The sequence below is a fragment of the Streptomyces lacrimifluminis genome, from assembly GCF_014646095.1.
Lineage (GTDB): Bacteria > Actinomycetota > Actinomycetes > Streptomycetales > Streptomycetaceae > Streptomyces > Streptomyces lacrimifluminis.
The window spans coordinates 1-48557 of record NZ_BMMU01000042.1 but is presented as its reverse complement, the minus strand read 5'-3'; the positions used below and the strand labels follow the sequence as shown (position 1 = coordinate 48557).

Annotated in this window: 33 protein-coding genes and 1 pseudogene; 6 read left to right on the top strand and 28 right to left on the bottom strand. The window is 69.8% G+C overall.

The features are described from left to right. Positions 1 to 312: 312 nt before the first annotated feature. The 8 genes from IEY89_RS36355 to IEY89_RS36320 all read right to left on the bottom strand — a co-directional run bounded on the left by IEY89_RS36355 (position 313) and on the right by IEY89_RS36320 (position 12014). Entirely contained in the window at positions 313 to 1491 is a 1179-nt protein-coding gene (locus tag IEY89_RS36355) for a Wadjet anti-phage system protein JetD domain-containing protein (protein ID WP_189151820.1), read from the bottom strand. Continuing rightward, positions 1488 to 4931, bottom strand: a complete 3444-nt coding sequence (locus tag IEY89_RS36350; protein ID WP_189151819.1) for an ATP-binding protein — start codon at positions 4929 to 4931, stop codon at positions 1488 to 1490. The genes IEY89_RS36355 and IEY89_RS36350 overlap by 4 nt, the downstream gene beginning before the upstream one ends. Continuing rightward, entirely contained in the window at positions 4928 to 5518 is a 591-nt protein-coding gene (locus tag IEY89_RS36345) for a DUF4194 domain-containing protein (RefSeq protein WP_189151818.1), read from the bottom strand. The genes IEY89_RS36350 and IEY89_RS36345 overlap by 4 nt, the downstream gene beginning before the upstream one ends. Then, a complete protein-coding gene (locus tag IEY89_RS36340) occupies positions 5515 to 6957 on the bottom strand; it encodes a DUF3375 domain-containing protein (protein ID WP_229695621.1) in 1443 nt (480 codons plus the stop codon). Before IEY89_RS36340 ends, IEY89_RS36345 begins: the two co-directional genes overlap by 4 nt. Positions 6958 to 7136: 179 nt before the next feature. Next, positions 7137 to 8486, bottom strand: coding sequence for an AAA domain-containing protein (locus tag IEY89_RS36335; protein ID WP_189151816.1), 1350 nt, complete (start codon positions 8484 to 8486; stop codon positions 7137 to 7139). Beyond that, positions 8476 to 9987, bottom strand: coding sequence for a hypothetical protein (locus IEY89_RS36330; protein ID WP_189151815.1), 1512 nt, complete (start codon positions 9985 to 9987; stop codon positions 8476 to 8478). Before IEY89_RS36330 ends, IEY89_RS36335 begins: the two co-directional genes overlap by 11 nt. Continuing rightward, a complete protein-coding gene (locus tag IEY89_RS36325; protein ID WP_189151814.1) occupies positions 9984 to 11123 on the bottom strand; it encodes a hypothetical protein in 1140 nt (379 codons plus the stop codon). The genes IEY89_RS36330 and IEY89_RS36325 overlap by 4 nt, the downstream gene beginning before the upstream one ends. A 48-nt stretch (positions 11124 to 11171) precedes the next feature. Then, positions 11172 to 12014: a hypothetical protein gene (locus tag IEY89_RS36320; protein ID WP_189151813.1), complete on the bottom strand. Its 843-nt coding sequence runs from the start codon at positions 12012 to 12014 to the stop codon at positions 11172 to 11174. Between the two features lie 135 nt (positions 12015 to 12149). On the opposite strand from IEY89_RS36320, the gene IEY89_RS36315 reads away from it, so the two are divergent. Further along, the gene (locus tag IEY89_RS36315; RefSeq protein WP_189151812.1) at positions 12150 to 13472 is read left to right on the top strand and encodes a metallophosphoesterase family protein; all 1323 of its coding nucleotides are present in this window, start codon (positions 12150 to 12152) and stop codon (positions 13470 to 13472) included. Further along, positions 13469 to 16669 (top strand): AAA family ATPase, encoded by a 3201-nt coding sequence (locus IEY89_RS36310; protein ID WP_189151811.1) that lies wholly within the window; start codon positions 13469 to 13471, stop codon positions 16667 to 16669. The genes IEY89_RS36315 and IEY89_RS36310 overlap by 4 nt, the downstream gene beginning before the upstream one ends. Before the next feature lie 471 nt (positions 16670 to 17140). On the opposite strand, the gene IEY89_RS36305 is transcribed toward IEY89_RS36310, so the two are convergent. The 6 genes from IEY89_RS36305 to IEY89_RS36280 all read right to left on the bottom strand — a co-directional run bounded on the left by IEY89_RS36305 (position 17141) and on the right by IEY89_RS36280 (position 25614). Then, positions 17141 to 18022, bottom strand: a complete 882-nt coding sequence (locus IEY89_RS36305) for a TniQ family protein (protein ID WP_189151810.1) — start codon at positions 18020 to 18022, stop codon at positions 17141 to 17143. A 47-nt stretch (positions 18023 to 18069) separates the two neighbouring features. Continuing rightward, complete coding sequence (locus IEY89_RS36300; protein WP_189151809.1) at positions 18070 to 19104, bottom strand: TniB family NTP-binding protein; 1035 nt, start codon at positions 19102 to 19104, stop codon at positions 18070 to 18072. Beyond that, complete coding sequence (locus tag IEY89_RS36295; RefSeq protein ID WP_189151808.1) at positions 19101 to 21197, bottom strand: TnsB C-terminal domain-containing protein; 2097 nt, start codon at positions 21195 to 21197, stop codon at positions 19101 to 19103. Before IEY89_RS36295 ends, IEY89_RS36300 begins: the two co-directional genes overlap by 4 nt. Then, complete coding sequence (locus IEY89_RS36290) at positions 21191 to 23155, bottom strand: Mu transposase C-terminal domain-containing protein (RefSeq protein WP_189151807.1); 1965 nt, start codon at positions 23153 to 23155, stop codon at positions 21191 to 21193. The genes IEY89_RS36295 and IEY89_RS36290 overlap by 7 nt, the downstream gene beginning before the upstream one ends. After that, positions 23152 to 23988 (bottom strand): TnsA-like heteromeric transposase endonuclease subunit, encoded by an 837-nt coding sequence (locus tag IEY89_RS36285; RefSeq protein ID WP_189151806.1) that lies wholly within the window; start codon positions 23986 to 23988, stop codon positions 23152 to 23154. The genes IEY89_RS36290 and IEY89_RS36285 overlap by 4 nt, the downstream gene beginning before the upstream one ends. Positions 23989 to 24225: 237 nt before the next feature. Further along, a complete protein-coding gene (locus IEY89_RS36280; RefSeq protein ID WP_189151805.1) occupies positions 24226 to 25614 on the bottom strand; it encodes a TniQ family protein in 1389 nt (462 codons plus the stop codon). Between the two features lie 1699 nt (positions 25615 to 27313). On the opposite strand from IEY89_RS36280, the gene IEY89_RS36275 reads away from it, so the two are divergent. Continuing rightward, positions 27314 to 28144 carry an IS5 family transposase gene (locus IEY89_RS36275; protein WP_229695620.1) on the top strand — a complete coding sequence of 277 codons (831 nt, stop codon included), beginning with the start codon at positions 27314 to 27316 and terminating at the stop codon, positions 28142 to 28144. Here IEY89_RS36275 and IEY89_RS36270 read toward each other — a convergent pair. Then, a complete protein-coding gene (locus tag IEY89_RS36270) occupies positions 28062 to 28628 on the bottom strand; it encodes a BAR domain-containing protein (protein WP_229695619.1) in 567 nt (188 codons plus the stop codon). The two genes, IEY89_RS36275 and IEY89_RS36270, sit on opposite strands and share 83 nt — an antisense overlap. Positions 28629 to 29164: 536 nt before the next feature. Between IEY89_RS36270 and IEY89_RS36265 the strand changes: the two genes are divergently transcribed. Then, complete coding sequence (locus tag IEY89_RS36265) at positions 29165 to 29692, top strand: hypothetical protein (RefSeq protein WP_189151802.1); 528 nt, start codon at positions 29165 to 29167, stop codon at positions 29690 to 29692. 404 nt (positions 29693 to 30096) lie between these two features. On the opposite strand, the gene IEY89_RS36260 is transcribed toward IEY89_RS36265, so the two are convergent. From IEY89_RS36260 to IEY89_RS36225, 8 genes and pseudogenes are all read right to left on the bottom strand, one after another. Further along, positions 30097 to 30687, bottom strand: a complete 591-nt coding sequence (locus IEY89_RS36260; protein WP_189151801.1) for a hypothetical protein — start codon at positions 30685 to 30687, stop codon at positions 30097 to 30099. 22 nt (positions 30688 to 30709) lie between these two features. Continuing rightward, positions 30710 to 31174: a hypothetical protein gene (locus IEY89_RS36255; RefSeq protein WP_189151800.1), complete on the bottom strand. Its 465-nt coding sequence runs from the start codon at positions 31172 to 31174 to the stop codon at positions 30710 to 30712. 444 nt (positions 31175 to 31618) lie between these two features. Continuing rightward, a complete protein-coding gene (locus tag IEY89_RS36250; protein ID WP_268240788.1) occupies positions 31619 to 34534 on the bottom strand; it encodes a Helicase associated domain protein in 2916 nt (971 codons plus the stop codon). A gap of 115 nt (positions 34535 to 34649) precedes the next feature. Next, complete coding sequence (tpg, locus tag IEY89_RS36245) at positions 34650 to 35207, bottom strand: telomere-protecting terminal protein Tpg (RefSeq protein WP_189151798.1); 558 nt, start codon at positions 35205 to 35207, stop codon at positions 34650 to 34652. Between the two features lie 3 nt (positions 35208 to 35210). Beyond that, a pseudogene (gene tap, locus IEY89_RS36240) lies at positions 35211 to 36464 on the bottom strand (telomere-associated protein Tap); the annotation flags it as partial. A gap of 164 nt (positions 36465 to 36628) precedes the next feature. Further along, entirely contained in the window at positions 36629 to 38749 is a 2121-nt protein-coding gene (locus IEY89_RS36235; RefSeq protein ID WP_189151797.1) for a tetratricopeptide repeat protein, read from the bottom strand. 656 nt (positions 38750 to 39405) lie between these two features. Next, complete coding sequence (locus IEY89_RS36230; protein ID WP_189151796.1) at positions 39406 to 41472, bottom strand: helicase associated domain-containing protein; 2067 nt, start codon at positions 41470 to 41472, stop codon at positions 39406 to 39408. A 176-nt stretch (positions 41473 to 41648) separates the two neighbouring features. Beyond that, positions 41649 to 41936 (bottom strand): hypothetical protein, encoded by a 288-nt coding sequence (locus IEY89_RS36225; protein ID WP_189151795.1) that lies wholly within the window; start codon positions 41934 to 41936, stop codon positions 41649 to 41651. A gap of 47 nt (positions 41937 to 41983) precedes the next feature. Here IEY89_RS36225 and IEY89_RS36220 point away from each other — a divergent pair, with 47 nt between their 5' ends. Continuing rightward, positions 41984 to 43015: a nucleotide kinase domain-containing protein gene (locus IEY89_RS36220; protein ID WP_229695617.1), complete on the top strand. Its 1032-nt coding sequence runs from the start codon at positions 41984 to 41986 to the stop codon at positions 43013 to 43015. A gap of 42 nt (positions 43016 to 43057) precedes the next feature. Here the strand turns inward: IEY89_RS36220 and IEY89_RS36215 are convergent, their stop codons facing one another. From IEY89_RS36215 to IEY89_RS36200, 4 genes are read right to left on the bottom strand one after another with little or no spacing between them, the layout of a single operon-like run. Then, on the bottom strand, positions 43058 to 43846 hold the full coding sequence (locus IEY89_RS36215; protein WP_229695616.1) for a thymidylate synthase family protein: 789 nt from the start codon (positions 43844 to 43846) through the stop codon (positions 43058 to 43060). A gap of 44 nt (positions 43847 to 43890) precedes the next feature. Next, positions 43891 to 44787 carry an ImmA/IrrE family metallo-endopeptidase gene (locus tag IEY89_RS36210; RefSeq protein WP_189151793.1) on the bottom strand — a complete coding sequence of 299 codons (897 nt, stop codon included), beginning with the start codon at positions 44785 to 44787 and terminating at the stop codon, positions 43891 to 43893. Further along, positions 44784 to 45191 (bottom strand): helix-turn-helix domain-containing protein, encoded by a 408-nt coding sequence (locus IEY89_RS36205; RefSeq protein WP_189151792.1) that lies wholly within the window; start codon positions 45189 to 45191, stop codon positions 44784 to 44786. Before IEY89_RS36205 ends, IEY89_RS36210 begins: the two co-directional genes overlap by 4 nt. Continuing rightward, on the bottom strand, positions 45188 to 45448 hold the full coding sequence (locus IEY89_RS36200) for an acyl carrier protein (protein WP_189151791.1): 261 nt from the start codon (positions 45446 to 45448) through the stop codon (positions 45188 to 45190). Before IEY89_RS36200 ends, IEY89_RS36205 begins: the two co-directional genes overlap by 4 nt. Before the next feature lie 123 nt (positions 45449 to 45571). On the opposite strand from IEY89_RS36200, the gene IEY89_RS36195 reads away from it, so the two are divergent. Beyond that, positions 45572 to 46450 (top strand): nucleoside triphosphate pyrophosphohydrolase family protein, encoded by an 879-nt coding sequence (locus IEY89_RS36195; protein ID WP_229695615.1) that lies wholly within the window; start codon positions 45572 to 45574, stop codon positions 46448 to 46450. A gap of 541 nt (positions 46451 to 46991) precedes the next feature. Here the strand turns inward: IEY89_RS36195 and IEY89_RS36190 are convergent. Then, on the bottom strand, positions 46992 to 48557 hold a 1566-nt coding region (locus tag IEY89_RS36190), incomplete at its 5' end, for a hypothetical protein (protein ID WP_308437480.1).

Sequence of the window (48557 nt, the reverse complement as noted above, 5' to 3'; positions counted from 1 at the left end):
GTTGCTCAATTGTGTTGAGCGGTAGGTCTGTTCCGTGGGTGGGGTTTACGCGGAGTCGAGTGTCCGGCGCCGGAGGATATGTGGGCTGAGCTGGCTGTTTGGTGCTGCTCAGTGAGCTGAGTGGGGCAGCGGTTTTTGCTCAGTGTGGTTGGCGCGCCTATAGGTACCGGTGCTGGCCGGTCTTGTGGGGCTGGGGCGGCAAGGGGTGTCACGGAACCGCGGACCACCCGGCCGGCCGGACGGACGCGGGCGTGGTCTCGCCCTCGATCACGGTCCTGGTCTGCGGCCGTTCGGTGTTCTCGGCCTTGGGTGTCATTCCCGGTGCCGTGTCAGCGCCTCTCGCACGGCGGTGATGGCGATGCGTTCCTGCTCCAGGCGCAGGTGCGGTCGGTAGGTGCCGGTTCGCAGGTCCTGGTCGAGGCGGGCCTCCTCGGGGGTGAGGTGTGTCAGGCCGCCGTGTGCCTGTGTCTTCTCCTGGCCCCAGTGGGACTCGTGGGCGAGGAGGGTGGCGCGGTCCATGAGCAGTGACGTGGTGTGCGGGAAACGTCCGCGGACCTGGTTGAGGATGGCGAAGCCATGGGTGTCGATGTCGCCCCAGTAACAGAGGTCGACATCGTCGAGCCAGGGCAGATGACGCAGCAGGGCGGCGGCGTATCCGGAGCCGAGGATGGCGACGGCGTCGGGGACCGGCGGCAGTGAGAGGTAGGTGATCTCGTTCTCGAGGACGAAGACGGTGCGCACCCCTGGGGACCAGCCGGCCAGTTCCTCGGCGCGGACGGCGAGTTCGCTGAAGGGCAGGGGAGAGGCGCCGAGGTAGCGCAGGCGGATGTAGACGGGCTTGGTGCGGAAGCCGTACCGCGCGACGAGATCGCTTCTCGGTGCGCTGGTGTCGACGCGGCTCTCGGGGAGCACACAGTCGAGGAGTTCGGCGAGGATTCCCTTGTTGGTCTCGATGAACTTGGTGTCCACGCCGGGGACGTCGATCTCGCGCAGGTAGACAGCCTCGGTGTCGTGGTCGCGGATCCAGCACGTGGTGCGCACGAGCCGGTGCCAGTCTGCGGCGTGGGCGAGGACCTTCATGGGGTGGTCGGCCATCCACCGTGCGATGCCGGGATCCTGGTGGGTGGTCTGTTCGTGCAGGGTGTGGAAGTGGTCGACCTGGGTGGTGACGCGGAGCAGTGTCCAGAGGCGGTCACGGGTGTCGACCCAGGCTCGGGCCGGGACGGTGTTCGAGGGGGTGCCGTTGCGGCCTCCGATGGATTTGGTCTGGATGCGCAGATGCGGGTGTCGGCTGGGGGCCCAGGATTGGGCCCAGGTGAGTGCCTGCTCGTAATGCTGCAGAGCATCGGCCGCGGTCGGGCCCTTCAGTGGCACTCCGATGGGTTCGAAGGGGTGTCCGCCCGCGGCGGCGGTGAGGTAGCGGCCGCTGGTCCACTTGCGGCGCAGGGTTTCCACCACATGCTCGGGGCGGGTCCATTCTGCCGGGGTCACGAGCGCTCCTTCGGGGGCTGGTTCGCCTGCTGGGCTGCTGCCTGCTTGTGGGCGCGGAACTCCTCGATGGTGAGGTTGTTCATGCGGGAGCGGGTCTTGTCGGGGCGGTCGACGTAGCCGACGCGGGTGACGTGGGGTTCGATGACGTGGAGTTTCTGGAGCGGGGTGACGACGAGGAGTTGCAGGCCCAGGCGCTGGAACAGGTCGAGGGCGAAGTGGGCGGAGGGGTCGTCACCGCGTCCGAAGGCCTCGTCGATGGTGACGAAGTGGAAGGTCTTCGGTTTGGGAGCGGTGGGGTCGATGCGGAACTGGTAGGCGAGGGAAGCCGCGAGGATGGTGTAGGCGAGTTTCTCCTTCTGGCCGCCGGACTTGCCGCCGGAGTCGGAGTGGACCTCGTACTCGGCGCCGTCCTCGCGGTTGAGCTCGCTGGCGGAGAAGACGAACCAGCGCCGCACGTCGGTGACCCGGGAGGTCCACTCCTTGTCGAGGCGGGTGTGCTCCGGGCGGCCCTTGAAGCGGTCGAGGAGCGCCTTGACCTGGAGGAACTTCTCTTCGGTGTACACGTCATCGGTGTCGTTCGAGAGCGTTTCGCTGGTGCAGGCGCGCAGGTCGTGCTGGAACTCGCGGACCTCCTTGTTCGGCGTGGGGGCGGCGTTGAGCCGGATGTAGCGGCCCGGGTTGTAGTCGATGCCGCCCAGCGACGTGTTGATCACATCGATACGTTCGCGGATCTGCTGCTCCTGAGCGCCGAGACGGGCCTGGAACGAAGCGATGTCGCGGACGACATTGGTGCGCAGGTACAGGAGGAACTGCTCCTCGAACCGGGGCAGGTCCTCGTCGGTGAGCCGGCTGTGCAACGCGCGGTAGCCGTCGGCGGATTCGACTGTGTTGTCCAGCTCGGCGGTGTGGACCGGGTACCTGCCGCGGAAGGCGGTCATCAGCGCCGCCGCCTGGCTGCCGACGTGGCGCAGGGCGTCGTGGCGGCTGCCGCTGCTGCGGAGCAGACGTGCTTCGGCACGGCGCTCGGCGTCGTCCAGCATCTCCAGGAGTTTGTGCTCGTCGCTGCCAGCTGCGGGCAGGAACTTCCTCAGGGGTTCCTCGTGCTCCGCCATGCCGTCGAGGTCGCACTGCGCGAGGAACGTGGTGGTCCTGCCCAGCAGGCCGGCGATGTGCCGGACGTCTCGGCGCAGACCGCCCAGCTCCTCCTGCCCCGTGGTGAACGTCTTGCTGCTCTGTACGATCTCGTCCTCGGTCCGCCGGAGTTGTGTGGTGAGCTTGTCCAGACCGGCTTCTGCTTCCAGGACGCTCTTCTGCTGCTCGAACTGCTCGATGTCCGCGACGGTGCCCCGCCAGTCGAGTTCCGCATAGGCGTCGACGCTGGCCAGCAGGGTGAGGGCGGCACTGGTTCCGGCGCGGGCCCGCTGCTGCTTCTCGAGTTCCCGGGTGGCTGCGGTGATGTCGGCGCTTTCGCGGGTGAGGCGGGTGGCCTCGGCGAGGAGGGCGTCGAGCTTGGCCTGGTTGCTCCAGCCCAGCACCCAGTTGCGCCGGTCGTCGATGCGGTAGGCGTCGTTCTTCTCGTGGCGGCCTCCGCCGCCCTTGACAAGGCCCTGCCGGGTGACAGCGGGCCGGGTGGCGCGAGTGAACGCCTCCAGGTCTTCGGCGCACAGGTAGTCGGCACGCGAGCGCAGCCGCGTGGCGAGCCAGTCGCGGGCCCAGCTGTCGGACTTGAGCTGCAGTTTGCCGCTCAGCAGGGCGGGGTCGTCCGGCAGCGTGGTGATGGGTGTGTGGGCGGGGACCTGGTAGTAGACCAGTCTGAGGCCCAGGTGACGGCCGTTGACCCAGGCCGAGACGGTGTCGTAGTGGGCGTGGGGGACCAGCAGGGACAGGGCGAACCCGTGCAGTACGCGCTCGGCGGCGCCGGCCCACTCGGCTTCGTCGTCGCGGACCTGGATCAGCTCGCCGGCGAACGGCAGGGCTTCGTCCAAGACGCCCGCGGCGGTGGCGAGTTCGTGGCGCAGGGCCAGCAACCGGGCGGGGATGCTGGAGCGCTGCTGCTGCAGGCTGCTGATCTCGCGCCGCAGCGCTTCGGTCGCGAGGGTGTTGCCGTGGCGCGCGACGGCGAGATCGTCGAGTTTCCTGCGGGCCTGCTGCTCTTGCTCCTCGGCCCGGGAGCGGGCGGTGGAGATCTGGTCGGTCCGCTCACGGAAGGAGGCGGCGTCGGGGACGGGATCCATGTCGGCCTGCGTGAGCCAGGTGCCGTACTCGGTGGCGCGCTTGCGGCGCCGTTCGCGTTCGCGGCCGAGCTCTTCGATCCGGCCGGTCAGGGAGATGAGCTTCTCCCCGCCGACGCCGTCGATACGGCGCCGCAGGCCGTCGGCCGTCCCGCGCAGCTGTTCCAGCTGCCCCTCGCGGGTGGACTGCAGTTCCTCCAGGTCCGCCGCACCGGACATCAGCGCGGTGTGACGTGTCGTGAGAAGCCGGTGGCGGTGCTGGGCGAAGAACGCGGGGACGGCGCTGCGGCGCTTGTCCAGGGTGGTGATCTCTCCCTGGACGGTGTCGTACCGGTCGCATGCCGTCACGATCGGTGTCAGGTCCTCGATCATCCGACGGGCCCGGACGACTTCGTTGTGGCTGGCGGTAAGCGCGTCGAAGTGGGCGACGATCTTGTCGACGGCCGTCTTCGCGTCGAACGGCTCCAGCATCCGCTCGCGGACGAACTCGTCCAGGCTGCCCACGGCCTTCATCGACACCGTCTGGTGGAACAGGTCCAGGGCCTGCGGGCTGGGGATGCCCAGGCCTCTCAGCAGTGCCTTGCCGTACTGGGTGTATGTGCTGCCGTGGATGGTGGCCCCGCGCTGTTTCAGCTGCCGGCGCAGGTCGGTGATGTCGGTGCCGAAGCCGGTGAAGTCGGTGTCGACGGACAGTGGTGCCTCGGCGGTGAGGTAGAACCGCTCGGGCTGCCCGGTGCTGGTCGGGGATGTCCAGTAGAAGACCTGGGCGAGCGTGAGGTGGGTGCCGAGGACGTAGTTGGCGAAGACGCCCAGGATCACGCTGTAGGAGGTGTGGTCGCGCAGCCCCACGGGGCGGGTGGTGTCGGAGGCCTCGACGCGTTCGTTCTTGTGATGGCCGAGGACGTAGGACCGCAGGTCGCGCTCCTTGGCGTCGGCGCCCGCCGCTTTGTTGTAGGCGATCTTGTGGGCGGGCAGAAGCAGCGTGGTGAGCGCGTCGACGAGGGTGGACTTGCCCGATCCCACGCCCCCGGTGAGCAGGGCGCAGTGCCCGTCGATGGTGAAGGTGCAGGTGGTGCGGTGAAAGGTGCCCCAGTTGAGCACTTCCAGACGGGCGAGCCGGTAACCGGGGCCGACGCCGGACGTGCCGGCCGGCTCTGCGGGCGTTGCCTGCCGGGGGATGAGCGCTGCCGGGTCGGTGGTGAGGGTCATGTGTCGTCCTTGGCCGTGGTGGAGGCAGCGTCGCGGTAGGTGGCGAGGAGGTCGTTGAAGTCGTTGAGGGCCTGGGCGTCGACCAGGGCCTTGATGTGGCGGCGGACCTCGTAGGCGCTGGTCTGTTTCGTCTGGCGCAGTGCCTTGAGGTCGACGAGCTTCTTGATGTGGGCGTCGATCTGGTCGACGAGCTGGGCTTCGTTGCTGCGTGGCGGGAGGAAGCCGCGGACCATCTCGACCAGGTCGTCACGGGTGAGTACCAGGCGCGGGTCGGCGGAGTCGGCGTCGCTGTCCGCGAGCCGTCCGCGCAGCAGGACGAGCATCAGGCTGACGGGGAACGAGAGCCGGTGGCGGGTGACCAGCCGCGGCACCGGGGCGCCGTCGTCACGGGAATCGAGCTCCTGCTGCCGGACGTAGGCGTAGCCCTCGGCGCGGTCGACGACGATGTCGAGGCCGATCACGCCGAGGTAGTCGCCGATCGCCGCCTGCTGGCTGACGATCTGCTCCCAGATGGCAGGGGCGTCGCTCTGGTAGAGCACGCCCGCTTTCAGCAGGTGGACCACGGGGACGGTCAGGGCGTCGCTCACTGATGCTCCGTCTTTCCGGCGGCGGTGCCGCCTTCGTCGCGTACGAACGTCACGTGCGGCACTCTCGCCTGCGTGTGCCCGGGCACGTGGACGCGCGGGTAGACCAGGAGGTCGGTGCGGTCCGGGTCCACGATCATGTCCAGGCCGGGGTGCTCCACCTGGAAGTAGGCGAGCAGTTCCGCGAGCCCCAGGGCCAGCGGGTGGTCGTCGACGATGGCGGCCAGGTTCGCCTGGCCGCTCGGGCTTGCGGCGACCGCCTCCAGGACATGGCCGGTCAGCGCCTCGGTGTCGACGTGGACGCCGGAGAAAAGCTCGGAGATGTTCACTTCCGCGTCCTCGGACTCCTCCACCGCGGCGGTGTCCAGCTCGATGCGTTCGACGGGCATGTACAGCCGTCGCTCCATCGGCAGCGTCAGATCCGCCTTGGGTACGTCCAGCGTCATGCCGGGCAGGTCGGCTCGGCCTTCCAGGGCGGTGACGTGACGCTGGATGGAGCGCACCAGCGCCAGTACGCGGCGGTCCTCCGCTCGGCTGCGGTCGACCAGGAAGCGGCGCAGCTGCTCGGTCAGCTGCCGGACCGTGTCCTGGGTGTTCTCGGCTGCCTCCAACCAGGCGAAGGGGACCTTCAGCAGGCTCTGGTTGGCCCTGCCGTCCAGTTGCGGCAGCTGGTTGACCTGTTGCAGCAGCTCCCGCAGTTCCTGCTGGCGGCGGGGGGAGAGGAGGTAGTCGAAGAACGCCTGGAAACTCTGTCCTTGATCGGACCGGGCGATCTCGTCGCGGTCCAACAGGAACGCGGCCAGCTGCTCTCCCTTCCCGCCCTCGGCGGTAGCGACCTGGTGGCGCAGCCGTACGTCCAGTTCCCGAAGATTCGCCTCCACTTCGCGGAAGTCCCGCAGGAGTTCGACCGCGGTGCTCTCCACCTGCTGGTAGCGGTCCAGCAGAGCGAGCGGGGACAGCATGTCGACCTCACCGGCGAGCAGCCGGGCGATCTGGGCGTCGATCGCGTCACGCTCCCGGCGCAGTTCGTCGATGCGTGTCTGCGGATCGGTCTCCGTGCCGAACGCCATCTGCCGCAGGAGCGCGACGATGGTGTTCAGACGGGACTCGGTTCCGATGAACGAACGTGCGGGCAGCTCCCGCACCCAGGCCACCCCCTTCTCGAGCGCCGCAGTCGCGTCGAAATGCGCCTCGTCCTCCCCGGACGGGTAGTACTTGCGCAGCCAGCCGTTCTTCGTCCACTCCGCCAGATAGACGTCGGCGGACCGGGGAAACGAGCCTGGCTTTTCCTCGTTGAGAAGGTAGAGCCGGTCGTCTAGCCGGGACTCCAGCACGGTCTCCGGCACACCGCGCGCGTTCTCGTCGACGAACACCGTGCCGCAGAACGACAGCACCAAAGCGGCATTGTCCGCACGCAGCAGCACCCACGCCGGATGACGCATGAGCTCTGTGACCTGGTCGAAATCCACACAACCCCCCGATCGCATGCAAAGTCTGTCCTGCCCCGGGCACAGCAGGTGACGTCACTCTAGAAACCGGCACTGACAAAACCCGGGAAAACGAATGAATTTGCGAATTCAGCGGGAAAGTCCCGCACCCGGGCGTTGACGTCGCACGGGCATCATGCGGCGACGCGGTGTTGGGCGAGTTTGGCCAGCATGACCTGGTTGGCCTCCCACCCGTCTGGGAATTTGGCGCGCACGGATAGGTGCACCGGGTCCATTGAGGGGTGGCTGTCGAGGAGGTCGGTGATTCCTTCGCGGGCGACGACGATGCATGCCTGCCGGTGACGGGAGGCGAGGACACACAGCCGCCCGGCCTCCAGATGGAAGGCCGTGGCGTCCCGGCGGCCGGACAACGGGTGCACGACGATGACGACTTCGAACTCGCGGCCCTGCAACCGGTTCGCAGTGTCCACCGCCACGCCCCGCGCGGCGGGGTTCCCGGTCCGGGCGAGCGCGGCCCGGACCAGGTCGGCCTGGTCGCGGTGGGCGACGCCGATGGCGATGTCACGGGCGTCCAGGGGCCGTCCGTCCGGGTAGCGCTCGCAGGTGGCGACCGCTCCGCGGATCAGCAGCCGGGCGGCGAGATCGGCGGCGGTCCGGATGGTTTCGTTGTCGGTGCGCGGTACGTGTCTGCGGGGCAGTTCGTGCAGGGCCCAGCCGGTGGTGAACGCCTTGGCGAGGGTCTCGTCCAGGTCGGTGCGGGCGAACCCGGTGGTGCTGAACTCCAGGGCGCGGGTGGCCTCTTCGGTGCCAGCGCTGAAGCGGTTGAAGGGGTAAAACGCCTGGGCGATGGTCGGTGCGGCCGAGGCGGGCAGGCGCCAGGACACCGGCAGCCGGTGCACGGGGATACCGGGGTTGTGTTCCAGCATCACGCTGACGCCGTTCTGCGTCGGGTCGTGCGGCAGCCCGATCCAGCGCTCGGTGCCGACGATCGTGAACGGGTCCAGCTGGCCCGGGTCGCCGACGAACAGACCGCGGTCGAAGTGCTCGACGATCTGCAGCAGCATGTCCGAGCGCATCTGGTAGGCCTCGTCCAGGATCGCCCAGCCGAACGTGGTGGCGTCGTGGACGGTGGCCCACTTGGCGGCGGTGCCGACGACGATCCGGCAGCCGGCCAGATCGGTCAGGGTGCGCCCGATCGTGATGTTCGTCAGCTCGCTCAGGGCCTGCGGCGGGCTGTAGGTGCTCGCGCTCAGACGGCCGAGGGGAAGGTCGGGGTGCTTGTCGGCGAGCCGCTCGATCAGGTCGTCAACCTGGTTGTTGGTCTGGGCGACGATGATCGGGCGTTCGTCGCCCGCCGTGAGTTCCTGGGCGGCGTCGACCACCAGGGTGCTCTTGCCGGCGCCCGGAGGGGAGTCGACGACAACGGCCCTGTGTCGGGAGTCGGCCAGGTCGGCCAGGATTGCTGCGGTGGCGGCGCCCGCAGCCGCGGACGCGTCGAACGCGGTGGTGTCGTCAGTCGTCATTGCCCCACTCCTCTGCGGCGGCGTCCTCGGGTACGGCGGATTCGGTGTCCGGCCCGTCCGGGCCGGCACTGTGCGTCCACGGGGTGTGATCGGACACCGGGAATCGTGGCTCCGGGCGCCACCCCGGGTCGGGCAGGTAGTCGATGCTCTGGCCGGGCTCCGGCACCGTGCCCGGCTTCGGGACGACAGAGCGCCCCATTCCGCCCGTGACCTCCACCATGACCAGTGTGGCGTCCCCGTCGGGAAGGACGGAGACGATCACGGCCTTGTGACCGGCGGACATGGACGGGCTGATCAGCCTCGTGTCGGCGGCCAGCCGCACGGGATCCTCGGTGCGGACGGTGACCCGCGGTCGCGGAACCCGCCTGTTCTTGGCCGTGGTGACCGTCCGGCCGGATTCGGTCTCCACGACCGTCCCGGCGAACGCCTCCCCGGCGCTGCGCCGGTCCGCCCGCACGAACCGGTCGTCGAACGCCGTCTCGGACTCGAAGTCGGCCAGCGCGCGTTCCAGCCGGCTCAGCCTCCGGGCCGCGCCGATCGCGGTGTCCCGCTTGCGCTGCGGAAGGCCCCCGGCGTCCCGGTCGTCGGAGTAGCGGGTGAAGGCCGCGCAATCGCGTTCGAAGCGCCTGGCGGTCTGCGGCGCCTCGGGCACGGGGCGCAGCAGCGATATGGCCTCCCACACCATGCGCCACGTGGGCTGGATCTGCCCCGCGATCAGCTCCCGCAGGTCGGACTCGGCGGTGGCCAGCGCACGCGGGTCACCGAGGGTGCGGGCTGTGTCGAACCGTCTGATCGCCGGCGCCAGGTCACGGTTGTCGAACTCGGGGGAGGTCGTCGGGCCCGCTGGCGGGCACACGTCCGGGTTCTCCGCCTCGGCCATGGCCTGCTCGACGCTCAAGCCCGCCGGGGGAGAGATCCAGGCCATCAGGGAGGCGAGGTTCTGGTCCTCCAGCGTGCTCTGGCCGGTCGCCCAGTGCTCGGCGAGCATCCCGGTGACGGGCAGCAGAAGGGAGGTGCCTGCTTGCTCGGCCCTGTCGACCAGGAACGTCAGCCACATGCCGAACTCGGGGATGACATCCGGCACCGCGTGAGGACCGGACGTCGAGCGGAAGCGGCACATGCGTCCCAGATCGGCCAGGGCCTTGACGCCGCCGGGGTTGGGCACCAGGACCTGCGGCGCGTCGGTGTACAGGGAACGCTCGTCTTCACCGCGGCGGTTGTGACGGAAGGAATTGATGTAGTCCACCACGATCCGGCCGAGACCGGCGGCGAACGCGAACCGCTGGTCCCGGTTGCGGGGCTGCGGCACGACCAGCAGCGTCCCGGTCCTCCTGGAGGAGCCGACCATCGCGGCCAAGGGTGCCCCGGCCTCTCCGGCCATGGCCAGCGGGACGATCACCAGCGGCCGGCCTGACAGACGCCGGTGCCGGTACTCGGTCAGCGGCACCGCCCGCATCGACTCCATCGCCTGAACATGCGCCAACGCCGACAGTATGCTCACGCCGCACCTCCGAGACCTTCCAGTTCGGCGCGCAGCCGTGCTGCGTGCCGCAGGGCGTCGGCCATCTCGGACTGGGCCTCGCTGGGCTGCAGTTCGCCGTGGGCCAGCCCCATCACCATGGTCGTGGTGTCGATACCGCCGAACTGCTCGCGCACCACCGGCCCGAGGACATCCAGCGAGGCCTCCGCGCGGGCACGGCTGCGGCAGTAGAACGCCATCTCACAGTGGTTCAGGCAGTCCGGACGGTAGGTCACGAGGACCCGGTCCAGCGATGCGGCCAGTTCCCCGGCTGGGCGCCGGGACCGTTGCTCCTCATCCAGGTCGAGATCGAAGGTGAGGCCCTCGGGTACCAGGTCCACCAGGTCGCCGATGCGCTCGATGCGCGACAGTTGGCGGCTCAGCGCGGCCACCTGCTTGCGGGCATCGACGAACGCAGCGGTCGGCCGGTTGGTGAAGTCCTTCGGCGCGACCAGCACGACCGTGTCGGACACGGCCTGCCCGTCGATACCGGCCCGCGCGAGCAGGTCGCGCAGCGCGATGATGTACGCGCACGCCTGGGTGGTCGCCGCCCGCACCTGCGTGGGATCGGCCTGCCCGTCGAGGATCGGGAAGCTCTTGATCTCCAGGATGTGAAAGCGCCCGTCGATACGGAAGGCCACCAGGTCCGGCTCCAGGAACGCCTCGTGCCCGCCGACCTGCAGGCGCAGCATCGGATGGTCGAACAAGGTGCTGTCACCGTCACCCCGGGCAGCCTGCAGCAGGACCTGTGCGGTGCGGTCGTGGCGCACCGCGGCGCGGCCGTCGCCGCCGACGTTGTTCAGGTCCTCGTACCCCACCTCCGGCAGCGTCAGCTGCAGGGTCTCGCGCAGGACCCGCACCAGCTCCGCGCAGCCGTTGTCCTTCACCATCGTCTCGAAGGCGTTTCCGCGCGCGAGGGCGAAGACGGACTGGCCGAAGGGCGAGGGGTGGCCGGCGTGCGCGGCGATTGCGGCCTTGTCAGAGCCGGAGGCGTCAAGCAGTGCCCGCAGTGTGCAGCGCGGGTTGTTCTGCAGGGCCGCCAGCGACCGGGCGTTGTAGTCCAGGCGCTTCGCGGATCCGCGAAGCGCGGCGAGGCGTTCGTCGACTGGTGCATTCACGGTCTCGTGGATCCTTGCGGGGGAGTAGGGACTGCTGAGCGTCAGGGGTCAGGCCCGGGCCGTCCGCAGGTGCGTGACGCCCTGCGCGGGCGCGCCGAACAACTGCTGGTCGTCCTTGAGGGACTTGCGTGCCCGCCGGGCGGCCTCCGTCCGGGCGGCGTGGTCGGCGTCGGCATGCACGTCCAACTCGGCCCCGGCGGCGTCGATCACCTGCTGCGGGTCCATCGCGCCCTCGTGACCGGCCGTGCTCCTCGGCAGGGCGTCGGGGATGTTCACCGCGAAGCGCCACAGCAGCCGCAGCGCCTCAGGACCGGGCCTGCCGGCCGTGGACTCGGCCGAGGTGCGCACGGCCTCGGCGATGCGGATCGCGCCGGTGAGGAAGTCCACGCGCGGCGACAGCGGACCGATCATCCGCTGGTCCAGCGTCCAGGTGCTGATGGTGATGAGCGCCCGCACCGGCGTCAGCAGGTCGTGCGCCAGCGCCGGGCACAGGTAGTACGGCCGGGCGCCGGGGCTAGACCGGTAGGAGCGCTCCTCGTCCCGGCGCAGACTGGAGAGCTTGGACGACGACAAATCGCCCGGGAAGAACGCCTCGTGCACGCCGACGATCAGCTTGGGGGCGGCCGGCGTCCCGAGCAGCATCAGGGCACGGTGGACGTGCTCGCGCGCCGGGAGCTGCGACCCCCGCGCGACCGGAGCCGCTGCCAATACGGGGTGAGGCGGGGCGGCCGGTTCGCCGGCGCCGACGAGGGCGTCCCAGGCCCGCTCGGCGCGGCGCAGTTGCATCCGCAGCTCGCCGGCGCGCTCGGTGTCACCGGCGGTGGAAGCGTCGCGGATCGCGCGGCGCAGGGTGCTGATGCTCTTCTCCAAGGCGTCCAGCGGATCACTCATGCCCCAGACGCTACCAGAGTTCCAGAGCTTTCCAGAATTCTTCCTGAGATCCGGTGTACAGTCGGCGCCACCGAACCTCCGGCCGCAGCGGCGCCGCCCGCGCCGCCCCGCAGACCGTTCTCCTGGAGGCACCCCGTGACGGGACGCGTGTTCCACACCTCCGACTGGCACCTAGGCCGCCAGATCGGCCGCTACCGGCGCGACACCGAAGTCGACGCCGTCCTGGACGAGATCATCGACATCGCCGCCGACTTCGCCCCCGACCTGATCGTGCACAGTGGCGACCTGTTCGACAGCTCCCGGCCGGGCCTGGACGACCTACGCCGTGCCGCGCAGGCACTGCGCCGCCTCGGCGAGATCGCGCCCGTGGTCGTCGTCGCCGGCAACCACGACACCACCTACGTCCTGGCGTTCCTGAAGTTCATGCTCAGCGACATGGGAACCCGCGAAGGGGACGAGGTCCGGGTCCGCTTCGCCACCGACGCCCGCCCCGACGGGCTGCTCGTGGCCGAATACCCCACCAGAGGCGGGGAGTCGACACTGCGTATCGGCGCGCTGCCCTACCTGCACCCCAACCGGTTCACCTACGACTTCGCCGACCCCGGCATGACAACCGCGGCCTACACCGAGCGGATACGCATCGTCCAGGCCGACGTGTACCGCCGTCTGGCCGCAGGCCGCGGCGCACGGGACGTCCTGATCTTCGCCACCCACCTGTTCGTCGAAGGGGCCACCCCTTCCCACTCGGAGCGGAAGACCTCCCTCGCCTCCGAATACGCGGCAGCTGCCGCCGACCTGCCCGAGGTCGCCTACGGCGCCCTTGGCCACATCCACAAGCCGCAACGCGTCGACCGCGCCGTATTCCCGGCCTATTACGCGGGCAGCCCACTGCAGATGGACTTCGGCGAGAGGGGCGACACCAAGAGCGTGGTGCTGGCCGAGGTCGGCCCAGGCACCGAGCCCCGCATCGACTTCGAGCCGCTGACCGCCGGCCGCCCTCTGATCTACCTGGAAGGCACCCTGGAGGAGATCACCCAACGCGCCGGCCGTGTCGGAGACGCCTGGGTGAAGGCGGTGGTGAACGTGGAGGTCTCCAACCCGTTCCTGCCGGACACCCTCGCCAAGATGATGCCGCGGGCGGCGTTCGTCGACATCGACGAACGCCGCACCGGGGCAGCCGACCGCGTACTGGACCGCGAGACCTCCACCGGAGAACTCCCCGATGTCGAAGACCTGCTGCGCGACTACCTGCCCGGCCGCGGCACCACCGGCCTGGCCCTGGACCGTGCCATGGCCGCCCTCGCCCATCTGCAGGCCGAACCCGACCCCGACGATCCCGCCCCGTGCTGCGAGGAGAACCTGCTGACCGCGGCCATCGCCGGCCAATCCCTCGACACCATCGACCGCTCAGGCTTGTTGCCCGGCATCGACACTCTCGGTGCGGAGACGACGCGATGAAACCCCTGACACTGTCCCTCATCGGACTGCGCAGCTACCCGACCCCGGTCACCGTCGACTTCACCGGCAAGAACCTGGTCGCCGCCCTCGGCAACACCGGCGCCGGCAAGAGCAGCATGCTCGACGCCATCGTCTACGCCCTGTTCCGCAAAAGCTCCTGGGACGCCAAGGAACCTCGGCAGCTCATCGCCGACGGTGCGCAGGCCATGAGCGTCGAACTCACCTTCCTGCACAACGGACAACGCTGGCACATCCATCGCACCATGCACGCCACCAACCCGAACGCGGCCCGGCACCATCTGAGGAACCTCGACACCGGAGAGGAGATCGACGGCGCCAACGACGTCGACCTCCGCATCAAGGCGATCCTGCAGATGGGCTACGACACGTTCCTGCGTGTCGGGCTGCTCCCGCAAGGCAAGTTCGACCGTCTCCTTGTCGCCGCCCCCAAAGAACGGAGCGCGCGGCTGAGAGAACTCTTCGGCGCCGAGTCCCTGGAGTCGGTCCAGCAGATGGCCGCCCGCCGGCGCGAGGCGCTCAAGGACCTGCTGGTCGACGCGCGGGCCAAACGCGATTCCATGCCGGCCGACCCCGAGCGGGCCGCCGAGGAAGCCGGCGCCGCCGCCGACGCGGCCGAAGCCTGCGCCGAACGCCTCCGCACCGCCGTCGACCGCATCACCGGGCTGCAGAAAGAAATCTCCGAAGCCCGGACCGCCGCCGAAAAGGCAGCCGCCGCCAGAACGACTCTGTCGACGCGCACGGTGACCGGCGCAGACACCGCCCTCGACGCACTCGAAGCCGTTGCCGCCGACATTGCCGCACGACGCGACGCCCTGGACGACCGCGACGCCCAAGCCCGAGCCCAGGAAAGCGAACTGACCGACGAGATCACCGCGGCAGAGGCGGAAGGAGAAGGCTCAAGCGCCCTCACCAAAGCCACAGTGATCCTCCAGACCCTCGCGGAGCACGCCACGGAACACCGCAGCGAGCGCGGCCGGCTCGCCGAACTCACCGGACAACTCGCAGGCGAACGCGAGGACATCACCACGGCCGAAGCGGACCTGGCCGAGCGCGTCGCCCACACGAAACCGCTCACAGAGGCAGCCCGCGCCGCTTCACAGGCGAGCAGAGAGATCCGCATCCGCGCCACCACCGCCCGCACCGCACTGACCGCAGCCCTCTCGACGGCCCGCCGCGTCGCCGACACCGCGGGCGCCGAGGCCACCGCAGTGAGCGAACACCGGTCCGCCCGCGGCGACCTCGGCCCGCGGGAAACGGCAACAGCCGCCGCCGACAAAGCCCTCGCTGCCGCCGAGAAGCATCTGGAAGCACACCGACTGCGCAACAGGGCCACCGCGATCGCCGCCGAACTGCAGCCGGGCGACGACTGCCTCGTATGCCACCGCCAGCTCCCGGCCGACTTCGCACCCGCCTCCACCACCGATACCGTCGAGCTGACTACGGCGAAAACACAGCTCGACGAGGCGAAGACCGCCCGAGAGGCGGTAGCGGGTCGGCTCGCAGAAGCCCGTGCCGCCGTGACCGAGACCGAGAAGACGGTCCTCACCCGCGAGAAAGACCACCGGGACACACAGCAAAAGGCACGCAAGGCCATCGCGGAAGCGGTGAGCGCGTTCGAGGACCTCGAGGCCCTGGCCGCCGGAACCGACCGAGGCTTCGAGGCGGAATCAGCTTCGGCGACACTGACCGCGGCCACCACAGCCCTGTCGACCCCGACCACCGACGGTGCCGCACAACCGCAGGAGCGTCCCGAGCCGAACACCGCACCCATCACCGACGCCATCGCCGCGTGCGAACAGACGGCCGAGGATCACGCCGAGCACCTGAAAACCGAAGAGCGCCGCCTCACCACCGGCCTCGAGGCAGAACACACGGCGCTGGAGAGGCGCAAGGAAGCCCACCGGCGCGCCGTCGACGACGCGGCGACAGCCTCCGCGAGGCATGCCCGCGCCGCGGCCAGGACCACCGCAGACCTCCAAGCGCTTCCCACCCGCATCCGGGCGATGCTGCCGGACGAGGCCATCGACGTCACTGCCGACGAGGCATCCGCTGCCGCCGCTGCGGTCACCGCCCGGCAGGCCGAAGCCCGTGAACTGCTCGACCGGAGAGAAGCGGCCCGAGCGGAGAAGACCTCCGTACTCGCCGAGCAGCGCGCCCTCGACCAGGAGGCCCGCACCGACCTGGAACGCCCGCTGAACGAACTGCGAGGCAACCTGGACGCCTGGGCCCATGCCGCAACCCAGGCGGCTGCCCACCTCGACAACGCGGACAGTCACCGGATGCCCCAGGCCCCCGCCGAGCCGGGAATCGCCGAAGTCCGGCAGTTCGTCGGGGAACTGTCCGCGGTCACCTCGATGCTGGACGACCGACTCACCGAACGCGCCACCACCGCCACCGACCGCGCGGACACTGCGGCGACCAGCCTCGGCGAGCAGGCCGCCGCGCTCCGCGATGTCGAGGACCTCGCCCCCACAGCCGACCTGACAGTGCCATCGGCACTGCATCCCCTCGTCACCGCGGCCGCACACGCCAACAGAGAGAGCGACGAGCAGCGCCGGAAACAGCAGAAGGCGCTGGACACGATCAAACCGGCCGCCGACCTGGACTTCGCCATCGCCGCCGGCAAAGCCCGCTACGAGGCCCTGGAGGTGCTGCGCACCGAACTGGTCGACGCCAAGTTCCTGGGCCATCTCACCACCCTGCGCACCCACGCACTGCTCGGCGTCGCCAGCGACCTGCTCCAGCACATGACCGAGGGACGATTCGGCTTCGCCGACACCTTCGACATCGTCAGCCGCAGCTCCGGAGTCAACCACCACCCGAACCGGCTGTCCGGCGGTGAGAAGTTCCTTGCATCGCTCGCCCTGGCCCTGGCGCTCGCCGAACTGCACTCCCGCAACGGGTCGAGCCTCGGCTCGCTGTTCCTCGACGAGGGCTTCGCAGCCCTCGACACCACCACACTCGACTCCGCCCTCGACGTGCTGCGCGCCCAGGCCGGAGGCAACCGCCTCGTCATGGTGATCAGCCATCTGCACGCCGTCGCCGAAGCGGTCGACGAGGTCCTGTGGGTGGAGCGGACTCCTGCCGGGTCCTCCGCACACTGGCTGACGTCAGCCGAACGAGACGACCTGGTGCAAGCTGATCTGGCCAGCGGCCTACAGGAACTCGCGCGGTAGCGGCGCTGGCGAGTCAGGCGAGACGGTGGTCTCACCGGGCAGCGGGCCGGGCGCGGACGGCCACACGGTGCTGGCCCGGGTTGGTGCGAAGACGGGTCCCGACGAGGAGCAGGTTCTCGCCTGGGTGCGGACTGGGTAGGGCAGTGCTGCTCCCGCCGAACGGCCTCGGGCCTTGCGGGTGTCAGGGGGCCGGGTTCGCGACGGCGCGGGCGGGTTTGATGGAGCTTCCAGGCACCGGTGGTTATGGGCCGGGGTGGACAGCCTGGACGCCGGTGCCCGCGTATGCCTTCGGTGTCAGGGTGAGCAGAAACCGGCCGCTCGGATGGGCGGCCGACGGCCTGGAAGCGTGGATGGCGTGGACGGCGGCCCAGGAGTGCCCGAAGCGCAGCAGCTCGGTGGCGGTGACTGCGGCGTCCGTATCGAACGCCTCGATCCGGATGAACCGCAGCCCTTTGATGTAGCTGAGCAGGGTCAGTGGGTGGTCAGGCGTTTCCAGAGCAGGTCGTGGTCGGCGGGTGCGAGGCGGGGGAGTTGGAGGCGGCCGGCGAGTTGGTGGAGGAAGGCGGTCTGCTGTGTGCGTGTCAGGGGGTGCGGGGGCAGGCGGTCAAGAGCCGCTGCGAGGGTGAGGGTCTCGGGATAGGTGATCAGTTCGCGGCAGGTCAGGGCGGGGGAGGCCGGGCCTGAGGCGAGGTGGGGGTTGGCGGCGGTGAGCCGGTGCAGGCGTGTGTGCCAGCGTTCGTGTACGTGCTGTTGGTGGTCGTACCAGCGTGTCGTGATCGTCGATGCCCAGCTCAGGGAGACCGGTGTCGCCGGGCGGCGCGCGCGAAGGTGGGCTTGGGTGAGTTCGGGGACAGCTCGGATGTCGAGGGGCGCGGGATGCCTGGGGTCGCTTGAGGCCTGCTGGTGGCGGGTGCAGATCATGATCCGGGCCAGGCCCGGCGACGGGTGGATCCACGCGGAGGCTGCCGTGTGCGGGCTGCGGCCGATGGTGCAGGCGGTACACGCCGGTAATGGCTGCAGGGCGGTCTCGACCGTGTGCCAGTGGGCGGTGGCCGTGCCGTGCGCGTCGGTGTGGGCCGACGAGGGTGCGGGCGGGCGCAGGTGGGGCAGGGCGCGGGTGAGGTGTGTGAGGGGGATGCGTGTGAAGCCGGACAGGCGGCGGGCGGCTTCGGCGCTGAGGCGGATCTCGGCGGCGGGCGGGGCGTGCTCGGTGCCGGTGGCAGTGATGCCGTGGCCGTCGAGGAGCTGGGCGGGGCTGAGGCGGTAGGTGGCGGCGAGGCGGGTGAGGTAGGAGGCGGTGGCCTCGCCGGGCAGCGGCCGTACGCGCAGCGGGCCGGGTACGGATGGCCACATGGTGGCGGCCCGTACCGGGGGCGATGGCCTGGTTGCGGCCGGGGAGGTCACCGGCCGTTGGGGCGGGTGTGGCGGCGGGCGGGGTTGCGGGGCCGGTAGTGCTCTTCGGCGAGGTGGTCGAGCGCGATGCCGTCCAGAAGTGTCTTGGTGATGCGTTCGCTGCTGTCGAGGATGGCTTCGATGGCCGCTTGGCGGATCAGGCGGGAGAGGCTGCCGATCCGTCCGGCGGTCCGCTCGTGCAGGTAGGAGGCCAGCTTCGGCAGGCTGCCCGCCCGGTGGGCGTGCAGGTCGAGGGCCTGCTCAAGGGAGGCGATCAGCTCCCGGAACGGCTCCCGCTCGCCGGCCCGCGCGGGCAGCGCCCCGCAGTCGATCAGGGAGGCGCGCCCGGCCAGCTGCGCGCCGCGCACCCCGGTGAACACGGCGCTGTCGGTGACGTCGATGCCCGCGTAGACGAACGTGGCCCGCACGCGTTCGGTGAGGTCTTTGAGCCAGTCGGCGGCCTCGGCGCCGCTGGAGGTGCGCGGGTTGAGCCGGTGGATCTCGTCGATCAGCACGAGCTTGACCCCGGCCGCGGCGTAGGTGTGGCAGACGGCGGTCGTGATCTGCGTGGTGGTCATACGGGTGGTGACGGGGATGCCGAGGTAGCGGGCGAACTCCCCGGCCAGTGTCTTGGCGGTGGCGCCGGGCGGCACCAGCACGTAGGCGACGGGCACGCTGTCGTCGCCCGGGGCGGCGCGGCGGGTGTGGGCCAGGTGGCAGGTGCGGCCCACTTCGAGCAGCGCGGTCGTCTTGCCGGTCGTGGCCGGCCCGGTGACGATCAGGGACGGGCGTGCGGTGACGCTCTGGTGGCGGCCGAGGATCATCAGGGTGCGCACACTGCGCGAGAGGGTTTCGATGGCCGGGGTGCGCACGGTGACGAACTGCGAGTGGTAGGCCAGGCGTTCCTCCGGCGAGCGGGGTGCCTGGCCCGGCTGCGGCGGTGTGGGCGGTGCGGCGTGGGCGAACCGGGCGAAGGCGTCGAAGGTGGTGACTGCCCCTGCGGACGTCTCCTCGGCGGGGGGCGTGGTGTCGGGGCTTCTCACCAGTGTTCGGCCTCCTCGAAGGCGTCGTACAGCGCGAATCGGGCCGGCGGCGGGGACTCTTCACCACCGGCCTGGCTGCCGTCATCGTCATGGGCGCGGGCTTCGGCGGCGTCGAGACTGTCCTCGGGGGCCCGGGCGGGATGCTGAGCCGGCGGTGTCCCCGGCGGGGAGTCCGACGGCTGGGACGGGGTGGCAGCCGCTGCCGCGCTCCCGGTCAGGGGGCGGCTGCGGCGCAGGACCTGGTCGGCGGCCTCCGCGAGGGCGGCCTCGTGTGCCTCGCGGTCGCCGCGCCGGCCCAGGGCGGCGCGGATGTGACGCCAGGCAGTCTCGCCCATCGGGGCGTGGACGTGGTCGCGGTGGATCCACGGGATCTCGTGCAGGAGCCCGTCGGGCAGGCGGATGTAGACCTGCCGCACGTCGTGCGGGTTGAGGTGGACCTCCCACTTGCCGCCGGGGCCGGTGGGGGAGGGGCGGCCGCGGTGTTCATTGAGGCAGGCGTGGTCGTAGGTGCGGTGGTTGATGCGGATGCCGCGGCCGGTTATGGGGTGGAAGCGCACGGGCAGCAGTTCCAGGTAGTCGGCGCCGGCCAGCGGCAGCGGCACGTACCCGGACGCGCCCAGCAGCGCGCCCCACATCTCGTTCGGGGTGAGGGCCTTCTTCGGCAGGACCGGATGGCGCAGGCCCTCGTGGGGGCGGTGCTGCCAGCGGGCGGTGATCCACTCGTCCAGCAGCTCCTGCAACTGGGCCACGGTGAACCGCGCTTCGTCCTCCACCGACCCGCCGCGCTCCAGGATGTGGGAGCCGGTGTAGCCGGCGATGTGCTGGGCGACGAGCGTGTTGATACTGCCGAAGGTCCGCTCGACGGCGCCTTTGGCGGCCGGCGAGCGGGGCGGCGTCGGCTGCACGCTCACCCCCAGGGTCTCGCAGGCGGCCAGGAACGCGGCGGAGACGAAGATGGCCCCGCGGTCGATGACGATCGTCTCCGGCACCACCACCGGCCGCGCCGCCGCCTGCTCCAGCCGGTCGTCCAGGGCGAGCAGCCGGTCGTAGGGGACGGCGGCGTGGGCCAGGCGCAGATGGCCGGGCCAGCCGGGCCGTGCGGGATGGGGCACGGCCATCTCCGCCAGCAGCAGCGCCGCGTCCACGGCCTTGGTGCCCTCCTCACGCAGTACGGCCGCCACCACCGAGCGGGTCGCCACATCGAGAGCGATCGTCAGCTCCGGGCGCACCGGCTTCCCGTCCTCGCCGACGGCCATCACGTCGAGGCGGGTGGTGTCGACCTGTACCAGCTCGCCCGGCCGCAGCGCCACCGTCGGCGTGTACGGCCGTACCGGCGTGGTGGTGGCGGTGCGGGCCGGCCGTCCGGGATGCTCCAGAGGATCGGCGATCACGCGCACCAGCCGGTTGAACGTCGACGGCGCAGGCAACCCGACCGCGCCCGGCCCGTGGGTGTCGGCCAGGATCTGCCCGGTCAGCTCCCGCAGTCCCTTCAGCGTGCCGGTGGAGCGGCCGCGCTGGCGGCGCAGCGCCTCCAGCACGGCGGCCACCACCCGCTCATCGGCCCGCCCTGTCGCACGCGACGGCTTGCGGCGGGGGACCAGCCCGAGCAGGCCGCTCGCGTGGTAGCGGGCGCGCATGCGGCGCACGGTGGCCCGGCTGACCTGCGGCCAGCCCAGCCGGGCGAGTTCTTCGGCCTTGGCCTGCTCCCGCTCGGCCATCGACCGCCGTGCCGGGTCGTATTCGGGCCGGGGCGTCCCGCCGCTTGCCGGCCCGCCGGGCAGCCCGGTCTCGACCTCGCGGATGTGCCGCTGCCAGGCCAGGGCCCGCTCGCGCTCCCGCTCGGGCACCGACTCCAGAAGCCCCCACGGCGGCACCGCGGCGGCGGGAGAGTCCACCACGGCGAAGGCGGGGTCGGCGAACAGGAAGGAGGCGAGCACGGAGGCGGTCTGCCCGCGGGTGTCGACGAGGCGCACCGACGCCCCGGCCACGGCGGCCACCTGCCAGGCGCGGCCCTCGAACGTCACGTACGCCCCCAGCTTCACCTGCCGGTGCCGGGCGCCGGCCACCGGGCGGCCGCCGTGTGCGCTCACCACAGCTCGGCCTCCGCCCGCGGGTCGTACACCCCGCACCCGCCGGTATCCCGGGCAATGTGACCACCGGCACCGCCGCCATCAGCGTCGTGCACCATCATGGCGCCGGAGATCCCCTCCACGGCCCTGACGTCTGCGGTGCGCCCTGTCTCACCGGAACCGTCCCTCGTCTCGCTGCCCGGCTGTGCGTCCGCGCCGCGGCGCGCAAGGACGCCGCCGGTGCGGCGCCGGACCATCTCGTCGAACGGGCGCAGGGTGTGCTCACCCTGCGCCCACCCGACCGCGTGGAGCAGGCCGTCGGGCAGCCGGACGAAGACCTGCCGCGGGTCGTGGGGATGGTGGTGGACCTCCCACCGCTGGCCGCGGCCGCGGTGTTCGTCCAGACACGCATCGTCGTAGCGGTGCCCGCCCAGCCGGATCCCGGAATCGGTGAGGGCGCACCGGCGCGCCGGCAGCAGTTCGCCGTAGTGCTTCCCGGCCAGCGGCAGCGGCACCATCCCGGCCACGCCCAGCAGTACCTCCCACATCTCCTTGGGGGCGAGCCCCGCCCGGGGCAGCAGTGGATGGCGCAGCTGCTCCTGGGGGCGCTGGTGCCACCTGACGGTGATCCATTCGTCCAGCAGGTCCTGCAGCTGCGGCATGCTCCAGTACGCCCCGACCGCCTCTCCCGCTCCGCATGCCTCTTCCGCCGTGGTGGCGTGCCGCGAGAACAGGCCGGCGAGGACCTCCAGCGTGCGGACGGCGCCGCGCTTTGCGCCCGCCGTCCGCAGCGGGGCCGGCTCCAGGCTGATGCCCAGGCTCTCGCACACGGCCAGGACAGCGGAGGTGACGGCGGCTGTGGACTCGACGATGAGCGTCTCGGGCACGGCGGCCGGACGCGCCGCCGTGGCCTCGATCCGTGCGGGCAGTGACACCAGCCGCCGGGCAGGCCCGCCGGCATGGGCCTGCTCCAGCAGGGCCGGCCAGCCCGGGCGCTGCGGCCTGGGCACGGCCATCTCGGCCAGCAGCACCGACAACTGAACCGGCCCGTCCTGCTGCGGGTGCAGCACGGCGGCCAGCACGCAGCCGCTCGCCGCGTCCAGTGCCGCCGTCACCGCCACGGGCACCACACCCCCGTCCTCGCCCACCGCCCGCACACCCAGGCGGGCGCCTGCGATGTGGACCCGCTCGGCGGGCCGCAGCGCAGACGGCGGGCCGCCCGAGCGGGCCGGGCCGGTCGCGGTGCGCGCCGCACTGCCCGGCGGCTCGGCCGGATCCGCCAGCGCCTTCACCAGCCGGTACAGCGACGAGCGGCCGGGCAGCTTCACCCGGGCCGGCCCGTAGGTGTCCGCCACGATCTGCTCGGCCAGCTCGATGACCTGCAGGGTGGTGGTCTTCGACCGGCCGCGGCGCCGGCGCAGGGCCTCCAGCACGGCGGCCACCACCCGCTCGTCGGTACGCCCGGTGGGGGAGAAGGTGCGCAGGTGGCGCTTGTCGACCAGCCCCCACAGCCCCTGCCGCTGGTAGACCAGCCGCATCCGCTGCACCGTGGTCCGGCTGGCCCTGGCCCAGCCCAGCGCGGCCAGTTCACGCGCCTTGACCTCTTCCCGCTCGGCGAGGGTGAAGCGCTGCGGGTCGTATTCAGGCCGGGGCGCGCCGCCGCCTGCCGGGCCGCCGGGCAGCCCGGTCTCGACCTCTCGGATGTGACGCAGCCAGGCCAGGGCCCGCTCCTGCGCGGCCAGCGGCACCGTCTCCCACAGCGCCGGGGCCGGCGGCTCCGAGGCCGCGGCACCGATCACCGAGAAGCCGGGCGCGGACACCAGACGGACGGCCAGCACACACCCGGTGGCCCCGTCCTCGGCGACCAGGTGCACCCGCCCGTCGACCAGACCGGTCACCTGCCAGGCGCGGCCCTCGAACGTGACCTGAGCGCCCACCTCAACACACCGCCCACCAGGGACGGCCACCACGTGCTTGCTCAACTCTCCTGCTGCTCCCGCCGCTTCCCGTCGCCTGCGGCCGGGCCGGGCGAGACAAGTGTCTGCTCACCCAGCGGCCGTGTCAGGTCCGCGGCCAGCCGACCGCTCCACAGCGCGTGGTAGAGCACCGGCAGCGCGGTGAGGACCTCGCCCGCCGCCGCGGCCCCGGCCATCAGCGGCCGTTCGGCGGCGAACGCATCGAGCACCGCCTGCTCAAGGCCGCCCGCGTCACGGTGGCGGGGGTGCCGGTAGCCGGCCAGCCACCGCACGTTCGCCGCCACCACCTTCTCGGGCGGCGCCAGACGCCGGTAGGTGAACCCCACCGCCTCACACGCCGCTTCAAGCACAGCGGCGGCGCGCTCGGCCCGGCCGGCGGCGGGAGCTGTCGCGGCGGGGCAGTCGGCGAGCAGGGCGACCCCGTCGGCGTAGCGGGCGAACAACTGCGGCACCCATGTCAGCACCCGCCCGCTGCCCGGATCCCGCCAGATCAGCCGCACCGGCCGCGCCGACAGGCCCACCACACGCGGATCGCGGTCCAGGAACATCAACTGCGTGCACATCGCCTGCGAACCGTGCATCACATGCCGCCCGGTCGTGGCCGACCACCACCAGCCCGGCCCCCACCGCCGCCCCGGCACCACCGGGAACGCCGCCACCGGCGCCAGCTGCTCGAACTTGACCGCGACGGCGGCCTCCACCCAGCGGCGCTGCACGAGCGTGCCGTCCACTCCGGCGAACTCAGCCTCCACCGCGCCCGGTTCCGGCACCCCGCAGGCGCCGCCCGGGAGGGCGGGCAAGCCGGTCTGCGCGCTGTCCTGGCTGCTGTCGGTGATCACGAACTCCACATAACGCCATGCCTGTCCTGCCGCGCAGGAGAACCGGACGGTAACCCCAACTATGGTGCGCAGTAAGCCCGTTGGGGTGCGCGCGGGGTCAGGATGCCACCCGGATGCACTGGTGTCAGTGCGAACTCCTGCACTTTCCGGCTGCCTGGCCGCCCTCCTTCGGCACCACCCGCCGCACCCAGAGTGGACCGTGGTGCCAGGGCCGTTGTCCGGCCGCCGCCGGGTGCGTCAGTCTTCGCTACGGCCCGCGGCGAGCACCCGGGACAGCTCCTTGGCGGGCAGGCGCGACCACTGGGCCACCTCCTCCAGCGCCACCCCGGCCGCGACAGCCGCTGCGGCGGTATGCAGCACGGCCCGGTCGACCAGCTCGGCACTCTGGCTGAGGTGCTCCAGCAGCGTGCGGGCCACCTCGGCGGTGGTGCCGCTCTGCGCGCCGCGCAGCTGCGCCAGCTCCTCGCGGGCGTCGTCGAGCAACCGCGTGATGTGGAAGCGGTGTTCGGCGGAAACGGTGGCACGCCACCGGGTACCCGAGCCGCCCGCCTGCGCCTCCGCCGCCATCACGCGCAGCTGGCCGGCCATCGTTGCGGGCTGTTGCTCCCGCTTCAGATGCCACGGATCGTCCCGCCATCCCGGCGGCCCGCTGCCGCGGCGGGCGCGCACGATCGCGCCCCTCCAGCCGCTCAGCGGGCCGCCGTAGTCGACCGCGACCAGAGGCCCCAGCCAGTCCCGGTCCACCCGCTCGCCCAGCCGGTGGCAGAACGGGTCGTCCTCGCCCCGCACCCGAGGCCGCGTCCCCCCGCTTGCGCGCCAGGCCAGCTCGGCCATGGCCGGGTCCAGCAGCGCGTCGGCCACGGCCACCACCTCGGGGAAGACGACCGCGTCCCGGCCCACGATCCGCCACCGCTCCAGCTCCGTCCCGGCGTTGCCGCCCGCGACCTGGTGCAGCCGCCCCGGCCAGATGGTCTCCCGCTCCCAGTGCAGGGCCTGCTCCCACCACCGGGCCACCACCGCGTGTGCCAGCGCGAACACCCTCTCCGGCTCTGTTCCGGCCCGTGCTGCCCGCCGCGCCACCCCGGCCCACCGCCGCTGGGCCGCGGCCACTTCCGGCACACCACGCACGTCCAGATACTCAAGAGACTGGTCGGCGTCCGCGTCCAGGAGCCACCGCCGGTGCCGGACACACACCCGCTGCCATCGCGGCGCGTACCGCACCACCCGCACGGCCGTTCCCGTACGCCGGGCGGCGCACAGGCGGCAGCCGAACGCGACCGGCCCGGCGACCGCGCCGCCGGTCCGCCACGCCGCCGCCGGCACCCCGTCCTTTCCGGCCGACAGCTTGGCGTCCTCTTGTCCCCAGGACGGCAACGCCCGCGCCAGCACGTCCTCCTCGACGCCGCACAGGCCTGCCAGGAGCTGCCGTCCGGGCGTGTTCAGCAGCACCTCGGCGTCGGCCCGCGTGCCCCCGCCGTCGTGCCCCGGCGGGTAGTTGCGCCACTGCCAGCACGACCGCAACACCTTCGCTTCCATCCCGTAGCGTCCTGCGATGCGGCAGATCAGCGACGAGGTCGTCTCCCCCTGCAGGGGAGCGATCCGCAGGAGGCCGGGATGACGGGTCACTCCACCACGGTCTCGCGTTCGCCGTCTCCGGCGGGTGCTTTCGCAGTAGCCGTCCGGTCCTGGGCCCGTCGTCTGCTTGCTTCCCCAGATCGTGGGTCTCCCTTTCCTGGAGCCAGCAGGTGTCGGTGTGGCGGGGGATTGACCCGTTCGAGCGCATCGTGATGATCCGATCGCACTAAGCTACGCCTGTGGTGGTTGGCGAAGATGCTCAGGTGAAGGGCTTCTCGGGGGCCCGCAGAGCCAAGCAGTGGCTCGAGGGCACGATGCGCATCTTTGGCACGTACGCGAACACGGACTCGGAGTCCTACGGTCGGCCTGCCTCTGTCCTGGCCGTACGGAGGCCACCTGGTTGGGGTTGCGTGTCAGCCGATGATCGCGTGAAAGAACAGGACGGCGCCTGCGCACGCCGCCCCGCCAGCGAGAAGTGCAGCAGCTGGGCTGCCGCCGTTGCAGGCTGTGAGCACGCCTGCAATGAGCCCGGCAAGTGTGCCCAGAACGAACACGATGGCAGCTCGCTGACTCAGAAGAGGACCCTGCTCTTGGCTGTTCACATCTACTCCGATCGATCGAGGCGGCGGCACAGTGTGTGCATCGCCGGGATACCGGTGTTGATGCTGTAGCCCGTTCGCGGTTCTCTTCCCCCTGTGCTCCACGTCACGAGGTTCTGCCTAGAAACTTTGCTGATTCGCGGGGGGACTTGCCTGCTCGGCCGCTAAGACCGTAGACGTGAGCGAACCACGCCCGTCTCGGCACGCCCTCAGGCGTCACGAGCCAAGGAACAGTCCAGGGATCGATGCAGACCGCTCGGAAGCGGACGGCGGACGCCCATTCCGAGTCGGCCAGGGGCTTGTGCAACACCTCCCGTCCCTGGGGGATGGAGACCTATCCGTTGATGAACGGGTAGCCCGCCTTGCAGCCGATGGCCGTCTTGCTGCGGCACTACGGGGAGACGGATTTGCTGGCCCCCGTTATGACCGATTCGCCCGTCGGTTGATGGAGTATGGGTGGCCGATCATGCTCGCGTGGACACACAGCGGGGAGATCTTTCGCCAGAGCAGACTGGCGGGGCGGCCGATCCGAGTGCGGCATGACGCCAACTGGAGCCAGGACGACCGCTACCTGCTTGCGACGGAGACGGTGCTGGCCGGACTGGAACTCTTCCGCACCTACGGCTTGGTGGGCAGGCGGTGGCAAGAGGCAGGCGGCGCGAGTTTGACCACTTATTACGTGGGGGCCTGCGTCCGGTCGTTCCGTCCGGTGTACGAACAATGGTTCCGAGATCGGTCGCAGAGCATGGCTATGGGAAATGAGTCGCTTGAGGGCGAGCTCGCATACGTGGACCTCGCAGACGAGGGAGCGGTTGCCCCGGATCAGGCTGCTGCCATTCAGGATCAAGTCAGGCGCGCACTCTCTGCCCTTTCGGATCAGTGCGTTGTGGCAAACCGGATCTCGTTCGAAGCCTGCGGTGCGGGTGATCATTCGGACAGAGATGCCAGTGTGGTCGTGGGCATGAAGAAACGGGCCCCTTGGTAGTGACGTGGTTGTTGAGGCCGGTCACGAGCAAGGAGACCCGTTGTCCGACGAGTTGACCATCCCTGCTGTACCCGCGTCCACCACGGTCACCCCGGAGTGTGACTGCTACGTGCACAGGTTCGGTTCGATCGCTTCGGGACAGCGGGCGAGGTGCTATCCGAGTGACATGACGGATGCGGAGTGGGCCGAGGTCCGCTCTGCGGTGCCGGTGCCGGCCTGGCTGCTCAAGCAGGGCGGGCGTCCGGAGGCGTACTGCCACCGCGAGATGCTCGACGCGGTGCGCTACCTGGTCGACAACGGCGTGAAGTGGATGGCCATGCCGGTCGACTTCCCGTACTGGCGGGCGGTCTACGACTTCTTCCGCCGCTGGCGGACCTACGACTACGTGCGTGAACTGCACGAACGCCTGCGCCGCACGGCGAGGGAACGCTCCGGCCGCAACGCCGAGCCCAGCGCGGGAATCATCGACAGTCAGTCGGTGGACGCCTCCGAGACCGTCGGCGAAGACAGTCGCGGATACGACGGCGGCAAGTCACGTGACGGGCGCAAGCGTCACATCCTGACCGACACCGAGGGCCTGTTCCTCGAGGTCACCGTGACCACGGCCGATGTGCACGACTCCAAGGCCGCCCCCGCACTGCTGGAGACGTTCATGGACCAGCCGGGCCGGCTGCTGAAGCTGGTGTGGGTCGACAGTGCCTACCAGGGTCCGGCGCTGGCGAAGGCGTTCGCCCGCCACGGAGTCCGGACCGAGGTCGTGCGCCGCTCCGACGGACAACGCGGATTTGTCGTACTGGCCCGCAGGTGGGTCGTGGAGCGGACGCTGAGCTGGCTGGCCCGCTCACGCCGCCTCAACCGCGACCACGAACGCCGCCCCGACCACCACACCCAGATGGTGTGGTGGGCCGCCGTGATCAGACTGTCCCGGCGCCTGGCCGCAGACGCTCCGCGCTGGCCGGAGAAACGCCCCGCCCGACTGCTCCGGGCACGGGCATGAACCGTCCGTCCTCCGCCCGCACCAGCCAGCCCCGCTTCTCCAGCACATAGGCACGGTGACGGATCTTCTCCACCTCGTTCTTGATCTCCGCTTCCCGGCCCACCGCCCGCGTCAGCTCCACCCCGTTCACCGGCCTCGAAGCGGCCACCACCGCGGCGAACACCTCCCGATACAGGCCGCTGAGCACCTCCTCGCCCACGCCCGACCGCCACACCGGCGGCCGCTCACCACGCCCCGCGCCGGGGCCGCTCGATCCCACGGCGGCAGCCATCTCACCACCGGACGGCACCGGAACCGGCGTATTCACCGGGCCCTCCCCGGCCAGCACCGACACGAGCTCCTCACGCCCCACCCGGGCCCGCTCGACTCGCTCCCGCGCGGCATCCACCTCCGCCTGAGCCTGCTCCAGGACCTCCGTCCAGGACTCCAGATCCTGCCTCGCCCGTGCCTCACGCTGTTCCATCAACCCCAGCACCGACGGCATCGCGACCTCCTCGATCAACAACAAGCCGCCCGCTGCCTGCCCCTACCCCGTCGCGATCATGCCCCGCACACGAAGAAGCCCCTGCTCATCGAACGGGGACTCCCTTTGCCACAACGCACTCAGCAACTGCGTGTTGGGCTGGTAAGGCGAGCGCTGGGATACACCCAACGGGAAGCAGCAGCGTCGGTTGGGCTGTCCGAAAAGGCCATGGAGCGGCGCTTGAGCCGGAGTCGCCAAAAGCTTCGCACCCTGGGGCTCGACGAGCGGATGGGAGGTCAGTAATCATGACCACAACGCACGGTGAGAACATTGCGTCGGCTTCTGATGACTTCGACGCGTTGCTAGACGCATCCAGTCTTGGAACCGAGCACGTTTGCCGGGTCAGGGAGCAGATTCCAGACCGCATCCGCGAGCGGCTGCACGATGCTATGGGTCAGCACTCCACTCCGACGAGTGGTCCTACCTGCACCCTTAACCAATCCAGCTCTGGCTCCCTTGCTGACGAGGCCCGCCAACTATGGGCATGGAGCCCAGTAATGCGCATGGAGCTGCGTAGCACGGTCTTGGAGATCGTCCGTACCTTTGCTGAAGCGACGCTCGACGCCGACGCGCTTGCAGAAGCACTAGACGTAGGTTGGCTGGAGGGGGCTGGCCGGTGGGCACACGCTCTCAGACGCGATCTCGCCTATGGCCTCGCCCGCGTCCGTGCTTTGGCGCATGGCAATGATTGCCTTGGACCGATGACGCGCGCCATGACCGCCAGCTTCTCCTACAAACTTCCTGCCAACACCGTCCGTGCCTGCCAGGAGGTGCTGCGCCTGGCAGGTGATCTGCACTTGGTGCATGAGGCACTCACTGAGATCGTGAGCGACTTCATGGACAGCGACCTTCGCAGTACTGACTTGGAATGGGTGCCCCTCGAAGGAGTGAGATGGAGTGAGGCGACATGCTGGCCTGCCATGTGGGAGGAACGGGTACGCCGCGCCTCGGAACCTGAGGGACCAGGAGTCTTTGTCATCCGTGCCGAGCCAGAGCGCTGTTCATCTGCGCTCACCAGCATGTGATCTCCCAGAACGGCAACTGACCGGCGTGTAGGTGCGGCTGCGACGCCACCGTCCCATAGACCGCACCTTTCAGCCCGCCCTTTCCGACGGGTACTCGTGTACCGGTGACCCTCGGAGGGGGTGCCCCAAGGACGGGTAGTTTTAGTGTGTTTCTGCTGGTGGCAGGGTGGTTGATGGGGTTTTCAGGCTGGCGTAGGTCGCTGGTCCGGTCTTGGTGATGAATCCGTTTGCGGCCATCTGCCGAGCTGGCGGTACATCGTGCTGAGGGTGATATTGCCGAGGTGTCGAGCGAGTTCGCGGGTGCGCCAGTGCCGGCCGGGGTCGGCGTGGAGGAGATCCAGGACCTGCTGTCCGCGGCGGTCGGCTGGTGGGGTGTACCGATCGTCGTGGGAGACGGTGGCCCTCTACGCAACTGGTTCTGTGCTGAGAGAGGTCCGTGCTTCCTGCAAGGTGGCTGCATAGACGAGGTAGGGGCCATCCTGTCCCTCCTCATGAAAGCCGTAGCGTTCCAGGCATCCCCGCGAGGGCTGGTTCTTGGGGTCGACCAGGGCAGTGAGAAGGACGAAGTCGTCGGGGCTATGGCGTGTCGCGATGTCGCTGACGACTGCTCTGAGCAGCACCTTCGATGCGTGCTCGCCAGTGGACAGCTTCTGCCCATGAACCTGCACAGCCGTTGCGTAGGCATCAATCCGGCGCTCGAAAACTGTGCCGGACTCGTCAGCAGGCTCTTCCAGATAATGGACGCCCACTCCGACCAGTACATCTGCGTCGCGCAGCAGGATCAGTCGCTGGTCGTGCGTCCGGGCGCGGCTGTTGGTCGCTGGGATGGCCCGCTGATGGATGTACTTCTGAAGAGAATGCGCCCACCCAGTAACGCACTCACGGTTGTCGTCCGGGTGCCGGACGGTGTCCGCCCGGCACCCGGGACAGCAGTCGAAATCCTGCAGCTCTATCCGGTTGGCCTTCGTTCCCAGCGACCAGGAGACTCGTTCCACCCCGAATCTTACGGGGGATCATTTACTCCGGCCGAAGCCTGGCGAAGAGTGCAGAACGGAACGCATCGTCCAGCGGCCGCTGGATCCTGTCGTCTTCCGCATTAGAACCTGTGATTGCGGCTTCGGAGTCCTCTGCAGAGTCCTCGATCAGGAGCCCAGGCTGCAAGCGGGTGATGATGGTGGCCCCGGTGAACTCGCTCAGCAGCAGAGCAGGGTCACCGACTGAGAGGCCTGCCGCTTCCATCATCGCGTAGGGCAGTTCATGGTCGAGCCCTTCAGGGCCGGACTCGGCAAACCTGACCTTTCGTCCGTCTGTGCTGTGCAAGATGCCAGCGATGCACTCCTCTTCCGGGAGAACGGGAAGCCTTGCCAAGACGGAATCAGTGAGGTTGCACAGAGGCCGCAGGACTTTCCAGGCGTTTTGAGTGGGGGCGGCCAGCGGCTCCAACTCGGAGGCGTCAAGCTGCTGGTTTTTCAACAGCGTCATGAGTTCCTCCTCAATCCTCTGAGCTGCGGAGCAGTATGCGCGAGCGGTTTCCTTGTCGGCTCTCCGGTACAAGACCGCTGCACGTACGTTGAGGCTGCTGTAAAGGGTGCCAACGCCGGCGAGGCGGTGACTGTTGCGCCGGGCGAAGCGGATCCCGCCAGAGAGGACCTCGTTTGTTCGCAAGGTCCTGACCTGGGCCTCACGTGCGGGGTGGTCGGGGCGGTAAGCGTGCACGATGTCCTGCCAGCGCACCACTGGCCATGCCTGTACGTGGAGAGCTGGAGTTTCCATCACCGTCTCGATCCGTCGAAACAACGCTTCGTCCTGACCAGCGTAAATCTGTCAGCATGCACTGTCAACCACTGATGTCAAGCACTGAAGGTCGCAATAGGCCTACCTCGCGACTTCCAGCCACGGACACAGTCCACAACTGTGGAGTGCCTGTCAGCGCAGGGCCTCAGGACGGATACCGATGGCTGTCAGGAGTCCTTGCTGGGGCGGGTCGAGCTGATCCCACAGGACGGTCTGTTTGCATGCCCAGCGTTGAAGCCCGGGTGAGATGGGTTGCCCGGCGACTCGGGTGGTGCGGTATTGGTGGTACTGCTGCTGCCAGGTGAAGAGCCAGGGCGGGTTCCACCACGGGTCCAGGCCGGCCAGGACCCGGGCTTGAGGCGACGTGCCGCTCTTTTTGCGGGCGCGTTGGCGGTGTTCGGCCAGCCAGTACCCGATCGGGAACCCTTCGTGTTCCTCGCTCGAGCGGGCAGCGAGGTGTCCGTACCGGGCCGTGTACGAGCGGGCATGCGCGACGTCGGTGTCGAAGCGCGGAGTGGTGGTCAGTCGGCGGGAGTCACGCGGGCCGACCCGCGTCCGTACCGCTTCGAGGGTGATGCCGATAGCGGCGAGGAGGTGCTGCTGTTCGGGGTGGAGGCTGTCGTAGAGGGTGCACTGTCGCTTGACCCAGATACCCAGAGCGTCCTTCCCGACGGGAAGACCGCCCACGGTGTCGGCTCCACGGCCGGCACGCATGCAGTCGCGGGCGCGGTAGTAGTTGCGCTGCCAGTGCAGGTCCCACGGCGGGTTCCACCACGGATCGATCGCGGCCAGCTGTCCGAGGTGCGGCGAGGCGGGCTTGCCTTTTCGAGCGCGCTGCTTGGCGCGGTTGCGCTGGCTGAACAGCCACATTCCGAGCGTGAATCCGCTCTGCCGTGTATCGCGTGGAACGGCCAGGTGTCCGTGGATGGCGGCCCAGGCCCGGGCGTGCACCAGCGCGCTTTCGAACCGGGCGCGGTGGTCGGGGCGCTGTCCGACCCGGGGAACTCCCAGCGGCCTGTGCAGTGCGGCTGCAGGAAGGCCTCCCACCGCTTCCGCACCTTCCGCGTCGCCTTGTGGGCCCCCCGGGGCCCACACGGGCGCAACAGACGTACTGGCCGTGGCGGCCGGTGCCTCGGCGATGGCCGTCTCAGGCTTCAGACCGAGCCTCTTGAGGAGATCGTGCTGGCCCGGCAGGAGGAGGTGGTAGCGGCGCTGCTGGATGCGCAGCCACTCCTGCGTCGGCCTGTCCATCAGTAGAAAGCCCGCCACCAACTCCCCGCCTCCCACTTGCTGGAGCTGCTGGCACGCGTGCTCGTAGGAACGCTGCCAGCACAAGTGCCAGGGCGGCCGCCACCACGGGTCGATCCGTGTCAAAGCCTCGGCACGGCCTGGCGACAGCACTCCGCGCCCCATCTGACCGCGCCTGTCGGAAAGCCACCTGCCCAATGGGTAGTCCTCATGCACGGTGCTGATCCCGATTGCCGCCAAGCTTCCGTGCTCCAGAGCCCAGGCCCGGGCATGGGCGAGCGCCTCCTGCTCCCCGAAACGCTGACTGCGACGCCGGGGCCGGGCGTCCCGAGCCGCCGCGGCATCGATGCCCAGCCGTGCAAGAAGCCGTTGCTGCTCAGGATGCAGATCCGGATACCGGGTGCACTGCAGGTACAGCCACTCGCCCAGGCTGAGGCCGGTACCGGGAAATCCTCCCCTCGCATCCATCGGGCCCTGTTCCGCGACGTGGCACCTGGCCTGGTGGTAGGTGCGCTGCCACAGGGTCGGCCACGGCGTGTCCCAGTACGGGTCCAGTGCACGCAGCGCGGCGCCGCGCCAGGCAAGCATCCCCAGACGGAGCATGCGCTGGTTGCTCATCCACGTCCCCAGAGGAAAGCCGTCCTGGAGCGTGTCCGCCCGTGTGGCCAGATGCCCCCGCGCAGCCGCGTAGGCCCGGGCACGAGTCAGGCCCGCTTCGAAGGCCCCATCGGCCTGGCGGCTGTGCCCGCGCCGCCGTTTGAGGGCCGGAGCCTCTGCGGCTTCACCGCCGGCCACCTCCTGCAGGTGCTGGGCGAGTTCGTCAGCCAAGGGACGAGGCCTGTGCGCGGGATGGACCTTCCACAGCAACCGCTGCCCGTCGCCATCAGGCGCTTCCGCCGCTTTGCTGCACTTGTGTGCCCAGGCGAACAGCGGTCCGTCCATGCACGTTGTCAGGCGATCAGTGAGCCAAGGCCGCCGCAGACAGCGCACCAGCTCACTGATGAGCACGGGGAGGTCGCCCAGGCAGAAAGGGAGGTGGCCGCGCACCTGGGTTGCGATACGGCGCCTCATCGTCTGGTCTACCAACATCCCGGCAACGGCCACCGTCTCCGGATAGGTGACCAAGCCGCGGGCCAGGACTCGCCACCGCCCGGGCTCTTCACCCTCGGGAACGGTCGCACACAGCCTTGCCGGCCACAGAGTTTCTTCCGGCCACTTCTGCGCCCACCACCAGGCTGTGACCGCTTCCGCAACCTCGAACGCCGAACCAGCGACGGGGGAACGGCGCAGCAGCCTGCGGTGATCCGCCTGCGCCTGGACCACTTCCGGGCATCCGGCCAACCCGATGACACGGCCCCCGCCGCCAGGCACGCTCATCAGCCAGCATCGGTGGCGTGGGCAGACTCGCTGGTGCGCCGCCAGGTACACCCGGGCTGGTGCAACGCGACCGGTCCGCGCAGCCACACAGCCCGGGCACGCCGGACCCCAGGCAGCAACCGTCTCCACCCCGTTGTGGAGCCGCGCCGTCGGGCTCTCCTTCGAGGGGCCCAGCGGCCCCTCCCGCGCCCAGGCCGGCAACGCACGGCGTAAGCCCACCTGCGGCACACGACACAATGCTGCGACCCGGTCCCGGGCCGCAGCGTTCAAGAACACCTCACTGTCGCCCTGTAGAGCCCCGACGACGTCCTGCTGACCAGCCACTTCGGTAACCGACGACAGCAGACTCCCCACCGTCAGGCTGTACCCGTCCGCGATCCGCCCCAGGAACGACAGCGTCATCTCACCCTGCAGAGGAGCCACCCGAAAGGCACCCGCGGCCAGCAACAGCTTCCCCACCCATCCCGTCGCTTGTGACACCTATCGTGCTTCGGCTCATCTCAACAAGCAGGTGCCGGGCCCGTCGGCCGGTGTCAGGTCAGTAGTCGAGGTCGAGGTAGTCGATGTCGTTGAGGGTGACGTCGGAGAGTCCTGTGGCGCGGCCTCCGCCGTCCTGGAAGTAGATCTCTTTGAATCCTTCGGCGATGATCCCCCGCATCTCCTGGTCGCTGGCGCCTGTGTTGCGGGCGTCGAAGAGGCGTTGTGCGTAGGCCGGCGGGAGGTGCACGGTGAGCCGCCGGAAGCGTCCGTCGTCGGTGGTGCCGACGGGTGCGGTGTAGCCGAAGCGGGCCCTTGTCTCCACGGTGATGCCGCCGGAGGTCGCGGCCTGCTTCTGCCGGCGTTTGCGCACCTGGGGCTGCCACCGCTGCCGTACCGCGTCGTCGAGTTTCGCGGCGACGTCGGCGCGGGCGTGCTTGCGGGCGCCGCGCCGGTAGCGGTTGACGGAGCCGGCGGTGACCCCGAGTTCCTGCGCGACAGCCCTGGCACTGCCCAACTGCCGGAGCAGGTAGCCGATCTGACCCTTCAGTGTCTTCGGCGGCTCACGGGTGAAGGCCTCCCGGTCGGCCCGCTCGATCGCGTCATCGATCTCGCCCACCGGTTACTCTCCTTCGTCCAGGACGGCGTCGCCGCCCTTGATGTGGCGGGCCGGGTTGAGGCCCTTCTCCATCAGGTCGACCGCCCACAGCATCGACTGCACGCCCTCCAGCTTCGCCAGGCCCGGCGTGGGCCCGAGACGGAACCCGCCGGGCTGCGGCTTCCCGGATGCCGCGTACGGCAGGAAGTCCAGCGGGCTGTCGCCCGGGCTCGGGTAGACGACGCAGTCGGACAGCACCGCGAGCGGGTACAGGCCCGTCATCCTGACCATGTTGTTGAGCTTGCGGTGCATGTTGACCCGGGCCTTGCTGATGACTGCGGCGCGGATGTCGGGGCGCCAGGTCGGGCGCTGCATGGCCGGCCACGGCTCGCCGTCCTTGTAGTGCTTGCCCTGGGGGCGTTCGCGGAGCTTGCCGACGCCGCCCTTCACGGTCGCCTTGATGGCGCCGAGGACGGCGGCCAGGGCCGGGTCGATCTGCTTGTGCTGCTCCATCGCGGCGAGGAAGGCCCGGTCGTCCAGCTCCTTGGTGACGCCGAGGTCGGCGAGGGTGTCGACGTAGGCGGTCTTGAGGCGGTCGTGCCACGGATCCAGGTAGGCGCCGGTCTCGCGCCGCAGGTACGCCTCGATCGGGTGGACGTCGTGCCCGAGTTCCTGGGCGTAGGCGACGGTGTGCGTCTGGTACCAGGCAGGTCCCGTCGGACGGGTGCCGTCCGGGGTGAACGGGCTGGGAAGGCGCGGGTCCAGCTCGATATGGGACAGGTCGACCAGCCAGGAGCCGGGGATCTTCGGGTTGAACTTCGGGGCGTGGAAGTGGTCGGGGGCGGAGAGGCCGACGACCAGGCGGGCCGCGGCGGCGAGGAAGGCGGTGTTGAGGTCCAGGCCGACCGCGAAGGGCAGCGTGCACTCCTCATCACTGAGCAGGTCCACCGAGCGCACCCACTGGTACGCCTCTTCGCTGAGGAATCCGCCGGTCCAGCCGCTGTTTACGACGACGGGGTGTTCGGGGGTGGCTTCCGGTGGCGCCGGGTCCATCGGCTCTACGCCGAGGGAGCCCGCGTTGTAGCCGGACACCCAGTTCCCGGTTGCCGGGTCCTGCACTGCCTTCGTCGGCGGGCGCAGCGCCGTCATCAGCTCCAGCCCGGACACGGCGGTGGAGCCGCGCGGGGTGATGACCCGCTGGGCGTACACACCCAGGACGCGGGCGATGTCGGCCGCCTCCAACTCGGAGACGCCGGGCCAGGACCGCTGAGGCCGAGCTCCACCAAAGTGTGCCGGTGGGCCTGTTCGAAGCCTGGCTGTCCGGGACGCTGGGACGCCACGCCCGATCAGCGATCCCGCCGCGGCGGCACCGGCAAACGCTGCCCGGTGTGCCACCCGCCGCGCAAAAGCCGCACCCAGCCGTGATCACGGCCCGCGTCTTCTCACCGCGTCACGTCGCCGCCCGCCCCCGCCGAACCGATCGGCGCGGACGGGCCACGTGTGGGTCTCCACCAGCGCCGCTTGTGTTGCTCTCGCCAGCTGCGTAGCCGGTTGTCCACCGAGATTGTGTACGGATGGCGGGGGCCGAATGTCGCCCGGTAGCCGGTGAGGGAATGCTCCAGCAGACCGATGGCGGCTGCCCTATCGCCTTGAGACCAGTGCAGGCGGGCGAGGTTGGCTTGGCCCGTGAGAGTCGCCGGGTGCGCCCAGCCCAACAGCTGTTGCCGCACGGCGACGGTGTCTTCCAGCAGCGCAACGGCGCTGGCGGCCTTCAGACGAGACGCAGTGGGCTGTGGACCTTCAAGAACCAGTGGGTCGTCCTGGTAGGGGAAGTCCTCCTGCAGCACAGCGAAGGCTTCCTTGTGACGATGGTCGTAGAAGCAGACCAAAGCGAGATCACGTCGAGCAATGAGTGTCAGGGGATGCCCGCGACCCAACTGCCGTTCGCTGGTGCCGACCAGTCGCTGCCAGTAGGGGACCGCCGCACCTCGTGCCATCCTGCGCCCGGCCCAGCGCAGGACGTAGTGACCGTCGACCTCCCACAGCAGATCTCCTGCGCACCCGTCGAGGCTGTCGATGTTGGTGAGCAGTGCGGCTGTCGTCTCATGGTCGTACCAGGAGACCTTGTTGCAGAGCTGCGTCAACGCGTCGGCAGCGGTCTTCACCACCTCTGGCACGGCGGCATCAGAGGTGCACTCTCGCACGGCGCGTGCAGTCAGGGCGTGCAGCCGCACCGCCCGGGAGCCGGCCTGCGCGTGATCGGTGAGGAGACCGTAGCGGTGCAGGAGCCGCAGGGCTGCCCGGGCCTCGGCGGGACCGATTGGCGTGGGAACACCGTCTGGGCGAGTGGCGCGCTGAGTGCTGAGGTAGTGGATGACAGCGTCACTGGTCCACAGCGGACGAGGGTGTCCGGCCGGGTCCAGGACGGAGGCCAGACGCATGACTGGAACGGCCAGGCCGACGGGTTCGCTTGCCTGGGCGACATCCAACGAGAGCAGGAGAGCCGCGGCCACCTGCCGCCCGTACCCCTCGGTGTCCGCCGCGCGCGGCAATAGATCGTCCAGGCGCGCGGCACTGTCGTTGAAGCGGCGCAGATACTCCGCACACGCAACGTCCTCGTTGACCATGAAGGCGGCGGCGTGCGACAGCGCCAGCGGCAGGAAACCCAACGTCTCGGCCAGCACGGCGGCCTGTGCGTCCAGGAGATGATCCGCATGTGCCGAGCTGAGCCGCTCTTGCAGATAGGCCTCGGCTTCCTCGGCGCTGTAGGTGTCGATGTCCACCACGGCCCGGCCGCCGCCGGACAGCAGCGCGTCATGGCGGCGAGTCGTCGCCACGACGCGGCCGCACCCGAAAACGGAGGACGGCGGCCACCACGCCTGTATCGCCTCCGGGTCGGTGAGGTCGTCGAGAACGATCAGCCACGAGCGCCGGGTGGTCGCCAGCCACTGAAGGAACAGCCCGGCGTCGGACTCGGCACTCTTGCCGAGAAGACGATCGGAAGCCGCCTCCACGGCGTGCGCGGCGTGCGCATAGCGTGCCAGCACCTGCTCGATGTCGCTGGCGTCGACCCACACCACCAGGTCGACGCCGTCCACCAATGCCTGATGGGCGTAGGCAGCGGCGAGTTGGGTCTTGCCCACGCCCCCGCCGCCGGACAGAACCTGGGCCAGCACCACCGTGGCATGGCCGTCCCTGGCACGATCGATCCGCTCCTGCACGGCAGACCGGGCCTGGAACGCGGACGCCAGCACCGGCACCGAACCCAACCGGATGGGCCAGTCCAACGGCCTGCTCGGCGGCGGAGCGGCCAGCAGCACCTGGCTGACATGGCCGCTGATGGCCACCGCATGGGCGCCCAAGGCGACCGCGTCACCCGACCGTTCCACCCGCACGGCCTCGCCACCCGCCGAGGCCTGACGCCCCGAACCCCGATAGCCGCTCAGCGTATCCCCACCATCCACGGCAGTGGCATCACCGCTCTCACTGACGCTGACGGACGGCACCGCTTCGCCCGTGCCCTCCCGGGCAGCCGACGAACGCCCCTTCCGAATCCGTCTCATCGGCCCTTCCGCCGTCCACCCGCAGCCACGGCAGCCCTAGCCGGTGTAGTCGATGCCGGTGCCAGCACTGCTTCCCTGCCCGCGGGCGACCGCATCCCCGCTCTGCTCAACACGAGCCGCCCCGCTGCCCCCAGCGCCACGACGGCGAATGCCGGTATGGGCTCTCCCACCACCGCTCGCCTCAGCCCGCCCCGTCCGCACGGCGCTGTCCCGCGCCTCGGCGGCCGGCTGGATCCAGGCCCACACCAAAGCACCCACACCCGTGGCAGCCTGTATCGAGGCCCCCACCAACTGCCCGGTATCCGGCCCGTTGAGCAACCAGAAAACCGGAGTCGAAGCGATCACCAACACGGCAGTAACCGTCACCGAAGCTCTCCGCCCACCCGACATGCCCTGCCCTTCCTCTCACAGCGCCGCCACCGCCCAGCAACAGCGCCCACCAACGGCACGCACGAAGTAAGGACGGCTCATGCGATCACGGCAGTTCCCGTCCTCTCCGACCAACAGGATGCCCTCACGGCACAACGGCGGCCCTGGACCGGGCGCCGGCCAAAGGCGCGCCTCGTACCGAACCCGGCAGCGCATGGTGACGCCCTGTCACTCGGGATCCCCGGCCCACGGTACGCCGTACGGAGGGCCGAAGGTGAAGGCGATCATCAGAGGCCTCGGCGGCCTGTACCTGATGTGTCCGCTGCCAGGCTGCGTATCAACTCCCTTTGCCTGTCGTGTAGATGCTGCCATGAGGCCTGTTGCTCGTGCAGCCACTGCCGGGTCTGGTCCTCGTCTGGTCTGCCGGGCCACCACACCACGCCGTCGGGCAGGCCGTGGAGGTGATGGCGGGCGGCCCAGTAGTACCGCTGCCAGTCCAGTGTCCAGGGCGGGTTCCACCAGGTGTCCAGGGCCGTGAGCTGCCGGCCGAGACGCGTGGGCGGGGTGGCGGCGCGCTGGCGGTGGCGCACTTGGTTGAGCCACTTGCCCAGGGCGAACCCGTCGTGGGTGGTGGGCTGGGAGACGGCCAGGTGGCCGTGGCGGGCGGTGTAGGCGCGAGCAGCCTCCAGGCCGTGCATCACGCTGCGGCGTCGCGCGGGCCAGGCGTGGAAGCGGTCGATCTCGGCGGGTGTGAGGCCGAGCTGGTCGAGCAGTTGCTGTTGTTCCGCGGCCAGCTGGGAGTAGTCGGCGATCTGGCGGCGCAACCACCGCTCGAGCCAGCGCGGCAGCCCCGCCAGATTGTCACCACCGCTGAGGGGGCCGTGGGCGAGGGTGTGAGCACGGGCGCGGTGCCAGGCCCGCTGCCAGCTGATCGGCCAGGGCGGGTTCCACCACACGTCCAGCTCTGCCAGCATCCGCACGTGCTCAGGCGGCAAGCCGGCAGAAGCGGCGCGCAGATTCGCCAGCCATCGGCCCAGGTCGAACCCATCTTGCGGGGCGTCGGCGTGCGGGACGGCAAGATGCCCGTGCCGGGCCACATACCCGCGCGCGTGACCAAGGCCCTCCCCGAACCGCTCCTCGGATACGGCCTTCAACCCGGCGCCCTGCCCCACACGCCGAGGCACACACAACTCGGCCCGCCACCCAGCCGCCCCGACGTGCCGCCGGACGGCGACTGGGGGAGTAGTAGCCAACAGACGCAGCCCCGCCCCCACTTCGACAGGCTGGTGGGCCGCCTGCACCCACCACATTCCGCTGTGTGTCGAACAGGCAAGCGACGGTGAGCGCAGCTCGCGGGCCAGACCCCTCATCCATGCCTGCAGAGCGCTCGGCCTCTCCGGCCGCTCCACCTCGCCCAGCCAGCCGCGCTCCAGCCGGCTGCCGAGCGCGGTCACGAAACGGCCATGGTGCCGGGACCGGCGCACAAGCGGCCGTTCATCCGTCACCAGCAGCCGCAGGGCCGGATCCACCAATGCGGCCGCCACCACTACCACCTCGGGGAAGACAACCGCGTCCCGCGCGACCAGCCGCCACCACGCCGCTGGCCACTCCGACGCCGCCTCGTTTTTGCGGCTGGTGTCGAGAGTGACGCGCTCAAGGCGCTGACCCCACACCTGCTCCCGCTGCCAGAACGCTTCCTGCTGCCACCACCCGCACACCACCGCCCGTGCCACCGCGAACACATCACCCAGCTCCGCGCCTGCGCGCACCGCCCGCCGGGCCACCCGAGGCCACCGCGCCTGGGCGGCAGCCAGCTCCCGGCACCCGCCCACGTCCAGATACTCCAGGTCGTGACCATCGCCGACGTCCAGCAACCACCGCCCGTGCCGTGCACACACTCGATCCCACCGTTGCCCGTACCGCCATACCCGCTGCACCCGGCCGCTGCGCCGGGCGGCACACAGCCGGCAGCCGAAAGAAACCGGCCCCCATGCCTGGGCTCCCACCCGCCACCGTGCCCATCCCCGGTCCGCACGCGCCCGCTCACCGAAGGACGCCGGCCCGGCTGTCCATGACGGCAATGCCCGCGCCAGATGCATCACCGGGAATCCGGCCCACGCCGCGACCTGTGCCTGGGCCGTGACGTTCAGGAGTACATCGCCGTCCGGACGGCGGCCGCGGCTCTGGGCGACCGGATTCACCCACTGCCACCACCCCCACGCCAGCAGCTCGCCCACCTCGAGGCCATAGCAGACGGCGACACGATGCAGGAACGACCATGTCGTCTCGCCCTGTACCGGCGCTGCGCCGCCCGGAGCGCACCAGGCGCCGAGCTCGTGCTCCTGGAGGCCCATCTAGGTCTGTTCACGGCGACGATGGCCAGGGCATTCGAGTAATTGGCCCAGGTCTGCGGGGCATCCGATCGGCCGTCTGTTGGGGGAGGGCGCACGCAGCCGTGACCGTATGGCGTTTGGCGGCGTTGACCGGGTGGCCGAAGGGACTCGGGTGAGAAATCGGAACTGACTTGGCGTCACCTCTTGCTGCGGGTTCGTCCGGGAGAGCGTACGGACGGCAGGTCATCGCGCGTGTTGTCCGCTTCGAGGGCGTCGGCGGGCATCTGGCGGTAAGAGTGGAGGAGTTCGGCTATGACGGCGGGACGGACCTCGGCCGCCGTCACGAGTGCGGCCAGAACCTGCGAGCGCGACGTCTGTTCCCCGGCCGCGGCTGCGGCCCGGACCAGGATGTCCAGCCTCGTGTCCACGTCCTCCGGCCAGTCGACCAGCGTCTTGCGTCGTGGACACTGCCACAGCAATTCCACACGTCCCCCTCGCTGACACCAATCTATATTGAATATATATTGGGCCCATGGTGACGGTGCTGCAAGAGCGTGTAGAGCAGAGGGTCTTAGACCGCGGCCCTGCGAGGAAGATCCGTGTGGCAGGCCGCACGCTGACGGTGACGCCGGTGTTCGACACCTACTGGCGTTTCGCGGCGGCGCGCCAAAAGGTCTACGAGGCGCGGCTTGCCGGGGGAGCGGGGCCGTTCACGGACGATCCGATCCTGCAGCGGCACCGTTTCACCAACTGCTTCAGGGCTGCCGACCGAGTCAGCCAGGACCTGATCGGCGGCGTGATCTACCGGGGTGAGCAGGCGTGGGAGGAGGTCTTCTTCCGGACCCTGCTGTTCAAGATCTTCAACAAGACCTCGACGTGGCGGCTGCTGAACGGCGCGCTGGGAGAGGTGCGGTGGGACGCCTATGACTACCGGGCCTTTGACCGGGTGCTCTCACAGGCCTTCGCTGCGGGGCAGCGGTTGTACTCGGCCGCCTACATCGTGCCCCCGCCGCAGTTCGGCGAGGAGCGCAAGCATCAGAACCATCTGCGGTTGCTGGAGATGATGATGAAGGCGGACGCGCCGCAGCGGGTGCTGTCCGCGCCGACGCTGCAGGGCGCCTACCAGGTTCTGCTGGGCTTCCCGGCGATCGGGCCGTTCCTGGCCTACCAGTTCGTGATCGACCTCAACTATGCTGCGGCGATGCCGTTTTCGGAGATGGACTTCGTCGTCCCCGGGCCCGGGGCGCGCGACGGGATCCGCAAGTGCTTCGGGCCGGCGGCCGACGGCATCGAGGCGGACGCCATCCGCTACATGGCCGACACCCAGGACGAGCACTTCGCCCGCCTGGGCCTTGCCTTCACGGGACTGCGCGGACGCCCGCTGCAACTGATCGACTGCCAGAACCTGTTCTGCGAGGTCGACAAGTACGCCCGGGTCGCCCACCCGGACATCGCCGGGATCAGCGGCCGCAGCCGCATCAAACAAACCTACCGGCAGCAGGCCGATGCGATGCCGGCCTGGTTCCCGCCCAAGTGGCAGCTCAACGGCCCGCCCGGACACTGAGGTTGCCGTGCACGCCGCCCGGCCGCCTTGCGGCGGCTGCCGTCATGCTGCGAGGCGGCTGGTGCCGGTCAGCAGAGGGCGCAGTTGCGTGACGGGGCCGTCCAGTCGGGCGTGGCCGGCCACCACGGTCAGGGTCCCGCAGGTCAGTTCGGCCTGCTGGGCGATGTAGGCCAGCAGGCGGCCCAGGCCGAGGTAGTTGCCGTAGGCGCGCTCGAACATGAAGTGGCTGCGGTACAGGACTGCGGCGTGCACCCGCCGGTCGCGGTCCAGTTGGAGGGAGATGTGACTCAGGCAGGGGAAGCCGATGTAGCTGTTGTCCTTCCCGGCGGTGTGGACCAGCAGATCCGCGCCAGCCTCCTCCGCGTCCGTGGCTGCGGCTATGTCGATCTCGTAGGCGGCGGCTATCTTGGTGCCCGCGGCCTGGGCCCGCAGGCGGCTGATGACAGTGCCGAGCTGGTCGACGCCGGTCTTTGACGCCGCAGGGTAGGACACCAGGCGGCCGAAGTATGTGCCGCGGTGATTGCCCGGGTACCGCTTGATCAGTGGATACATCCGTCGGTAGCGCGCGGCGAGGTCATCCGGGCCAGCACTCCGTGCCGCCAGGGCCGCGGGGAACAGAGTGCTGGCCACGGTCTCCAGCGGCCACAGCCCGCGAGCGGTGCGCAGCCGGTCCAGTTCGGCGCGGAACATCGGGTCGTCGCTCGTCGGCTCGGCGATGCGCACCACCGTGTGCAGGCCGGTCCGGTCCGGGTTGTCCTTGCGGTCCAGCTTGTTGCAGGCGGCTACCCAGGCCTGGGTGACGTCGCGTTCGGTCACGGTGAAGGTGTGCATCAGTCCTCCTGACACATACGGATGTGGTCCGGGGGGGGGCGGGCTCAGGCGGGCCAGGTCTCGTCGACCCCGGCACGCGGGGCTTCGCGCACCACCGTCAGCCGCAGCGCGGCGTCGTGCGTCGGCACCGCGACCTCGATCAGGCCCTGCTCGCCCGGCGGGAGTTCGTCGGTCACCACGGCGCTCGCCAGCGGCGTCGTACCATCGCTGGTCCACGGCTCCACTCCCTTGGGCAGGACGTCGAAGAGCGCGTTGTCCAAATGCAGCACCAGCACATCACCCGCGTCGGCGTACACCGTCTGCCCCGCGGAGGCTGCTGTGATCACGTGAACCTGGGCCTGCCCGGGTAGCGAGGCCCCGCCCGCCAGTGAACTGCGCAGGTCGGCAGGAGGGATCTTGGACCACTGGCCGGCCCGGCCGGCATCGAGGAGCCGGAGGTTCACCAGGTGGCGTACCGTCCCGGCGTACGACGTACCCAGTTCGCGCGCCACCCGGTAGACGTGCTCGGGACGCGACGGTCGGCCGCCGCAAATCCGCTCCAGGGCTGCCCGCACCGCCGGCAGGGGCATCAGGAACCACGCCGCGAACGCCTCCGCCGTCTTCTCCTCCTCGGGCCAGCTGCCGTTGCCCCAGCGCAGCGCGGGATCGAGCTCCTCATCGGCCGCGGTGCGATGGCCCAGCCGGTGATGCCCCAGCTCATGCGCGGCCGTGTGCCGCTGGGTGACCGCGTTCAGCGAAGCGTTCAGCATCACGGCCGGCCCCTTGTCGGCAGGGGAGAAGTACACGCCAAACAGCCGGGGCATCGGCTGCGCCATCCCGATCACGTCCGCTGCCCCGAGCGCCCGGTGCACGTGGACGTACTGCGTGCGGTCGATGCCGAGGTCGCGGTGCGCCTGGACGGCGGCGATCGAGGCGATCCGGTGTGCCAGGGCCCAGTTCATGCCGTCGGACTCCCGCCCTCGGCGTTCTGATCCTCGCGTTCTGCCGCGCGCCGGAGCGTGAGGTACTCGGCGAACTCCAGTACGGTCCTGGCGTCCCCGTCGGTGAGCTGGGCCAGCGCTCGCGGCAGACCGGCCAGCGAGTATTCGCTGGCGTCCGCGTCCTTCTCCTCGGCCAGGAAATAGGCGACCGGCTGCCGGTACAGGCGCGCCAGCTTCTTCAGCTCCAGACTGTCCACACGCCGCTCGCCGCGCTCGATGTCGCTGATGGCCGAGCGGGGGATGCCGGTGGAGTCCGAGACGAACTGCTGAGACATGTTCAAGTAGTCGCGGGTCTTCTTCAGCCGTTCACCGAGCCGCACCAGCTCGGGATCGCGGTCACGGTTGTCGGAGGGGGGAGGGGTCATGGCTGCTGCCTTTCTTCGATCGCGTCCAGGACCGCCGCGGCGAATGCCCGCACCGACCCGGTCGCCTGGGCCGCTTCCCGGTCTGCAGGTATGGCGACGTGGTAACGCTCCTCGATGCGCGTGAGGATCTCGACCACCAAGAGGGAATCCACGGGCAACTCCAGCCCGCCCTGCTCCAGTTCGGAGCGGAGCTCGCCGGGGGAGACGCCTTCGTACTCGGCGAGGAAGTCGATGACGACCGAGACGATGTCGTCCATGCTCGGTGTGCCTGTGTTCGACAACTCTCCCCAATCGTCTGCATATCCAACGGCGCTGTCGTAGCATACGACATGCTGTCGGGAAAGCCAACGGGGCTGTCCCAAGATCAGACAGGTGTGCGTGTGGACTTCAAGCGCTACCAGCAAGCGGCCATCAAAACCCTCCAACCCCCTGCGGACGGCACCGACCCCGTCCTCGTCCCTCTCCTCGGTCTCGCCGGCGAAGTCGGATCCCTGACCACCGCCTACAAGAAATTTCTGCGCGACGGGCCCGCCTTCGAACAGGGCAAACACCAGTTACGCGAAGAACTCGGCGACGTCCTGTGGTACATCGCTGCTCTCACCCACCGCTTCGGACTCGACCTCGACGATGTAGCCGCCGCCAACCTGGAGAAGGTCAAAGACCGCTGGCGCACCACCCCTCAAGAGGAGCACGCCCCCTTCGACGTCGGCTTCCCCGCCCACGAACAGCTGCCTCGGCAGACCACACTCACCTTTACGCCCACCAAGGCCGACGACGGCCGCACCGTCATCGTCCTCACCCGCGAAGACGGAACCCCTGCCGGTGACCCGCTCACCAGCGCCTCCCACGTCGAAGACGGCTACCGCTTCCACGACATCTTCCACCTCGCCCACGCCACGGTGCTGGGCTGGTCCCCCGTGACCCGCTTCCTGCTTGGCCGCAAACGCAAAAGCGACCCCCGCGCCGACGAAGCCGAAGACGGCGGCCGAGCCATCGCCATCGAAGAAGGCATCTCCGCCCTTGTCTTCTCCTACGCCGCCCGCCACCGCTACCTCGCCGACATCAAGCACATCGACCAGGAACTCCTCGCCACCATCGGCCACATGACCGCCCACCTCGAGGTCAGCATCTGCCGCGCCGCAGACTGGGAGCGCGCCATCCTCACCGGCTACACTGCCTGGCGCCAGCTGCGCGACCACGACGGCGGCACCGTCCACCTCGACCTCGACCAGCGCACCCTCACCGTCACCCAGCCCTGACAGCTGTGCCGTTGGGGACACTCCTGCCCGGGATGTTCCCCAACGCCCGCAACGGCTGCGCCCGTCCGCACTGCGCTCAGACGGACCTCGCAGGCGGCGGCGTTCAAAGCGGGCAGCGGGCGGAAACGGCGCCGGCGGGCACGATGAGGGCTTGCGCGATCCCCACGACCGGCATGCGACCCCCGCCGCAACTGGCCGGCCTGCTGCGGGCGGTCGAACCGGGCTGGCATCCGCAGCTGCTTACCCACGTCCCCGACTACCGGGTGAAGGAGGACCTGAAGGAGAAGTTCGGCACCGCACGCATCCGCATTGCCCTCACGCCGGCCGCACGTCATCCCAGGCGCAGGCCCTTGTCGCCTCAGCCGAGCAGCAGCCCGCCGCCACCGGCGAGTTCAGCGGAACCTCGGAAGCGCTGGAGCCCCAAGATCCCACGGGGACAGGGCACGCAGTTGGGGGAGACGGCGTACGACTGCTGCCGCCGGGTGGTCCGGCCACACCATGACCGCCAATGGGTCGTGCACTGCCGACCGCACGGACACGGCTAGGACTCTTCGCCCGGATCGAACGCGGACCAGTCGATCCTGCCGATGACCCAGGCCGGCACGGACCACACCCCGTGGTTGCCCGGAAGACCAGCTGCGGAGACCGATACCTGGTACGCCTCGGGGCCCTGGAATCCGTCCCGGCTGCCGCCCCACCACGAGTCCGGGTCGTACGTGCACGCCACATGGACCTGCCCCTTCAGGTCGGGGCCGTCCCCGGACGGGGCGATCCGCAGAGCCACCGTCAGCTCCCAGCTGTCGCTGTCACGCTTGATGTCCGCAGTGACCGTGGCTGGGACTCCGCGGATCTTCGCGCTCAGGTCCGCGCTTTGATCCCAGGCGATGTCGGCGTCGAGGCCGAGACCGGGAACGCAGGTGAGTGCCTCGGCCAGGGCGCCCAGTGCGTCGTCGCCATCATCAAAGGCCCGCTCGACGAGCGTGGCGGTGGCATCCGCCTCCGCCGCTACGGCTGTGATCGCCCCGTCCGTGAAGCGGAAGCTGAGCTGAGCCCGGACCAGAACGTTGTCGTAGGGGACGACGGAGACTTCCGGGTCACCGCCGGCGTCCAACGGCCGGACCGTTACTTCGCCTTCGGCGAGCAGGAAGACTGTGGCGTAGGCGACGTCATGCCTGGCGGAACCGAGCTCGTCGGGGCGTGCCCGATGGGGCTTGTCCTCCGGCACCAGAGAGTCATCCGGCACGTTGTGCTCGACGCTGACGCCTTGAATCCCTGCGAGAGCAACGAGCCTCGTCACGCTGGGGCCGTAGATGTTGAGACTTGGGCCAGTAACAGCGATCTCTCGTCGGACCACGGAGTCCAGCCCGCTGACACGGCCGATGTCGAACCCCGCGCCCGCGCTCTCGCCGTCGAGGTTGTCGGTCGGCAGCCGGTTGAGGAGGTAGCGCACGATGGCTGCCTGAGCATGTCCGTCGTCGACGGTGACATCGAACAGCGTCGGCCGCAGCTTCTCCCTGCTCAGGATCAGTGGCACCGGCTGGCACCACGCCTCGAAGGCTCTCCTCACGTCACCGTCTGAGGAGATGATCACGATCTCCTCGGGAGATACTCGGGTGAGCACGTCGCGCAGCCAGGCGCTGTCACTCGCCCCGGTCTTGACGTCACCCTTGGCCTTGGCAGGTGCTTGCAGGAGAACCTGGTCCTTCAGCGCCGCGGCGGCGCTGTCTCCCGACAACTCGATGACCTTTACATGCGGGATCGCGTTCAGGTTGGCCAGCACGGTGTCGATCACGGTGCCGCGGCTGCTGTAGTGCGTCATGGGGATGTCTACTTGGAGGCCGGCTCGCTTCATCCCCTCGCGTTCTTGCCGTGCGGCATTCTTGACGGTCTGCCAGTCGCGGGCCACATGCTCAGCCCATTCCCAGGAAACAGGTTCGGGTACCCAGGTCTCAATGCCGATCACGGCAAGGCGGCCGGCGAGCCTGGTGAGGTGCTCGAAATCGGGACGGGCCTTGCCGTAGGCGTTGGTGTCGAAGACAACGGCCTTAACTGATCGTTTCAGAATGCTGTCCTGCGGAGACGCTGGCGGCCCCATGGAACAATCTCT

Bases quoted from the DNA above. Each gene is read 5' to 3' on its own strand.
- IEY89_RS36350 (WP_189151819.1), bottom strand. From the start codon at position 4,931: ATGACCCTCACCACCGACCCGGCAGCGCTCATCCCCCGGCAGGCAACG.
- IEY89_RS36340 (WP_229695621.1), bottom strand. From the start codon at position 6,957: ATGCGTCATCCGGCGTGGGTGCTGCTGCGTGCGGACAATGCCGCTTTG.
- IEY89_RS36335 (WP_189151816.1), bottom strand. From the start codon at position 8,486: ATGACGACTGACGACACCACCGCGTTCGACGCGTCCGCGGCTGCGGGC.
- IEY89_RS36320 (WP_189151813.1), bottom strand. From the start codon at position 12,014: ATGAGTGATCCGCTGGACGCCTTGGAGAAGAGCATCAGCACCCTGCGC.
- IEY89_RS36310 (WP_189151811.1), top strand. From the start codon at position 13,469: ATGAAACCCCTGACACTGTCCCTCATCGGACTGCGCAGCTACCCGACC.
- IEY89_RS36305 (WP_189151810.1), bottom strand. From the start codon at position 18,022: ATGTGGCCATCCGTACCCGGCCCGCTGCGCGTACGGCCGCTGCCCGGC.
- IEY89_RS36275 (WP_229695620.1), top strand. From the start codon at position 27,314: ATGACGGATGCGGAGTGGGCCGAGGTCCGCTCTGCGGTGCCGGTGCCG.
- IEY89_RS36270 (WP_229695619.1), bottom strand. From the start codon at position 28,628: ATGCCGTCGGTGCTGGGGTTGATGGAACAGCGTGAGGCACGGGCGAGG.
- IEY89_RS36265 (WP_189151802.1), top strand. From the start codon at position 29,165: ATGCGCATGGAGCTGCGTAGCACGGTCTTGGAGATCGTCCGTACCTTT.
- IEY89_RS36255 (WP_189151800.1), bottom strand. From the start codon at position 31,174: ATGACGCTGTTGAAAAACCAGCAGCTTGACGCCTCCGAGTTGGAGCCG.
- IEY89_RS36235 (WP_189151797.1), bottom strand. From the start codon at position 38,749: ATGAGACGGATTCGGAAGGGGCGTTCGTCGGCTGCCCGGGAGGGCACG.
- IEY89_RS36230 (WP_189151796.1), bottom strand. From the start codon at position 41,472: ATGGGCCTCCAGGAGCACGAGCTCGGCGCCTGGTGCGCTCCGGGCGGC.
- IEY89_RS36220 (WP_229695617.1), top strand. From the start codon at position 41,984: ATGGTGACGGTGCTGCAAGAGCGTGTAGAGCAGAGGGTCTTAGACCGC.
- IEY89_RS36215 (WP_229695616.1), bottom strand. From the start codon at position 43,846: ATGCACACCTTCACCGTGACCGAACGCGACGTCACCCAGGCCTGGGTA.
- IEY89_RS36210 (WP_189151793.1), bottom strand. From the start codon at position 44,787: ATGAACTGGGCCCTGGCACACCGGATCGCCTCGATCGCCGCCGTCCAG.
- IEY89_RS36205 (WP_189151792.1), bottom strand. From the start codon at position 45,191: ATGACCCCTCCCCCCTCCGACAACCGTGACCGCGATCCCGAGCTGGTG.
- IEY89_RS36200 (WP_189151791.1), bottom strand. From the start codon at position 45,448: ATGGACGACATCGTCTCGGTCGTCATCGACTTCCTCGCCGAGTACGAA.